Source organism: Ruegeria sp. BF8 (assembly GCF_056538625.1).
The window spans coordinates 1401004-1458194 of record NZ_JBQFTL010000001.1 but is presented as its reverse complement, the minus strand read 5'-3'; the positions used below and the strand labels follow the sequence as shown (position 1 = coordinate 1458194).

Sequence of the window (57191 nt, the reverse complement as noted above, 5' to 3'; positions counted from 1 at the left end):
CCAACGTCGTGGAATAAACTGGGCTCAATCTCGGTCGGGTCTTCATTCCAAAGCGTTCGCTGTCGATGACAGATATCTGTTTGTCGGTTCGTTCAATTGGGACCCTCGTTCAGTCAACATAAACACAGAAATGGGCATTCTCATCGACTCTCCGGCGTTGACCGCACAAACCATGGGTGCTTTGGACGATGCGCTTCCAGCATATACATATCATGTGACGCTGGAGAGTGCTGGCCAACTCAAATGGAGAACCCGGGGCGAGAACGGAGAAATCCTTGAATATGACTCAGAGCCAACGGGTTCGGCTTGGGATCATATCGTCGCTGGATTTTTCAGTATTTTGCCAATCGGCTCTCAGCTTTAGTAGCGTGGGATAAGGTCCGTTCTTCTACTGTGCTATTGACGTTCTATCAATTGCATCGCGCATGTGGCAGTCTTCTTCGCATTTGAAGAAAAGTGGATAAGCAGGAGTGGCACATGGAAATTCGAACCACATCCGGGCGCGGCCGTCTATACGACAGCGTCCTGGACACGGTCGGCAACACGCCGTGCATTCGCATCAACAAAATCGCGCCGGCCAACGTGACGGTCTACGTCAAGTTTGAAGCCTTCAACCCCGCGGGCTCGGTCAAGGACCGCCTTGCGCTGAACATCATCGAAGCTGGCGAGAGGGAAGGTCGTCTGAAACCCGGGCAAACGGTCGTCGAGGCTACCTCGGGAAATACCGGGATAGGTCTTGCGATGGTATGTGCCGCAAAGGGTTATCCGCTTGTGGTCACTATGGCTGACAGCTTCTCGGTGGAACGCCGCCGGTTGATGCGGTTTCTTGGGGCCAAGGTTGTGCTGACGCCTCGTGCGCTCAAGGGTTTTGGGATGTACTCCAAGGCCAAGGAGTTGGCCGAGGCAAATGGCTGGTTTCTCGCCAGCCAATTCGAGACAAGCGCCAACGCCGACATCCACGAGGCCACGACTGCGAGGGAAATACTAAGCGATTTCGAGGGAGAGCGGCTGGATTACTGGATCACCGGTTATGGAACAGGCGGCACCGTTTCGGGCGTGTCGCGCGTGCTCAAGCGCGATCGCCCTGACACCAAGATCATCCTGACCGAGCCTGCAAACGCTGCGATTGTCGGGTCTGGCTACGTGAACACCCGCAACGAGGCCCATCAACCTACTGAGAGCCATCCGGCCTTTGAACCGCATCCCATTCAAGGTTGGACGCCCGACTTCATCCCGTATGTGCTTCAGGAAGCTCTGGACAATGCATATTATGATGAACTGCTCCCCGTCGCCGGAGCGAATGGTATCGCCTGGTCGAGGCGTCTGGCCGCAGAGGAGGGGATTTTCACCGGAATCTCAGGGGGGTCCACATTTGCCATCGCAATGGAAGTGGCCAAAAGCGCCCCGGACGGATCGGTGATGCTGGTGATGCTGCCCGACACAGGCGAACGGTATCTTTCGACACCGCTCTTTGAAGGGATTGCCGAAGATATGACGGATGAGGAACGAGCGATTTCCATGTCGACACCAACGGCGCAAATGCCGTCTGATTGAGCCGGGTCTCGTTGCTCGTCGATGCAGGTATTTGACCGTTCGATCTGCGGCGTTGATGCCGTCTGAAAGTCTGCGGACAGCGTGTTTGCCGCAATGCGTGGCCAGACAGTCAAACGATCCGGTTGGGTTGTGATTCAGAAGTTGAGCGGACTTCAACCGATGGCCGCCGAGTTTCCTGTGTCAAGGCCGCGTCTGTGCGGTCGAATGCTGACCTGAAGCGTCAAGCCTATCGTTGACCAACGATGTTGCACCGTCAACTGAACGGCGTTTGGGCGCCCTTCCGCAACGCAAAGTCAGCCTTTGGTTTGTTTAAGCGAGAGGTGCACAAGGTTCGTTGGAGCCAGAGGTAGCAGTTGAAATTCAACCACTGCAGGCCTTCTTATGGCCACTAGTCTGCTCCAGCAATTGGCGCAGAATAATTGGTTTGGAGCACCGGAAAATCGAGGTGCCGGATCAGGACGTCGAAACCGGTTTCTTTGCCCAGAATTCGAGCAGTGAATTTGCCGTCTCTACTTGATGATGCGCGTAGATGACCACATCGAGCATTTCTTGACCAATCTGGTTGCGCAGGGAGATCAGCTCGCCGCTTTCGATTTCTTTGTGAACCATGCTGAACGGCAGCCACCCGACACCAAGACCATTCAGGATCATTTCTTTGGCCCCGCTAGAGAAAGCTGTCTGGCAAATGGGATTCTTGCTGTAGTCGGCGGTCCCGAACGGGCGTTGGCTTTTTTTCAATGCTTCGCCGAAGTAGCTGTTTTCGGGGTAGACAATAGCCGGCGTGTTCATAGGCACGTCGCCTTTTCCGCGTACCGCGTATCGCAGGCCTCCGCCGATGACCGGTACCAGGTAATCCTGACCCCAAATCCCGCGACGCACGCCTGATCCGAATTGCAAGGGAGTGACACTCTGCGCCTCGTAGCACAGCAGCATATTCGTGTCGCCGCGCAGAAACAGGGTGACACAATCATTCAGATTGGCGGTCCTCAGGCGGAACCGAAGACCTTCAAAGCGGGCTCGCGCGCGAATAGCCATGTCGGGAAACGTCGAAACGACTGACGCATGGGTCGCTGCGATGGTGACTATCGAAACGGCCGGATCATGTTGCGCGATTTTTGTGCGCAACTCATTCAGTCGTGCGATCATGGCGCGGATTTCCGCTTCGTTTGTCGCCAAGGCCGCGCTGATCTCGACACGGTTCGATTTGCGATCGAGGACCTCTATCCCCAACCACTCTTCAAAGCTTCGTATTCGTCTTGAAAACGCAGGTTGCGTGATGTTCCGGCGGGCCGCCGCACGGGTCATGTTCCGCTCTTCCAGAAGGGTCAGGACATCTTCGAACCATAGCATATTCATCAGCTTCTCCCGGGCCGCCCAAAGAAAAGGTATGGGTAGCCTGCGCAAATTGCACTGTTTTTCTGCCTTTTTTCCGCTTTTGCTTTTGAAAGTATTTGGGCGTTCGTGAAGACGGGGAGTTTTCGGTGGCTGAGACAAGTCAAATAACAGGCAGAAAAACGGTGCTCACGGCAGATTTGGTTCTGAGCCTGTGCAAAGAGCTTTCCCTCACGCTGGCAAAATTCCCAAGGGTGTCGCTAGGGCATTTCCCAACCCCTCTCGAACCGATGGACCGCCTGAGCGAGGTGTTGGGGGGGCCGCGCGTATGGGTCAAGCGGGATGATTGCACGGGCCTCTCCTCGGGCGGGAACAAGACCCGCAAGCTGGAATTCCTGATGGCCGATGCCGTCGAGAAGGGCGCCGATACGATCATCACCCAAGGGGCGACGCAATCCAATCACGCGCGCCAGACCGCGGCAGCCGCTGCAAAGCTGGGTATGGCGTGTCAAATCTTGCTCGAGGATCGAACCGGCTCGAACGATCCGAACTATATCCTGAATGGCAACGTCCTGTTGGATCGCCTACATGGCGCCAGCGTCTCAAAGCGCCCCGGTGGTGCCGACATGAACGCCGAGATGGATGCTTGCGCTGCACAGTTAAGGGCCAACGGAAAAAAACCGTACATCATTCCCGGAGGCGGATCGAACCCGATCGGTGCTTTGGGATATGTCAATTGCGCGCGCGAGCTGAGCGAACAGGCCGCCAATGCGGGGCTGAAAATTGATGCCCTCGTACATGCGACCGGAAGTTCAGGTACTCAGGCCGGCTTGGTCGCCGGGCTTGCCGCGCTGCAAAGCGACATTCATCTGCTTGGGATTGGCGTGCGTGCGCCTAAAGAGAAACAAGAAAGCATGGTCCACGATCTGGCCGTTCGCACGACCGAGTTCTTGGGCACCGGCACAAAGATTTCACGGGATTCCGTCCGGGCAAACTGCGACTATGTCGGAGCGGGATATGGCCTTCCGACCGAGGGCATGGTCGATGCGCTCAAGCTACTGGCCCGTACAGAAGGCCTTCTGTTCGACCCTGTATACTCGGGAAAAGGGCTGGATGGTCTGATCGATCAGGTCCGCAAAGGCTACTTTGCGGGGATGGACAATATCGTCTTTCTGCACACCGGCGGAAGCGCGGCGTTGTTCGGCTACCCCGAAGTTTTTGACCTTCCGGGTTATGCAGCCTGACATTCAAAAGAACTAACCAACAGGGAGAAATAACATGGCACTCAAGGAAAGACTGATAGGTGCGGCACTGCTTTCGGCCGTCAGCGCGCCACTGGCGGCGGAAGAGGTCAAGATCGGTGTGCCCACATGGACGGGAGCGCAAGCCATCGCTCATGTACTGGGTGAGATCGTGACAACCCGCATTGGTGGCACCGTGGAGTATGTTCCGGGCAACAATGCCACCATTTTTCAGGCGATGGACCAAGGCAAGGGCGATATCGACGTGCACCCTGATGTCTGGCTGCCGAACCAGGAAGCTTTCACCAAACAATATGTCGATGGGGCAGGTACTGTGACGTTGTCGTCAAACCCCTATGAGGGCAACCAAGGCTTCTGTGTATCCAAAGACTTTGCCGCAGAGATGAATATCACTGACATTGCGGACCTGGGACGCCCAGACGTGGCGGCTGCAATGGACAGTGACGGCAATGGCAAAGGTGAAATGTGGATCGGTGCTCCGGGTTGGGCCTCAGCCAATGTGAACGAGGTCAAGGTTCGGGACTATGGTCTTCTCGACTTCATCGAGCCGATCCGCGCTGAAGAAGCTGTCAAGACCGCTCGCATCAAGGACAGCATCGCCAAGAAAGAAGGATACGCCTTCTACTGCTACGAGCCCCACGCCGTCTGGTACATGTTCGACGTGGTCATGCTGACCGAGCCGCCTTACGATCCGGAAAAATACATCATGGTGCAGCCTTCGGACGATCCGGATTGGTACAACAAGTCGATGGTTGCCAGTAAGGACGCCTTGAAGGAAGTGCAGATCGCCTGGTCGAACTCACTTGCGGATCGCTCGCCTGCGATTGCCGAGTTCTTCGCCAACTTTGCCCTCACGGCAGATGATGTAAGCTCGCTGGCCTTCGAAATCAGCGCCAATGGTCGCGATGCCAAGGAGGTGGCCGCCGAATGGGTGGCCGCCAACTCTGATCGCGTCGACGCCATGCTGGGTCTCTGATCCAAAACTTGGAAAGGGGCGGGTCCGTAAGGTCTTGCCCCTTCACGAATAACGCAGGGGTGGGCGGATGAGCGACGAGACTGTTGTCGATATCTCAAATGTCTGGAAGATCTTCGGAGCAAGACCTTTGGCGGCTCTCGAGGCTATCCGCGCGCGCGGCCTGACCAAGGCCGAAGTCCTGGCTGAATTCAATGTGGTTGTCGGCGTCGCCGATGTCAGCCTTAGCGTCAAGCGCGGTGAGATTTTCTGCATCATGGGCCTGTCCGGCAGCGGAAAATCCACACTTGTGCGCCACTTCAATCGACTGCTCGAGCCCACATCGGGCAAGATCGAGATTGAAGGTACAGACGTCATGGCGCTCGGTACCAAAGACCTGCAAGACTTTCGCAACCGCAAAATCGGAATGGTGTTCCAGAACTTTGCGCTGATGCCCCATCGTTCGGTTTTGGACAACGTGGCGATGCCGCTGGAAATCCGTCAAGTCGCCAAGAACGAGCGAATGCGGCAGGCGGCGGCCATTCTCGACATCGTGGAATTGGGTGCATGGGGGTCAAAATTCGCCCATGAACTTTCTGGCGGAATGCAGCAGCGTGTGGGTCTTGCCCGCGCTCTTGCCGCCAACCCGGATGTCCTGTTGATGGATGAGCCCTTTTCAGCACTTGATCCGCTGATCCGGCGGCAGTTGCAGGATGAATTCATACGGCTGTCGAAGATCCTGAAGAAAACGACGATCTTCATCACTCATGACCTTGATGAGGCCGTCCGCATCGGAGACCGGATTGCCATCATGCGTGACGGAAAGATGGTGCAGATCGGATCTGCCGAGGAGATTGTAATGCATCCCGCCGATGATTACGTCGCCGATTTCGTCGCGGGGATCTCGCGGTTGAAGGTCGTGCATGCCCATGCGGCGATGCAGCCCTTGGACACCTATCTCGCCAGGCACGGCCCGCTGCCGGCTGACACTGCGCGAGTGGACCATAATGAGACGCTGTCTGCCCTGATTACGCGGGCTATCGAAGACGACCGACCCGTATTGGTGACGGAAGGCGGTGTGGACAGAGGCGTCATCACGCGTGCAGATCTGTTGCGCACCGTGATCGAAGGGACAGAGATGTCATGAGCGAAGATCTTGGTGTGAACCCCCTTGAAGATACTGACAGCGCCGCCGCCAAAGCATACGCCGAGGAACGACGCGAAAACATTCGCACCTTCGTGCGCACTAGCCCTGACTATTACATCCGGAATTTTGACAAGATCGGAGCCTCGGCACGCTTTACCGCAACATTCAACGTAATGGCCGGGCTCTTCGGTCCTATTTGGTTCGGTGCGCGCGGGCTCTGGTCGTGGGCCTTGGCCTTTCTTGTCGTCGAGGCGATTGGGTTCGTGCAGATCGCGCGGGGTTTGTTCGGAGACTTGGGGGCGGATGCCCTTGCGCGTGTGGCTTCCATCGAAGGGACCCTCGATCTCCGTTATAGACAGCTTGCCGCGGCGGAGGAGAGCGGATCAGATCGTGCGGCCGCGATCCAGCGCCAGATTGACGCCCTGGAGGCCAATATCGAAGGCTTCCGCGTTGAGGCCGAGACACTTGCCGCGCAAGGGCCGTCAATTGTACTGGCGGGATTTTCAATTCTGATCGTCGCCAAGTTGGTGCAGGCAATTGTCGCAAATTGGGCGCTTGAGTCCCGGTTTTCGGACTGGCTGTCGGATCGAACCATCCGCTCTGGCATGCCGGTGAGCCAGATCGTCTTCAGCGCAGCATTCATGGTGCTGCTCGTGGCGACGGCAATGGTCCACTACAGTTTCCCGGGGCGGTTCGAGTTTCTCAGCGCGTTTCCAACCGAAAACTCGATCCGACTGGCCAGTATTGATGCGGTCGAGGACTTCATCGCCTGGTGCGTCGCCAATAGCGTGACTTTCTTTGAGGCTCTCACCTCCGCCATTCGCTGGCTACTGGATGCAATGGAAGTGGCCTTGGTTCAGACCCCTTGGATCGTCGTCGCTGCCCTTATCGTATTGCTGACATGGCTTACGGCGGGCCTGCGCATGGCGATCTGGTCCGGAGCTTTCCTGGCCTATATGGGTGTTCTTGGTTTCTGGGAAAAAGCCATGACGACCCTGGCGCTCTTGGGAACCGCTGCGCTGCTATCCATCGTGATAGGCATTCCGCTGGGCATGTTTTCGGCCCGCCGCCCGCGGTTTTACGCCGTGATCCAGCCGATCATGGACTTTATGCAGACCATGCCTGCCTTCGTTTTCATGGTACCGGTGATCGCCTTTTTTGGTGTTGGCAAGCCGGCGGCTGTCATCGTCACGATGATCTTCGGCGGGACGCCCGTTGTGCGCCTTACCGTTTTGGGTCTGCGTGGCGTTCCGGAAAGCGTGCGTGAAGCCGCGATCAGTTTTGGCGCCAACAAGTTGTATCTGCTCACAAAAGTCGATCTGCCCCTTGCCGGCCCTTCGATCCGTGCGGGTATCAACCAGACGATCATGCTCTCGCTGGCTATGGTTGTCGTGGCCTCGCTGATTGGCGCCAAAGGACTGGGTGAGGACGTTCTTGAGGCGCTGCAATACGCCAATGTAGGCCAGGGGATACTGGCGGGCTTTGCCATACTCTTTTGCGCGATGATCCTTGATCGGATTGTTCAGGGCCAAAGAAAGTGACGCCGCTGGTACTCGTTCATGGTTTCATGGGGGGCAGTGCGCAATGGAATGCTTACGTCACCCCCCTTGAAAACCAGTTTTCCGTGGTGGCGGTTGATCTGCCCGGATTCGGAGCAAATGCCCATCTGCCTCCCATCGACAGTATTGGCGGGTATGCGGATTGGGTGATCCAGCACCTCCGCGACCTCAGGCTGGGGATGTTTCATCTTCTGGGCCATTCGATGGGCGGCATGATCGCTCAGGAAATTGCCCGCCGGGATTTTGAAAGGGTGGACCGATTGGTGTTGTACGCAACCGGCGCGATTGGCGTTTTACCCGGGCGGTTCGAGACCATTGAGGAAAGCAAAAAGCGTGCGGCAGAGGACGGCCCCGCCGCAACTGCCCATAGGATCTCTGCAACTTGGTTTCTGGATCGTGAAGCCGCACAAGGGTTTGAGCACTGCGCCGCTGTCGCCGCGCAAAGCAAACTGGCTGCAATAAACGCCGGCCTGGACGCGATGCACTCCTGGTCCGGAGAGCAGAACCTCAGCCAAATCCGGCAGGAAACACTTGTGCTTTGGGGCGATCGGGATCGGACATATCCGTGGAGCCAGACGCATATGCTTTGGCAAGAAATCCCCAAGACCTCGCTTGCGGTCGTGCCGGGTTGCGCCCATGCGGTTCACGCCGAGAAGCCTGAACTCTTCCAGCGTCTGGTCTCCGACTTTCTGGAGTGATGGGCGCTCAAGGCGGCAGGGTGCCCTGCAGGAGATAGCCGCGCTCAGACTGTTGAAGTTTCCCTGGCGTTTATTCAAGAGCCAAGCGGGTTTACTTCGTGCCGGTCGCAGCGCACGGGTTTCCCACACTGGGCCAGATAACCTTAGTGACCCGCTCGTGGCTCGATTTGACGGCGACACGGGGCCCACACTCAAGTCTCACGAAATGCTTTCGCAAAGTAGTCGCTGAACGGTTTGATAAGGTAGGCAATCGGTGTTCTGTCCTGCGTCCGTATGAAGGTTTCGACCGGCATTCCAGGGACCAGAGGTGTTTCCGCGGGCAGTTTTTTCTGCTCTCCGGCATTCAGTGCGATCTCGGCCGTGTAGTAGGTCTGGTTTGTCGAAGCTTCCTCGAACGCATCCGCAGAAACCAGGGTGACCCGTCCTGTCAATTCGGGCGTCTTGCGCTGATCCATGGCCGAAAAGCGCAAAACGACATCTTGTCCGACGAACATCTGGTCAACGTGAATGGGGTCGACGCGGGCACTTATGATCAGCGGACGATCCTGCGGAACGAGGTACAATACCGGTTCAGCCGGTTTCACAACCGCGCCAAGGCTGAAGATGTTCAATCCATGTACGACCCCAGAGACCGGCGCCGTGATTTCAAGGTTGGCGATACGCTCTGCGATATTCGTCGTTTCCTCGCGTAATTCCAGTTCCCGATACCGCAGGTCCCTGAGGCGGGTAATGGCATCTTCGCGGCGTTTGCTTTGCAACTTGAGGATTTGAATCTCGATTTCGGTCTTTCGCCCCTCGGATTCCGCGATACGGGCAGTCAGATCACCCATCGTGCCGCTCAAGCGTGCTTCTTCCCGTTGCAATGACAGAACGCGGGATGCGGGGGCCAATCCGCGTTCAAACAAGGATTCCTGATCCGTCAGTTCCTTTCGTATCAGGTCCAGTTGGGTGGCAAGCGCCAGTTTTTGAGCATCAATCCCGACAATCTGACTGTCGATCTGACCAACTCTTTTGAGTTGCTGATCAATCTCCTGCGCGATGGATTCCTTGCGCGCCACAAACAATCGTTCCTGCCCATAGACCAAGTCCGCGATGTCGATGTCCAAAGATGCGGCTTGCTGAAGTATGGGGTCAAAGCGAATTTCTTCGGTTCCGTCTCTTTCCGCCTCAAGACGACCACGGCGGGCCATGAGCTCGTAAAGCTCTTTTTCGGCGATCGCCAATTTGGTGGCAAGGTCATTGGACGCCAGCTTGATCAGAACATCACCGGCCTCGACCAAGGACCCTTCGTCGACAAGTATCTCGGCCACCACGCCGCCATCGGGGTGTTCCACAACCTGTTGATTTTGATCAACTTCAATTCGACCGCTGGCAACGATTGCCCCGGCAATATTGGTCGTGAAGGACCAATATCCAAAGCCCCCGAGCAACAGTATCAAGCCCGCAAGACCCACGAGCACTGGTCCGCGCGCTGACCAGAAAACAGACGAGTTTACGTCGGACCGTTCCGGTTTCATTTCAGGCCTCCCTGTCTGGCGGTTTTTGCGATTTGTTCGTGGTTGATAACGAGTTTCCGGAGAACGTCTTTCTTGGCGCCGAAGTCCCGGACGGTGCCGTTATCAAGCATTATCAGCTTGTCGCATTCCTGAATTGCGGCCGGCCGGTGGGCCACGATCAACACGGATTTTCCGTTTGCCTTGAACTCTTCAATTGCGCGATTGACCGCGGCACTGCCTTCGACGTCGAGGTTTGAATTGGGTTCGTCCAGCACGAGCAGAACGGGGTCGCCGTACATGGCGCGGGCAAGGCCGATACGCTGCATCTGACCACCGGACAGCTGCCCTCCGTTCGCCGACACGTTGGTGTCATAGCCATCAGCGAGCCGCAGTATCATCTCATGCGCATCTGCTTTCTTTGCGGCTGCCACGACGGCGGCATCGTCCGGCTCGGGCGCCATTCGGGCGATGTTTTCGGCAATCGTGCCGTCAAACAGCTGAAACCGCTGCGGAAGATAGCCGATGAGGCTGCCAAGTTCGGTCGAGCCGTATTGATCCAGCGCGGCGCCATCCAGCCGGATCGTGCCGCTGTGCGGACGCCATACGCCAGTCAAGGATCTGGCGAGTGTGGACTTCCCCGCGCCGGACGACCCAATCAAGCCAACCGCTTCGCCGGGGTTCACGTTGAACGAAACGGATTTCAGAGCGGCTTGCCGTGAGTTCGGCGGAAATACGGTCAGGTTTTGAACAACCAACTTGGCCTTGGGTTTCGGCAGTCGCGTATTCACACGTTCGGGCGGTACGGTGCCGAGCAGTTCGGCCACACTATCCCAGCCCCTTTTTGCGGTCTGAACCAACTGCCATTGCGCCACAAGCTGCTCCATCGGTGCCAGCGCCCGGCCCAGCAGGATTGAGCTTGCAATCATTGCGCCTGCAGTCAGTTCCCCCTGAAGCACAAGAAATGCACCAACACCAAGGATGGCTGACTGCAGAAACAACCGGAAAGTCTTTGTTACGTTGGCAAAGCTGCCGCTTACATCAGCCGAGCGGATCTGCTCCTTCAGCGCCCGGTCGCGCAACGTCTTCCACCGCGTGTAGGTCGCATCGCGCATACCCATCGCCTCAACGATTTCGGCTTCGTTCCGCAGCTGGTTGGACATTGCTTCGGACGAGGCGACAGCACGGCTGGCATTCGACATGGGGCGTGCCGAAAAGACTCGGTTCAAGCCGGTCAGTGCCAAGATGACCAAGCCACCCAGCGCAGCGACAGCACCAAGCCAAGGGTGGAATATCCAGATGCCCAAGAGGAAAACGGGAGTCCAAAACACGTCGAAAAAGGCCATTGGAACCGGAGAAGACAGAAGCCGCTGAACAGCCTCAAGATCGCGCAGGCCGGTTTCCGTTTGATCGTCCGGAGCGACCGAGGCTTTGCGCTGCACCGCCTCGAATACCCGACGGTCAAGCCGTGCCTGGAATCGGGCCGCGACGCGTCCGAAAACCCTCCCCCGAGCATATTCAAGCAGGCCCAGAATGCCGTACAAGAACGCAACAAGCACCGAGAGAGCGACCAGCGTTTCCACCGATCGGCTGCCCAAAACCCGGTCGTATACCTGCAGCATATACAATGGCCCGGTCAGCATCAGAAGGTTGGTGAAGCAACTGAGAACACCGACAAAAACGTACAGCCGCCAGCTTTCCCGACGCACTTGGCGAAGTTCCTGACGCCCCGTTTCAAATACGAATTTGGGTTTTCCCATTGGCCGTCACCTTTGCTCTCAACTGATGACCGATACGCTGATCTGATCCGGTTGGATTTGTTTTTTGGTTTCGGCCTCAGTGGGTGCGGAAACGATCTACGCGCTACCGCCGGGGACACATCGTGACTCAAAAATATTTGATCCGAACGGCCTGTGCGCTCCGTACCAGCGGTAAGCCAATCGTTGGCTTGCAAATCTCAGGTGGAGGAAAATATGACGACAATTGCAGGAATTGCCGCAGGAAATCCAAGCTTTAGCATTCTTGTCGCAGCAATAGGTTTTATCGATGACCAGAAGGGGACTGACTACCTTGGTGTCCTCAGTGGAACTGCCGGTGACCCTTCTGCGACCTACACGGTTTTTGCCCCGACAAACGCGGCATTCGGGCAGCTTGCAGCTGATCTGGGTTTTGCGGGCGACGTCACTGACACCGCAGCCGTAACCGCATTTCTGACCTCTCTGAACGAAGATCCGGTGGAAACCGCAACGCTGCTTGAGACGATCGTCACCTATCATGTTGCAGCAGGCGCCCAAGGGTCGTCCGAGATTGCGTCGGCGGGTTCGGTGACCTCACTTCAGGGCGGAGTGATCGACGCGTCTGAACTGCCGACACTTGGCGATCTGGAGCCGGACCTCATCAATCCGTCGCTGGTGCAGACAGACATCATGGCGGACAATGGCGTGGTCCACGTGATTGATCGCGTTCTGCTGCCGATCGATCTGCCAGGCAATGACGCCCCGACGATTACGGAAACCGTTCTGGCGGTAAGCGGCGCATCCGGCTTTGACGAAAACGGAGGTGATTTCGACATTCTCCGAGAAGCTCTGATCGCGGCTGATCTGGCGGGCGCCCTTAATGACCCGAATGCCGACCTTACCGCCTTCGCGCCGACCGATGACGCGTTTATCGCGCTCTCGAACTCACTGGGATACGAAGGCAGCGATGAGGGCGGAGCGTTTGCATATCTTGTTGACGCACTGCGTTTGCTCAACGGCGGAAACGATCCCATCGAGCTGTTGACGACGGTGCTGACATACCATGTCTCGGGTGAAAGCCTGCAGGCCAGCCAGGTTCTGGCGTCTGAGGAAATCGAAACGCTCCAGGGCGGCACGATTGGTGTGGATGCCGAGACCCTTACCCTGGTCGATGCCGATCCGGACGTTCAGGATCCAAGCCTCATCGCGACCGACATTCAGGCGTCGAACGGTGTGATCCATGTATTGAACGGCGTTCTGCTGCCCGCCGATCTGCTGCAATCTGACGGTTCAGGGGCAGTCGATTTCGTCATCGGCGACGACGGTCGCGAAGTTATCCGCACAGGTCGGGACAATGACCTGATCGATGCCAAAGGCGGCAACGATATCGTTTTCGCAGGAAGTGGTGACGATCTGGTTCTCGCCGGTGACGGTCGGGACAAAGTTTTCGGCGGTAAGGGTGACGACACCCTGAACGGCGAGGGTGGAAACGACATCATCTTCGGCGGCCGCGGAAACGACGAGATCGCGGGCGGCGCCGGAAACGACAAACTCATCGGCGGCTCGGGCTCTGACAGCTTCGTCTTCGAACAAGGCGGCGGTCATGACACTGTGTTCGGCTTTCGTGCAGGTCGCGACAAGATCGACCTCAGCGCCTATGGCTTCACAGATTACGAGGAAGTCGAGGATGCGATCAGCGGCCGTTTCTTCAAGACCAAGATCGATTTGGGAGACACGGAAATCTCGTTGTTCGGCGTCCGCGCAAGCAGCCTAGACGAAGGTGATTTCATTCTCTGATAGGCAAGCCCGCCTGGACCGACCAAAACTGTTTGGGCGGGCTTTTCTTGTTGAAACGGCTTCACAATATTTTTCGGGAACAGTGTTTTGGCGTGTGTGTGGCGACAGCCCGGGCAAACGACGTTACTCGCCTTAAGTTATTATTTTTAAATACTTTAACTATTTGGGTCCGCGTGCATCCTGCAAGGCACAGGCACCCAATAAAGGTCGAAAACTTGTGATTACGGCGGTGCCGGGCGAGGTCGGGCCACGCATCGCGCGAAGCTCACCGCTGGCATCCTCAAGGCGGACCTCTCGGGCCACCATCGGCTGTATGTCAACGTTACCCCGCTCGATCAGTCCAAGCAGACGCGGGTACTTCCAGGACGGCATGCCCCGGGTGCCAAAAACCGAGAGCTGTTTGGAATATATCGCGCGCATGTTCATGCGCATCCAACCTTCACCCGACGGCATCCCAATCTGTACATGACGGCCCAAGATCGCGAGGCACTCCAGCGAAGCGTTCGTCGTTGTTTCGATGCCCAGAGCTTCGATGGAAACCTGCGCTCCTCCACCGGTGATATCCAGGATCGCGGTCGCCGCATCCTCTTTGGATGCATTGACCGTCGCGTCCGCGCCGTGGAGTTTTGCGTGCTCGAGTTTCTCATCGACCACATCCACCACGACAACCCGGCATCCCAGCATTTTCGCAAGCAAGAGAACGGACAGACCAATTCCACCGGTTCCATGGACGGCAACCCATTCGCCCGCAGCAACATCTGCTCGGTCCGTCAAAGCATGCCATGCGGTGGTGACGCGGCAGCCCAGGCCGGCGGCGAGGGCAGGGGAGAGTGTGTCTGGCAAGTGAACCAAGTTATGGTCAAAGGGCACCGCAACATATTCCGCATAGGCGCCCGGTGCGCCAAATCCGGGAACGATCTGGTTGGCGCAGGTATTCGACACTCCGGTTTGACAGGCATGGCAACTGCCGCACCCTAGGATGAATGGGGCGATGAGGCGATCACCCACTTTGTGTTTCGCATTGGACCCGGCCTCGACCACGGTGCCACAGTATTCGTGCCCCAGGATGGAGCCGTTTTGAACTTTCGGGTGGGCACCGGACCAGCCGTGGTAGTCCGAGCGGCACACGCCGCAGGCGGCGACCTCCAAGACCACTCCGTTGTCGGGGCAGGTTGGGTCCGGGACCGTTTCAATCGAAAGGTCCTCGTTGAACTCTCTGACGACTGCAGCTCGCACTTCGCGCTCCCAAAATGGTTTCTTCGACCCAGAAATCCCGTCCCGTCAGAACTAGACGGGTCGGTCGCCTTTCACGGTTACACGCCGCCCCTTTCGTTCCGCGGGCCAATAGTCCCAGATGGCACGATGCATACAGCAACGATTGTCCCAAAACGCCATATCGTTGAGCGACCACCGGAACCGGATTTGATAGTTGATCTGTTCGGCATGCTCGAAAAGCATGTTGAGGATCGCCTCACTTTCCTTGTCCGACAAGCCGATAATCTTAGTTGTGAACGTTCGGTTGACGAACAGCGATTTTCGCCCTGTCTCAGGGTGAGTTCTGACGATCGGATGAATTGCTTCGGGGCAATCAATATCGGCGTCCTTTTGGCCCCGGTCGCTGTACCGGCCCTTGTATATGTGCTCGGAGCTGTGGAGGGCGGACAGGCCGCCGAGCATGCTTTTGATCGGTTCGGACAGATCATCGTAAGCCGCATACATATCGCTGAACATGGTGTCCCCGCCGCAAGGAGGGGCAATGTGGATCTGAAGCATTGTTCCCAATGGGGGCGTCTCATCACATGACACGTCCGAGTGCCAGAACTCTCCGTTGGCCACCTTTGAATTTTTGGTGGCATGGATCTCGAATATCTCCGGATATCCTTCCATCGTTGGGGCTGCGGGGTGTGCGTGGAGCGGCCCGAAGCGTTTCCCAAACTCGATGTGCTGCGCAGGCGGTATCTCTTTCTGCTCTTTGAAGAACAGAACCTGATAGGTGTGAAAGGCATCGCGGATTTCGGCGAACTGGTCGTCGGGCACAGGCTGGCTCAAATCGACCCCATAGATCTCGGCGCCGAGGTTCGGAGCGAAAGGCTTGGCAACGATGGACGTGTAGGTGTTGGACTTTGGGGCAACCATGGGGACCTCGGGGCGCTGTTTCATTGAGCCTGTTTCTCGCAGGGTACAGATCAAAAAATGTAAACAAAAACGATAATGATTTGATCCATCGGTGAAAATCTCTCACCTTTCCTGAACCCGGACGAAGGTGGCGAGGTCTTTGAGATGAGCATTCGAGCGTTGCGAACTTTGATCGCAATACATCGGCATGGAAGCTTTCGCGCCGCATCCGAGGCCGAGCATCTGACGCCGTCGGCGGTAAGCCATCAGATGCGGAACCTTGAAGTCATGTGGGGGCTCGACTTGTTTGACCGGTCGGCCAAGACACCCAAACTGACCAGTGCGGGGCTCATGCTTGTTGAAGAAGCGGCGGCGGTCGTCGCCGCGTATGATGGCCTGGCTGACAAGGTGAGATTGGACAAGGAACTTGCCGGCGAGATCATCTTGGGTGCAGTTCCAACGACTTTGACGGGTTTGGTGCCTGCTGCGTTATCAAGGCTGAAGTCAGAACATCCTGACGTGCGTGTCAGAATTGTTCCGGGCTTGACCAATCAGCTGCTGTTGCAGCTGGACCGCAAGCTGGTTCACGCAGCAATCATCTCACGCCCGGATATTCTGCCGAAGTCGCTGGTGTTCTCGGAAATCGTGACCGAGAAACTGGTCCTGCTCGTCTCGGAAAACACTCCGGACCTTTCTCCCGAAGAGCTTCTCGGCGCACTGCCGTTTATTCGGTTCACTCGCGACGCGGTTGTGGGGAGGCAGATCGAGACCTGGTTGCAAAGGATGGGTATAGAAGTCAAAGACGCCATGGAGCTTGAAAGCCTTGAGGCAATATCAAGCATGGTCGCCGCTGAACTCGGGGTCTCGATCATACCTGACAGTCGTCTGGCGTCTTATGACCATTTACAGCTCAAAAAAATTCCTCTGGAGCAGTTCGGACCCCGACGCATCGTCGGTCTTGCGAGTGTCGCAATGTCACCCCGTGCCAGAATGGTAGACGCAGTCCGGAGCGCACTGCTGGATGCGGTGGGAGCTTAGCCGGTTCTCTGGCGGAGCCGTAGCCCCTGATTGCTTTGGTGGCCGCACGTCGGTGAAGCCAGAAGCCGGTAGAGTGACGGCGATGATTTTCGCTGCACCCAGAACCAGTTTCGTCATCGACGGCCGGGCTGCTGTTCGCTCGAAAACTGTGCATTTATCTATAGGCCGCCAACTGGAAAAGCCCGTACAACTTGCAAAGTTTGAATTGATCGTCACACTTCTCGTATGAGCGAGTATTTTGATGAGATGTTCAACGGCGACGGATCTCTCAGAGGTCCTTACGAAGAGATCGGACGTTGGTTCAATGCGGAAGATGTCTCACGGCTGAGGGCCAAACAGCGCGAAGCCGAAGAAGTTTTCAGGCTGACGGGGATTACTTTCAACGTCTACGGCAAGACCGAGGCCGAAGAACGTTTGATCCCATTTGACATCGTTCCGCGCGTGATTTCAGGACGCGAATGGCAACGTCTGGAGCGTGGCATCGAACAGCGGGTTCGGGCGATCAATGCGTTTCTTCACGACATCTATCACCGTCAGGAAATCGTGCGTGCCGGTCGCGTTCCGGCAGAGATGATTGCCAGCAACGAAGCCTTCCTGCCGCAGATGCTGGGTGTCTCACCGCCGGGGCAGGTCTACACCCATGTGGTTGGCGTCGATCTGGTGCGTACCGGGCCAGACGAGTTCTTTGTATTGGAAGACAACGCCCGTACGCCGTCCGGGGTCAGCTACATGCTCGAGAACCGGGAAACCATGCTGAAGATGTTCCCCGAGCTTTTCAGCGCCACGAATGTGCGCAATGTATCCGATTATCCCCGCAATCTGAGACGCTCGCTTGCGTCCAGTGCGCCGGCCTGCGCGGATGGCGAGCCGACCGTCGCGGTATTGACTCCGGGGATCTACAATTCAGCCTATTTTGAACATGCGTTTCTGGCCGATCAGATGGCCGTGGAACTGGTCGAGGGCCACGACCTGCGGGTTGTCGATGGGCGCGTCTGCATGCGCACCACGCGTGGTTACAAACCAATCGACGTTCTTTACCGCCGGGTTGACGACGATTTCCTGGACCCGCTGAATTTCAACCCGGACAGCGCGCTGGGCGTACCCGGCATTCTGGACGTCTATCGGGCCGGGGGCATCACGATCGCCAACGCACCGGGCACGGGCATTGCCGATGACAAGGCGATCTATTCCTACATGCCTGAAATCGTTGAGTTCTACACGGGCGAGAAACCCCTGCTCAAAAACGTTCCTACGTGGCGCTGCAGCGACCCCGAGTCGCTTTCCTACGTAGTGGACAACCTGTCCGATCTTGTCGTCAAAGAGGTGCACGGGTCGGGCGGCTATGGGATGCTGATCGGTCCGACCGCCAGCAAGAAAGAGATTGCGGCCTTCCGTGACAAGCTCAAGTCGCGGCCGTCGAACTATATCGCGCAGCCCACATTGTCTCTCTCGACAGTACCGATCTTCGCCCGTTCGGGACTTGCCCCCCGGCATGTCGATCTGCGGCCGTTTGTTCTGGTGTCCCCGGATGGGATCGAGATTACCCCCGGCGGCCTGACGCGCGTTGCGCTGAAAAAAGGGTCCCTGGTCGTGAATTCAAGCCAAGGCGGCGGGACCAAAGACACCTGGGTTCTGGAGGACTGACCATGCTGGGAAAAACTGCTGGCGGGTTGTTCTGGATGTCCCGGTATCTTGAGAGGGCGGAAAACACGGCCAGACTGCTTGAAACAGGTCAGAGGATGGCGCTGACCCGGACCAAGAATTCCGATGCGGAATGGGGCTCGGTTCTGAAAACAGCCGGCGTTTTCGGTGGATACAGCGCCAAATATGATGAGATTTCAAAAGACAATGCCGTGGATTGGATGTTGCGAGATGCCGACAATCCATCCTCGATCAAGTCGGTCATCAAGCTGGCGCGAGACAACGCGCGCCTTGTTCGAACCGCATTGACCCATGATGTCTGGAGCGCGGTGAACGCCACGTGGATGCAGATTGATCAAGCCATGAAGCGCCGCGTGAACGAGAGAGACCTGCCGGGGACGCTGGAGCTTATTCGTCAACAGGCGGCTCTGGTTCGTGGTGCGACGCTAGGGACCATGCTGCGCAACGATATTTTTGATTTCACCCGGATCGGCACCTTTGTCGAGCGGGCCGACAATACCGGGCGCATCCTGGACGTGAAGTACTATGTTCTTCTGCCGACGGCCTTTTCGGTCGGCTCGTCACTGGACAACATCCAATGGGAAAGCATTCTGCGGTCCGTGGGGGCGGGGGGTGGCTATCGCATGACCCACGGCCAGAATACCCGGCCGTCGGAAATTGCGCAGTTTCTGATCCTCGATCAGCGGATGCCTCGCAGCCTGCATTTCTGCTGCAGGAAAATCCAAGAGAACCTTTCTTATCTCAGCAAAGACTATGGCTTTGCGGGGCCGTCGGTTACGGCGGCCAATGCGCTGTCCGAGAAGTACCTCGACCGGCAGATTTCCGATATCTTTGACCTTGGGCTGCACGAGTACATTCAGGATTTTTTGAAGGATCTCGGAGACTTGAGCCGCCAGATTGAAGTTGACTACCGGTTCTATGAGTGACCAATGAAACTGCATATTCGCCACGAGACACGATACGATTTCGACGCGCCGGTTCCCTTTGGCCTGCAGCAGCTGAGAAAAACACCCAAATCCTTCCGCAATCAGAATATCTTCTCTTGGAGCACCGAAGTGACCGGGGGGCGCAAGGAGCTGAGCTTTGAGGACTACCATCGCAACACGGTGGAACTGATCAGTTTCGAAGCGAATACCCAAAGCATCTCATTGATCTCCGAAGGTGTTGTCGAGGTTGAAGACACGCATGGTGTGTTGGGACGTCACGAGGGCTCGACGCCGTTGTGGCTTTTTCAGCGGAGCACGCCTTTGACAACGCCGGGCAAGGGTGTTGCAGACGTGATCGCCGCTTTGCCGGATGGTGAGCCGCTTGAGCGGATGCATGCCCTGTCCGAAAGAGTTCGGGCTCAGGTCTCCTACGAAGTGGGAGGCTCGCACCCGGACTGGAGCGCAGAAGACGCTCTCAAGGCCGGGCGCGGCGTGTGTCAGGACCACGCGCATGTGTTCATCACTTGCGCGCGAAAGATCGGCGTGCCGGCCCGCTACGTCTCGGGTTACCTGATGATGAACGAAACCGAATTGCAGGATGCCACTCACGCGTGGGCCGAGGTTCATTTGGACGGGCTTGGCTGGGTTGGATTCGACGTGTCCAACGGGATTTCACCCGATGACAGATACGTGCGTGTCGCAACCGGTCTGGACTATGCCCAGGCGGCCCCGGTAATAGGAAACAGAATTGGGGCAGCGGGCGAGCAGTTGACGGTTCAATTGCAGGTCGCACAGCAGTAACGGAGAACCTGATGACCTATGCTGTGGGCATGCGGCTGAACCGCGGACTGGTTTTCATGTCGGACACGCGCACGAATGCAGGTGTCGACAACGTGTCCACCTTCAACAAGATGTTCAATTGGACCGTCGAAGGCGACCGTTCAATCACCTTGTTGACGGCTGGCAACTTGGCGACCACCCAAGCCACCATAAGCCTGCTGGAAGAACGTACAAAAGCACCGGAAGACCGGTCGCCGTCGATCCTTGAGGCGCCGACGATGTTTCAGGTCGCCCAATTGGTTGCGGCGACGCTGAACGACGTCATCGAGGGGCATTCCCGAGCGGGCCAACAGGCAGACAGCGCCTTTCACGCGACCCTGATCCTGGGGGGGCAGATCAAAGGCGGCCCGTCGCGCCTGTTTCTGATCTATCCCGAGGGCAATTTCATCGAGGCCGGTGAGGATACCCCGTTCTTTCAGATCGGTGAGACGAAGTACGGCCGCCCCATACTGGTACGTGCGTTTGATCCGGACATGAGCTTTTCCGAAACGGTAAAGCTGTTGCTGGTCAGTTTCGATTCAACGATCAAGGCCAATTTGTCCGTCGGTGCACCGCTTGATCTGCTGCTTTATGAGGAAGACAGCCTTACGGCCGGCACGCGTTCAAGGTTCGAGCCTGACGATCAGTACTTTCGGACCATATCCGAAGGGTGGGGCGATGCGCTGAAGGTCGCCCTGTCAAAGCTTCCGGCATACGAAGCCTGAGGAGCGAAGTCTTGTGCTCCCGCAGGGCGCAGGTTTCAGGCTGCCAGACCCTCAGCAGCCATTTGACTCAGGGTCACTCAGATAGGCGATCATCTGGTCCAGGTCGCGGCGAATCCCGTGCAGGTCTTTGATCTTTTGATCCACATCGGCCAACTTGCTTTTTAGGTTCGCGATCACCTCGGGCCGCGGGATAGTGTTTTCCGGGTCTTCCGGAAGGAAGCGCTTGATTTCCGACAGAGAAAAGCCAAGCGACTTGCTCATTGCGATGGTTTTGATACGAGAAATCATTGCGTCGGGATAGTCGCGATAACCGTTCTCCAGACGCTCGGGCGGTGGGATTAGGCCGTGTTTTTCGTAGAACCGAATGCTTGACGCTGACACGCCCGTGGCTTCTGCCAATTTTCCGATCTTCATGCCCTTGACCTTCAACCATTGTCGAAGGTTTATATCACCTGGGATCGAGAAGAAAAGGATCCCAAAATGACTGTTTCACCGCTGTTCGAACCGCTCACATTGCCAAATGGCGCGGTTCTCAGAAACCGTCTGGCAAAAGCTGCAATGGAAGAAAGTCTGGCGGCTTTCGGGCAGGTGCCAGACGAGAAAATTCACCGGCTTTTCCGCCGCTGGGCCGCGGGCGGCGCGGGCCTGTTGATCACTGGAAATGTAATGGTCTCGGCTGATGCGCTGTCCGGCCCCGCCAGCGTGGTTCTGGAAGACGGAACTGATCTTGCGCCTTTCCGGGAATGGGCCGAGGCAGGGCAGATGCGCGGCGGAGCAATCTGGATGCAGATCAATCATCCCGGTCGTCAGGTCCTGGCGAGCCTGGGAGAAGAAACGGTGTCGGCGTCCGACGTTCCGGTCGAGATCCCCGGTATGTCCAAAAATTTCAACCCGCCGCGGGCCCTGACCGAGGCCGAAATTCAAGACCTGATTGCCCGTTTTGCTCGAACAGCCGCGTTGGCCGAAGAAGCAGGATTTGACGGCGTTCAGATACATGCCGCCCACGGCTATCTTATCAGCCAGTTTCTATCGCCCTTGACCAATCGCCGTACCGACCATTGGGGCGGCTCTTTGGAGAATAGGGCGCGCTTCCTTTTTGAGGTCGTTCGCGCGATCCGGGCCAGCGTATCTAGGAGTTTTACCGTTTCGGTGAAGCTGAACTCGGCTGATTTTCAGAAAGGTGGATTTGGGCAGGATGATGCCAAATGGGTGGTCAACCAACTTGGCGATATGGCTATTGATCTGGTCGAATTGTCCGGCGGTTCCTATGAGAGTCCGGCCATGCAGGGCAGGCAGGAGGATGGCTCCAGCACGGCCCGGCGCGAAGCCTATTTTGTAGACTTCGCGCGGGAGATCGCTGCTGACGCGAAAATGCCGATCATGGTGACCGGCGGCATTCGCTCTCGGGCTGTTGCCGAGGATGCATTGGCCAACAACCGGGGCGGGATTGGCGTCTCGGTTCTGGGGGTGGCCCGCGCGATGGCCTTCGAACCTGATCTTGTCGAAAACTGGCGGAATGGCAAATCAGAGTCGGTCAATATCCCGGAAGTGTCCTGGAAAAACAAAAGGCTGGCCGGGTTCGCCTCGATGGTTCTGGCGTATTTCCAACTTGAACGACTGGCAAATGGCAAGCCACCGAAAGTACCGCACTCGGCGTTTCTCGCGCTGATGCGAAATCAGATGCGGGCGAAGCGATGGACGAAACGTTACCGTTCCTGGCGCGATGCCCGAGCATAATGTGGTCAGGGACGCATAAAGCAGGGATCCAACGGCGTTTGTGCGGGTAATCACTGTGTGGCGGCGCCTTTGACGCTTGGCTTCCGGCGCCGACCGCAGGTGTTTCTTCCGTTGCCGCCAGAGTTGGAAATGGGCGCAACCTTACACAGGTTGCGCCCGAATTTTTGCCTGCTCGCCGCTTCTAACCAAGCAACCCTGGCAGGGTCAGCGAGATCGCGGGCACAAAGGTGATCAGCATCAGAGCGACCAGAATTGCCAGGTAAAAGGGCCATATCGTCCGAACCGCCTTTTCCATCGGCAGTTTGCCAACGGCGCAGCCGACAAACAGGCAGGAGCCAACCGGAGGGGTGCACAGTCCCAGGCCCAGATTCACCAGCAAGATCATTCCGAACTGCAGGGGATCAATGCCAAGGCTGTTGGCAACCGGCAGGAAGATCGGCGTGCAGATCAGGATCAGGGCCGCCATGTCCATGATCATGCCCAGAAGCAACAAGACCGCATTGATCATCAGCAGGATAAGGATCGGGTTTTCCGTCAGGCCTGTCAGAAGATCCACCGTTTTGTCCGGCACTCTGTAGAAGGTCAGCATATAGGCAAAGGCACCCGCGCAGGCGATCAGGATCATGACCATGGCCGTCGTGCGTACGGCCGACGCAACCGCGATGCAGAACTTGTCCCAAGTGATACTCCGGTAGACCACGAGCGTGACGACAAAGGCATAGATTGCGCCGAACGCCCCCGATTCAGTGACCGTGAAGATGCCTGACAGGACACCTCCGACGATGATCACGGCAGTCAGCAGCCCGGGGATCGCGCTGAGAAAGCTGATGACCAGAGCCTTCCAGCCCGGAAAGGTTTCGGCCTGATACCCTCGGCGCACCGCAACAAGATACGCGGCGACGGCAAGGCAGAGGCACATCAACACGCCCGGAACTACGCCCGCAAGGAAAAGCTTCGAGATCGAAATGCCGCCCCCCGCTGCAATGGCGAAGATGATCATGTTGTGGCTGGGAGGGATGATGATCCCTGCGATCGACGACGTGACCGTCACATTGACCGCATAATCCGCGTCGTAGCCTTTCTCTTTCATCACGGGAACAAGAATGGAGCCGAGGGCAGATATATCGGCGATGGCCGATCCCGAAATTCCACCAAACAACATCGACGAAAACACATTCACGATGCCCAAGCCCCCACGAACGGCGCCGACCGCGGCTGACGCGAACCGCACCAGACGCATGGCGATCCCGCCGTGGAACATCAGTTCACCGGCGAAGATGAAAAACGGGATTGCCATCAACGAGAAAACGTTGATGCCCGAGATGATCCGCTGGAACCCGATCATCAGCGGCAAACCTTCGAACCAGAAGGCCGAGATGGCGGCAATGCCCAAGGCGAAGGCCACAGGTGTTCCGATCAGTACACACAGGGCGAAGACGCCAAGCAAAAGAAGAATTCCCATGATCCGCCTCTATTCGATGCTGTCTTTTCGCTCGTCAAAACCGACGCAGAGGCGGATCAGGTGACCAACGGAAAACACAAGGATAAGGCCCCCGCCAATGGTCAGGGGCAATGACCGCAAGCCTTCGGGAACCTGGATCAAGGGGATGAGCGACCCCCATTTGAACATCGTAAGCCGCGCCCCGAACACCAGCATCAGAGCACCGAATCCGGCCATGATCATATCCGTGCAAACGACCAGAGCCGTCCTGACTCGCCGCGGAACGGCCGAGCGCACGAGGGACACGGACAAATGCGTGTTGTCGTGCACACCAACCGCCGCGCCGATGAACGCGATCGTCATGACCAGCAACAGGGCGACCTGCTCGACCCACGTTGGCGTTGCGTTCAGGACGTAGCGGCCGAAGACGAGCCAGCCGAATATGATGGTGACCACGACCAGCGCGACACCGGTCACGATCCGGCATGCATCGGCGATGCGGTCGAGGATCCTGACCATAGTGCGCACTGAGGACGGGGGCGTAGATGTATTGCTCATAAGCCTGAAACTCTTGATCAGATGTCCGGCCCCGCATTGGCAGGGCCGGACGGTATCAGATCCGATACGGTCCGATCACTCGGTCGCCTGGATGGTTTCAACCAACGGGCGGAGGTCAGGGTTGGTTGCGAAATAGGCCTCGTAGACCGGGGCCATAGCGGCCTGGAACGGCGCTTTGTCGGCCACTTCGTTCACTACCACACCCGCAGCCTCGACCGCCGCGCGGCTGGCCGCTTCACGCTCAGCCCACAATTGCCGCTGCAACTCGGCGGACTCTTGCGCCGCCTCTCTGACTGCGGCCTGCAGTTCGGGCGACAAGGCGTTGAATTTGTCGGTGTTGACGCACACGCATTCAGGGATGATCAGGTGCTGGGACAGCGAGTAATAGCCGGCAACCTCGAAATGGCCGGTCGACTCGTAGGACGGCCAGTTGTTCTCGGCGCCATCGACGACCCCGGTCTTCAGGGCCTGATAAACCTCGGCGAAGGCCATGGGCGAGGGGTTGCCGCCAAGTTCGGCAATCATGCCGGTGAACAGATCGTTGTTCATGACCCGCACTTTCATGCCCTGGACATCGGCCGGGGTATTGATCGGCTTGGTCCCGTTGTAGAAGGATCGGGCGCCGGCGTCATACCAGGCAAGCGGGGTCAATCCCTTGGCTGCCATACCGGCCGCGATCGCGGCACCGCCCTCGCTGTCCAGAACGCGGAACATGTGTGGGACGTCCTTGAAGATGAAGGGCAATGAAACGACATTTGCCTCGGCGACAATCGGGCCAATCGGACCCAGGTTGAAATTTCCGACCTCCAAGGCGCCAGCGCGGACCTGTTCGACCGCATCGGGCTGGCTGCCCAATGTGCCGCCGTGGAACATTTGCAGGTTGATTTCACCGCCAGTCTTTTCGGTGACCAGTTCGGCGAATTTGTCCATCGCGACAGTATTCGGGTAGCCGTCTGCGTGGATGTTCCACCCGCGCCAATCCTCGGCCAAAGATGCGCTGCCGGTCATGACGACCATGGCTGCGGCGCCGATCAGTGTTTTTGTAAGTTTGGTGTTCATGCTTTCCTCCCTAGAAGCAGACAGATGTTTTTGGTGATCGGTCGGAGCCGGCTATGAAAAGAGCAGGCCTCCGTTGATGTCGATGTTCGCGCCCGTAATGAAAGCGGCGGCGTCCGAGGCCAGAAACGCGACGAGGTTTGCCACATCCTCGGACGTGCCTTCGCGTTTCAGCGGTGTGGCGCTGGCCACGTTGGTGCGGACTTCGGTCTTGGTGAAGACATTGTGGAAGTCTGTGTCGATCATGCCCGGGCAAACCGAATTGATCCGGATCTCGGGCCCCAGTTCCTTGGCCAGCCCACGTGTCATCGTCATGACCGCCCCCTTCGAGGCCGCATAGGCAACCGCGCCGGGACCACCCCCGTCACGACCCGCCTGACTGGCGAACCCGACGATCGCGCCGCCTTTTTTCATGTGCGGCAACACCGACTGAACGGCGCGGGCAAAAGAAGTGGTGTTCAGGTCCATAACGTAACGCCAATGGTCCATGTCCATCTCAGACAGGGTCTTTCGGGCCACCAACCCTCCGGTCACATGGACAAGAATGTCGATCCGGGGCCCGAAGGCGGCAATCGTTTCTGAGACCAGCCTGTCCACATCCGCGCCTGACGTCATGTCGCCCTGTACGGCAATCGCCTGACCGCCGGCAGCCGTAATCTCCTGGACCGCAGACTCTGCACCCGTGGATGAGCTGTGATAGTTGATTGCGACCGATGCTCCGGCCTCGGCCAGTTTCAGAACGCAGGCACGGCCGATGTCCCGTCCGCCGCCGGTCACGATCGCAACCTTCCCTGCAAGGTCCCGGTTCAGGCCAATCTGTTCAGCGTTCAATTCGGTCATTCTCTTGTCCCTTTGGATCCCCTGTCAGCCTGCCGGCACGCCCGTTCCGATATTTGAGTTCGAACGGGCATGAAGCAGTGTTGCGTATTTTAGTCGACTAGGATACTAGTATTGTCAACAACTTTGTTTGAGGGTCACAAAGGGCATCGCACGGCGCGTGCCAAAATAATTGGCTGGAGTTACATTGAGGAGTATCGAGGGAGGGGCCTCGAGCCACGGAAAACCACCCGAGTTGGTCATGCGCAGAAAAAAGGCAAGAAATGCAAAGTATTACGGACAAGATCGAGCGGCGCACAACCACTGACATCGTTTATGAGAGCCTGTACGAGGCGATCGTTTCGCTTGAAATTCTGCCGGGGACGAAACTGTCCGAAGCAGACATCGCAAAGAAGTTTGAGGTGTCCAGGCAGCCGGTCCGCGATGCTTTCAACAGGCTCGAGGCGCAGGATTTGCTGCTGATCCGTCCTCAGAAAGCCACTCGGGTCCGCAGCTTTTCAATGGAACGGATCGGTCATGCACGCTTTGTTCGCCTGGCCGTCGAGTTGGAGGTGGTGCGCGCTGCATGCCAGGTCTGGAGGCCCGAGTACTCGAAGTTGCTGGAAGACAACCTCAAGCGGCAGAAAGACGTGGTTTCAAGGAAAGAGGCCGAAGAGTTTCATCAACTCGACTACGACTTTCACCGGTTGATTTGCGAGCTGAGCGGCAACCCGCTGGCCTTCGACACGATTCAGGAATGCAAAAGAAAGATCGACCGCCTGTGCGTTCTGAGCCTTGGGCGCGAGAGCGAGGCCGAAACTCTGGTTCGGGATCATGTGGCGCTGGCCAAGGCGCTTGCAGACCGCGACGAGGCGGTGGCGAGCGAAACCATTCGCCGTCATCTGGGCCGTATCGACAAGACCATCGAGGAGGTTCACGCGAAACATGCCGAGTATTTCGAGTGAAATGAACGCCGCCGCCTGACCGAGGACACTGCATCATGACAAAAAGCTATCCGATTGTGTCGCCCGCGCCGGGCGTCTCGCGCCAGGTTTTGGCAGATCACGAAGACCTCATGATGGTGTCCTTCCGCTTTGAGAAAGGTGCCGAAGGCGCGCTGCACGACCACCCGCATGTGCAGTCGACATTTGTGCGGTCCGGGCGGTTCAATTTCGTCATCGGAGATCAGGAGCGAGAGCTGGGGCCCGGTGACAGCCTGATCATTCCGTCCGGCGTTAGCCATGGTTGTGTTTGCCTGGCGGCTGGAGAGTTGATCGACTGTTTCACGCCCAGGCGGGACGACTTTCTGTAAGGCGCATTCCGCGAACGCGCTTGCCATGGCCCGCGATTACCTTGACCCCATGAGGCCGGGTAACCTGTTTTTCGGCGAAACGGGTCGGGCAGGGGGGGGCATATCATTGCGCCGGAAGTCGGATCAACCGACAGCGGCCCCGCAGCTTGGGCTAGGAATTGCGGTCCTCACGTGCTGATCCAATGCCAAGGATCAGGTCGGCGCATCGTTCGCCCAGCATCATGGCGGGTGCGTTTGTGTTGCCGGCGTTGATGTCCGGCACGGCGGACATGTCGCACACCCGCAAGCCCTCGATTCCGCGCACGCGCATTCTGGGGTCCAACACGGCCATTCCATCACCGTCCCGGCCCATTCTGGCCGTGCCCGCCGGGTGATAGTTGGTTTTCACGAACCGTTTGCAATGTGCTCGCAGCGTCTGGTCGTCGTCCGCCGTCGGAATCACGATTTCGCGGATCCTTTGTGCAAGCGGGCCCGAGGTGAATGCTCGACGAAAGAAACGCTGCCCCAGGATCATCTCCTGCATGTCGTCTTCATGCTTCAGAAGATTCGGCGAAACTACTGGCATGGCGTCGGGGTCTGCCGAGCGAAGCCGAACCTCTCCGCGTGATTTCGGTTTGACCACGACAGTCGTGACGGTCAGGCCAAAGTCATCCTGCACCTCGTCCAGCGCATCGCGATCCAGATAGACGATGGGAACGCAAAAGGCCTGAATGGTCGGTTCTCCAGCAGGGTTCGACGGATTGACGAACGCGCCGGCTTCTACCCCGGCCGAAGTCACCGGGCCGCTGCCGAATAGCTTGAACTGAATGCCGTTGCGCAGCATCCGCCAGCCCTCACCTTGTTTGAAATATCCGTAAGGGCCGTTGGCAAAGGCGGTGATCGGAACTTCGGGGTGGTCGATCAGGTTTTGGCCGACCCCGGGCAATGGGCAGACCACGGGAATATCGTGTTCAGCAAGATGTGCATCCGGTCCGATACCCGACAGCATTAGAATTTTCGGCGTGACGAGGGCGCCAGCCGCAAGCACAACCTCACCATCACATCGGACGGTGTGGGACCCGCGTTTGTCTCGATACTGCACGCCGACGGCCCGGTCGCTTTCGATGATGATTTTGCTGACTTTTGCGCCCAGCTGGATGGTCAAATTCGGGTTCGCCTCAAGTGGAGCGAGGAAAGCGTAAGCTGACGAGCTGCGCTTTCCGGCGCGATTGGTGAACTGATAGAACCCGACGCCGCGCTGCGATGCGCCGTTGAAGTCCGTGTTGAATGGTTCGCCAAGGGCCTGCACCGACTGAACGAACCAACGGGACATGTCGTCGATATGCCCCGGATCCGAGACCTGCACCGGACCGTCGCTGCCATGCAGGTCGTTGTGAAGCCTGTTGTTGCCTTCCATCCTGCGGAAATAAGGCAGCACATCATCCCATCCCCAGCCGACCCCGTCGTTGGTCTGTCTCAGCAGGTCGTTCCATGCGTCATAGTCGGAAGGCCGACCGCGCATATAGACCTGCGCATTCACCGACGACCCGCCGCCCAGCACGTTGGCCTGCGGAATGTCATGCACGCGGCCGTCCAGGTGGTCCTGCGGTTCGGTCTGGTGGTAGGTCATGAACTTGGACCCGTTGATCATCTTGAAGATACCCGGCGGCATGTCCAGCAGTGGATGGCGATGCGAATGCCCCGCCTCCAGCACCAGAACCCTGCACTTGCCTTTGTTGACCAGCCGCGCTGCTGCCGCGGCGCCGGCCGAGCCGCCGCCGATGACGATGTGATCGAAGGTTTCCGTCATGATTTCGCCTTCAGGTCCGGCGTTTGGGCTCGCTGATCGAGTCGCGCTCGACCAGTTCGCATTCCAGCTTCACGAGTGGATGCCGCTGACCGTCCGTCGGTCCATGGAACAGCTGTTCAACGACCCAGCGTCCCATCGCCCGGGTGGGAAGGATCATCGACGTCAGGGGCGGCGACAGGTGCCGCGCGGTTTCGTCATCGTCAAATCCGATGACTGAAATGTCCTCGGGGATGGACAGGCCAAGTTCCTTGAGAGCCTCATAGCAGCCGATGGCCATGCGGTCATTCTGGCAGAAAATGGCGGTTGGCGGAGAGGGCAGGTCCATCAATTCCCGCGTGGCGGCGTAGCCTGCGCTGGGCAGCCAGTTGCCCTCGATGACCAAATCCTCGTCAAATGGGATGTCGGCGGAAGCCAGGGCGTTTCTGTACCCGGTCGTACGCCCGGCGGCGCATTCCATGAACGGCTCGCCGGTGATGGTGGCAATTCGTTTGTGCCCGGCCTTGATCAGGGCGTTGGTCGCCGTATGTCCGGCAGCGACTTCGCCGGGGATCACCGCAGGAAAAGAGAGGTCGTCGCAAAAGCAGTTCAACAGCAGAACCGGAGTGGCCGTCTGCCTGAGGATCTCCGGCACGACCACCCGCCGCGTAAAAACGGTCGCGTAGATGATGCCTGCAACCTGTTGGTCGAGGAAATACCTCAGCGTTCTGGGCTCGACCTCGGGGTCGTTTTGTGTTTCGGCCAGCAACACAAGGTTTCCGGTGTCCCGAACGGCCTGTTTCACCCCGTTGAACGCGTTCACCATCTCGGGGCTCGACGCCAGATCATCCACGACGAAAGCTATGGTTCCGTCCAGCGCCGCGGGCCGGCGCGCGCTGTCCTGGGGTTTCCTGAGTTGAGAGGGCATGGCGTATCCAAGCGTGTTGGCGGCATCCAGGACCCGTTGCTTGGTATCCTCGGAGATCTTGACGGAATCATTCTTGTTGAGAACCAGCGATACTGTCGTCTGCGAACACCCGGCGACGCGCGCAATGTCGTGCATCGTCACGCGCTGCCGGCCCGCGACTCGTCCTACACCCCTGTGCTGCCCGGCTTTGTTCGCTTGATCGTTCATCGCTCAACCTTTTTGTTCGCATCCTTTTTATCGACTATGCGGAGGGTGCGCAACTAATATTAGTAAGTGATAATTAATATTAGTGTTGACGAAATAATATTATTAGTGTTTTGATCGGCGGTGCGGTCGCCATTGTGGTCTGGCCGAGCAAGTGCGGGAGGCGAAATTGCGGTCTGTAGTGGGGGAGTTGGGTCAAGTCGTTCGCCATTCGATGTTCATCGATGGCCGCTTTGCCGACTTTGACGCGGACGCGGTCGATGTCGAAAACCCTGCAAATGAAGAGATCGTAGCACAGGTTCCAGATGGTGGTGCCATGCATGCCGATGCGGCGGTCGAGGCGGCCCGCAGGGCTTTTGGCGCGTGGTCTGCGCGCCCGGCGATCGAGCGGGCGCAAATGGTCCGAAAGCTCGCCGAGGCCATCCGGGTCGACGCCGCGCGTCTGGCTGCTTTGATCACAGCCGAGCAGGGCAAGCCGATCTCGCAGGCCCGAGGTGAAGTGGATGCCGCCGCTACCTTTCTTTGCCATGCAGCTGAAGAGGCCCGGCGGATTTCGGGTGACATAGTGGCCTCGGACAACAGGTCCGAAGAAATCCAGATTCGGCGCCATCCCTACGGCGTTGTCGTCGCGCTGACGGCCTGGAACTATCCCTTGGCATTGGCGGCCAGGAAAATCGGGCCAGCGCTGGTCGCGGGCAACACCGTTGTTTTGTTGGGACATGAGATCACGCCGCTTTCCGGTCTTGCGGTTGCCGAGCTTGCGGACAAGGTAGGGTTTCCGCCCGGTGTTCTGAATGTTCTGACGGGGAGAGGGCCGGTGGTTGGGCAGCGGTTGGTCGAACACCCCGATACGTCGCTGATCACGATGACCGGCAGCACGCGCGCCGGGAAAGAGATTTTTCGCACAGCGGCCGACCGGATCAAGGTTGTCCGGCTCGAGCTTGGGGGCAAGGCTCCGTTCATCGTGATGGAGGATGCGGATGTTGACGCCGCCGTTTCGGCCGCCATTGCCGCCCGGTTTGCCAATTGCGGCCAGATCTGCACCTGCAACGAGCGTATGTATCTGCATCGCGACATTGCCGACCAGTTCTTGGAAAAATTCGTGTCGGCAGCCCGCGCATTGTCGATCGGGGATCCGATGGAGGACTGCGACCTAGGGCCCAAAGTCAGCAAGGTCGAAGTGACCAAGGTCGCCGAAATCATCCAACGCAGCATCGCAGAGGGTGCCACGGTGCATCTCGAAGGTGGGCCTTTGACGGACGGCGCGCACGGCAAAGGGCACTGGATGTCCCCGACCGTTCTTGAGGTCTCCGACAACGGCAATGCCGCGATGCAGGAGGAGGTCTTTGGCCCCGTGGCGACAGCCATGCGAGTCGATGATTTTGATCAGGCGATAGCCTTTGCGAATGACACGTCATTCGGGCTGTCCGCCTATCTCTTTACGGCATCGCACCGCCGACTGATGGAGGCCCCGAGCCGTTTGAAGTTCGGCGAACTGTACCTGAACCGTTCGAATGGCGAGGCCGTGCAGGGGTTTCACACTGGTTGGGGGCTGTCCGGGGTTGGGGGCGAAGACGGCGCCTATGGCTTCGATGGCTATCTGAGGAAACAGACGACTTACATGAATTGGGCATGACCTGAAAACTCGCGGTCAAAACGGAGGCGACCGCACCAATGGAGGAGGAATAACCATGAAACGCAGAACTCTTTTGATCTCGACGGTTGTCGCAGGTGCGCTGTTGGGCACCACGGCGATGGCACAGGATCTGCCGCCGCTTGAGCAGAAAGATCGCTACAAGGTCGGCTTTGCGCAGATGGAGTCGAACAATCCCTGGCGCATTGCCGAGACGAAATCGTTCCATGACACGGCCGAGGCCTGCGGCTGGGATCTTATCGCGACGGATGCGGCCGGATCTGCGGCCAAGCAGGTTGCGGATGTGGACAGCATGATCGCCCAAGGCATCGACGTCCTGTTCCTGCCCCCGCGGGAAGAAAAGCCGCTGATCCCGGCCGTTATGAAGGCCCGTGCCGCCGGCATTCCGACCTTTCTGGTGGACCGGTCGGTTGATCCAGCCGTCGCCAAGCCGGGCGAACATTTCGTGGCCTTCCTGGGGTCGGACTTCATTGATCAGGGCAACCGGGCCGCGCAATGGCTGATGGAGAATTTCGAGGGCGACAAAGGCATCATCGTCCAGTTGGAAGGCACGACAGGGTCCTCGCCTGCAAATGACCGCAAAAAGGGCTTCGACGACGCGATCGCAGCGGATGACCGTTTTGAGATCGTGGCCTCTCAGACCGGGGACTTTGCGCGCGACCTGGGTCGTCAGGTGATGGAAACCCTTCTGCAGGCGCATCCCGACGTGAACGTGGTCTACGCCCACAATGACGAGATGGCGATCGGCGCGATCCAGGCTCTGGAACTGGCGGGCCGCAAGCCCGGCGAGGACGTGACCATCGTTTCGATCGACGGGACACGCGATGCGCTACAAGCCATCATCGACGGCAAGATGGGCGTCACCGTCGAAAGCTCGCCCTTCTTCGGCCCACTGGCCTGTGAAGTCATGAAGAAATACGCGGCTGGCGAGGCGATCCCGGAATGGGTGAAAGTCGAAGATCGCATCTTTACCAAGGACAACGCGGCCGATCACATCGACGAAGCCTATTGATTCTCCCTGGTGGGTGGTGCTGGCCTGTGGTCGGCGCCGCCTGCAAGCAATCGGAGGAAGACATCTCATGAATGCGCTCGTCTCGATGTCGGGAATTGAAAAGTCCTTTGCCGGCGTACCGGCACTCAGCCAGGCCAGCCTGGAGATCGCACCGGGCGAAGTTCATGCGCTGATCGGTCAGAACGGTGCCGGCAAATCGACGATGATCAAGGTCTTGACCGGAGTTTACGACCGGGATGCCGGCGACGTGCATCTGGCGGGTGTGCCGAGCCGCATCTCCACTCCGCGCGAAGCGCAGGAATCCGGAATTGCCACGATCTATCAAGAGCTCAACCTGGTGCCGCTGCGGTCAGTGACCGAGAACATCATCATGGGGTACGAGCCCAAACGTCTTGGCTTTCTGGTCGACTGGCGCGAAGGCAACAGGCGCGCACGCGAGGTTCTTGCGCGCTTTGGCATAGATATCGACGTGACCGAGCCGCTGGGAAATTTCTCGACGGCGATCCAGCAGTTGGTTGCGATTGCGCGGGCTGTGTCATTGGACGCAAAGCTGGTCATCATGGACGAACCCACCTCGTCACTGGATGCCAGCGAGGTCGAGGTTCTGTTCGGTGTGGTGCGCGAGTTAAAGAAACAGGGCGTTTCCGTCCTGTATGTCTCGCATTTTCTCGATGAGCTGTTCCAGATCTGCGACCGGGTCACAACGATGCGAGACGGCCGCACAGTCAGCACGCGCAACGTGCAGGACACGACCAAACTGGAAATGATCGCGGACATGCTGGGCCGCAACAAGGACGAGATCGCAGCAGACGGACTTACGGACTTCGCCGGCGCCAAGGCCAAGAAAGGCGATATCGTTTTGCGGGCCGACTCTGTCTCGACAGGCCCGCGACTGACGCATTTTGACCTCACGCTCCACCGCGGGGAGATCGTTGGGCTGGGCGGGCTTCTGGGCTCTGGCCGGACAGAGGCTGCGCGCGCATTGTTCGGAGTGGACAGTGCACGCAGCGGCGCAATCGAGCTGCACGGTGCGGTCGGGCAACCGTCCGGACCGGGTGACGCGATCGCAAACGGGGTCGGCTTTCTGACCGAAGATCGCAAGGCCGAAGGGATCATTCCTGACATGTCCGTGCGCGAGAACATGACGCTGGCCCTGCTGCCGAAACTGGCCAGCCGTGGTCAGATCGACTTTGCCCGCGAGCGCGAGATCGTTCAGGCCTTCATCGACGACCTGGGTATCAAGGCGGCGCATATGGACCAACCCATTCGCGAGTTGTCCGGCGGCAACCAGCAGAAGGTGCTTCTTGCCCGTTGGCTGGCGACACAGCCCGACATCCTGATACTCGACGAGCCGACCCGAGGCGTGGATGTCGGCGCCAAGCGAGAGATCCAATCTTTCATTCGGTCTTATGTCGAAAAGGGGTTCGGCGTTGTCCTCATCAGTTCGGAATTCGAAGAACTGGTGGAAGGCGCTGACCGCATCGTGGTCATGCACGAGGGGCGCTCGGTCAAGGAACTGACCAACCCCGGGATTACCGAGAATATACTGGTGCGCGCGCTTGCGCATCATGAAGAAGGAACTGGTTCATGGACCGCGCGATGAAGTTGCCGCAACGGGTCGCATCGATGCCCTTCCGCTTTCATGGCGGCATCGCCGCGTTGGTCGCCCTGCTGGTGTTCAATGCGTTTTTCACCCCAAATTTCCTGCAGCTGCAGACCCTGTTCGTGAATATCAGTCAGGTTGCCACGATCGCCATCGTGGCCATGGGTATGACGCTTGTCATCGCCACGGGTGGGATCGATCTGTCGGTTGGCGCGGTCATGGCTTTGGCCGGGGCGCTGGCTCCGCTGATCTTTCTGTCGGATCTGGGCGCCGCCAATCCGATGCTTGGCGTCACTTTGGCCATTGTCCTGCCGCTGTTCGTCGCGGGTTTATGCGGGGTATTCAACGGCGTGATGGTTGCTGTGTTGAACGTGCAGCCCATCGTTGCGACGCTCATTCTCTTCATCTCTGGTCGGGGTATTGCCCAAGTCTTGACGAACGGGAACCTGCAGACATTTTCCAACCCTTCATTCAGTTATCTTGGAACCGGCAAGGTGCTTGGCTTGCCGTTCCAGGGGTGGCTGGCGCTGGCGATTGCCTGTGTGCTGTTTTGGGTGATCACCAGAACCACTTGGGGCCGCTACCTGCTGGCGATCGGCGGCAATGAACGTGCGGCCTATCTGGCGGGTGGTCCCGTCCGGCGGGTCAAGATCGGGGCCTATGTCATCTGCGCGGTGCTTGCAGGCCTGGCCGGTCTGATCGTGGTTGCGATCAACTCGGCCTCGGACGCCGCGCGCAACGGCAATCTGATGGAGCTTGATGCCATCGCGGCCGCTGTCGTTGGCGGGGCTCTTTTGCAAGGCGGGCGGGCGCCGATCTTTGGCGCAATTCTGGGTGCCGTGATCATCCAGCTGGTCAAATATACATTGTTGGCCAACGGGGTAGAGGACGAAGTTGCACTGATCGCCAAAGCCGTCATCATAATCCTGGCCGTTTGGGTCCAGCAGTTCCGGAGGGCTTGATCGATGTTGGATGAAACGGCTTTTGACCTGCGAAAGTACCTTCGGCGCAATTCGGCCTCGGTGACGGTGTGGATCGCACTGCTGGCTTTGATTCTGTTCGGGCTGATGCGCTATGACAACTTTGGCAGCGCCTACAACTTCTCGTCTTTCCTGAACTACAACGCGATGTTCATCGCGATTGCGCTGGGCATGTGCTTCGTGATCATGACCGGCGGGATTGATCTGTCGGTTGGATCCGTGGCGGCCTTTACGTCGGTCGTTGCGGCTTATCTCAGCCCATACGGGATTCAGGTTGCCCTGCCGGGGGCCGTGCTTGCCGGGATTGGTTTCGGAGCGATCAACGCCTTTTGCATCATCGTCCTTCGCATCCCGCCTTTCATCGCCACGCTGGCCACCATGCTGGCCGCAAAAGGCGGCGCATTGGTGATTTCGGGCGCCCAGACAATTTCGGTCGATTGGGGGTCGAACTTCACCAAGCTTGGCATGGGGCAGGCGTTCGGCCTGTTTCCATGGGCAATCGTCATCGTGGCCGGACTGACGCTGGCACTTTGGCTGGTGCTGGAAAGAACAACCATCGGGCGGACCGTCTTGGCGATCGGTGGCAGCGAGGATGCCTCGAACCTCATGGGTCTGAAGGTGAACCGCGCCAAGGCTTTCGTCTACCTGCTTTCGGGTGGCTGTGCCGGGCTGGCTGGCGTCTTTCTGGCCTCGGGTTTTGGAGCAGGACAACCCCTTGAGGGCATCGGATGGGAATTGTCGGCCATCGCGTCCGTCGTTGTGGGCGGCACCTTGTTGACAGGTGGGATGGGGTCGATCCCTGCAACCGTGGCCGGAGCGCTTTTGCTGGGTCTGGTGTTCAACGTTCTGAACTTTGAAAACGGTCAGGGCACCATCAGTTTCAGCGCCTATTGGCAGATGGTTATACGTGGAGGCTTTCTTTTTGCGGTCATCCTTTTACAGTCTCGGGTTATTGCCAGGCAGCAGAAGGTCTTGGGTTCGTGAATCGCATAGAAAGTGTTTCAGCGCGGCTGTTCAACGTCCCGCTCGCCGAAGTCCTGGTCGATGCCAAACACGGGGATCACACGTTCTTTCAATTGATCACCGTCACCATTCAAACGACGGATGGGGTCGAGGGGGTTGGGTATACCTATACGGGCGGCAAGGGCGGTCATGCCATCTTGGCGATGATCCAGCATGATCTGGCACCGTTCCTTGTAGGACAAGACGCGGAACAGATCGAAAGCCTGTACGATGCCATGCAGTGGCACGTGCACTACGTCGCACGGGGTGGGATAGCCTCGTTCGCCATCTCCGCCGTGGATATTGCCCTTTGGGACATTCGTGGCAGAGCGCAGAATGCACCGCTGTGGCAAATGGCAGGCGGAGCATCCAAACGGTGCAAGGCCTACGCCGGCGGGATCGACCTGAATTTCTCGTTGGAGAAACTGCTGCGCCAGACCGAAGGCTACCTTGCGCGTGGGTTCAACGCGGTCAAGATCAAGGTTGGGCAACCGGATCTTGCCGACGATCTTGCACGTGCCCGGGCAGTGCGCGAGAGACTGGGGCCGGATCGGTTCTTCATGGTCGACGCGAATTACTCCATGAGCGTCGAGCAGGCCATCGAGGCCGCCCAGGGGTTCGCCGACTGCGATATCCTGTGGTTCGAGGAGCCGACAATTCCAGACGATTACAAAGGCTATGGCCGAATTGCCGAAGCCACGGGCGTTCCCCTTGCCATGGGTGAAAACCTGCACACGATTCACGAATTCGAGTATGCCTTCGATGACGCCAAGCTGAGTTTCATCCAGCCCGATGCCTCAAACTGTGGCGGCATTACCGGCTGGTTGCGCGTGGCCGCGCTAAGCGCCCAGCACGGCATTCCGGTTTGTAGCCATGGTATGCAGGAGCTGCACGTCAGCCTTGTTTCGGCGCAACCCAATTCGGGTTGGCTGGAAGTACACTCATTCCCGATAGACCAGTACACGACCCGTCCGCTTGTCGTGGAAGACTGCCTGGCCGTGGCCCCGGATACGCCGGGGACCGGAGTGGAATTCGACTGGGACAAACTGAATGCGGAACACAGGGAGATGCATACATGACGACCCAGACGATCTCTGCGGCGTACTACAGGGGCAACAAGAGCTTTGCCGTGGAACAGGCCCAGGCGACGGCTCCGGGCGCTGGCGAGGCCGCCATTCGCGTTGCGTATTGCGGGATATGCGGGACGGATATGCATGTCTACCACGGCAACATGGATGCCCGTGTCGGCCTGAACCGGGTAATCGGGCACGAGATGTCCGGTGTCGTCGAAGCGGTGGGCGCGGGCGTCGATACTGTAAAACCCGGCCAGAAGGTCGTGGTCCGACCGCTTGATCACTGCGGCGAATGCCCGGCCTGCAAACGGGGGCATCAGCATATCTGCCAGAACCTCAAGTTTCTCGGCCTCGATACCGATGGTGCCATGCAAGAGATCTGGACCGTTCCGGCCCACACCTTGCACGTTCTACCGGATGACTTGCGCATGGATCACGCGGCGCTGATCGAGCCGGTCGCCGTTGCTTGCCACGATGTGCGGCTGTCTGGACTGCAGCCTGGCGAGGACGTCGTCGTCATCGGCGGTGGCCCGATCGGCATCCTGGTTGCTATGGTTGCGCGGGACGCGGGCGGAAACGTCGTGATTTCCGAAGTGAATCCGAACCGTCTGGCGATCGCAGAAAAACTTGGCTTTGATACGATCAACCCAACCGAGACCGATCTGGTGTCCACAATCAACGCGCGCACGGGCGACAAAGGGGCGGATGTGGTTTTTGAGGTATCGGGAACGCAGCCCGGTGTTGATGCGATGACCGCCGTTGCCGCGACGCGGGCCCGGATCGTGATGGTCGCGATCCATGCTCAAAAGCCCCATATCGACCTGTTCCAATTCTTCTGGCGAGAGCTGCAACTGATCGGTGCTCGGGTCTATGAGCCGGAGGATTACGATAAGGCGATCGCAGTTGTCGCCTCGGGCGGAGTGGACGCGGATGTCGTGATCACTGACGTCAGCCCTCTGGCAGACATTCAGGCCGCGTTCGAAGCACTGGATCGCAGCCCAACCGCAATGAAAAGCCTGATCGAAGTAGGACCGCGTTCATGAGTGTTTTGCAAAGTTTCGACCTGACGGGAAAAACGGCCCTTGTGACCGGGTGCAAACGCGGCATCGGGCGCGGTATGGCCGAGGCATTGGCATCGGCCGGAGCTGATATCATCGGAGTGTCGGCCTCGCTTGAACTGTCCGGGTCAGAGGTCGAAAAAGCCGTCACGGCGATGGTGCGCAGTTTCCGGGCTTACCAATGCGACTTCTCGGACCGCTCCGCGTTGCATGGGTTCATTGATCAGTTGAGAGCCGACGGACAAACTCCTGATATCCTTGTCAACAATGCCGGTACGATCAAACGCAAACCTGCTGCCGAACATCCGGATGACTGGTGGGACGAAGTGATTGAGGTCAACCTGTCCTCGCAGTTTGTTCTGTCCCGCGAGATCGGCAAGGACATGCTGGCGCGCGGCTCGGGGAAGATCATCTTCACCGCATCGCTGCTGACGTTTCAGGGCGGCATCACCGTTCCCGGATATGCGGCCTCGAAAGGTGGTATCGGACAGCTGACGAAGGCCCTGGCCAATGAGTGGGCCGGGCAGGGTGTGAACGTGAATGCAATCGCCCCCGGCTACATCGCGACCGACAACACCCAAGCCCTGCAGGACGATCCGGTTCGGTCGAAGTCGATCCTGGAACGAACACCCCAGGGCCGTTGGGGTACGCCAGGTGATTTTGCTGGACCTGTAGTCTTTCTGGCTTCTGCAGCGTCGGACTACGTCAACGGTGAAATCCTTGTTGTCGACGGGGGCTGGATGGGGCGGTAGCACCGTCAACGCTCCATGTGACCCAAGGCCTCAAGTCCCGATGTAGTGCACCTTCAATCGTCGTGTCTTGGGTGCCTCGCGATGTTCGAACAGGTACAGGCTTTGAACGCGACCCAGCGGAAGCTGTCCCTGTTCGACCGGGATCGACACCTGCGTTTGCGTCAACAGCGCCCGCAGGTGCGATGGCGCGTTGTCGTCTTCGCTCGGGCGGTGGTGATACTTGCCTGGTGACTTGGGGACCAGTTCTTCGAAGAACCTCTCGATATCCTTAACCACCTCGGGATCGGCATTGGCCTGCACCAACAGCGCGGCACCGGTGTGGACGCACCAAAGGGTAAGCAGGCCCGAGACAAACTCATGTTCGGAAACCGCACGCTGAACCACCCCGCTGATGTCGGTCAGGGATTTGCCGGGCGTTTCAATGGACAATTCAAAAAAATCTTGCTTCATCCATCAGATCCTTTCCTTGATTTTGCGGGAGTGTGCCCAGCTTTCCGCGCCCCATTCGGCATTCAACTTGGAGGCTTAAGTATCTGATTTGTAACACTCTAGAGCTTTCAATCATGCAAACAGGCTTTTGAACTTGTCTATGCACAGACGAAACCCATCTTCGAAATTTCCGTTGCCGGGATGATAAACGCTTTCGAAGGAAATCACGCCTTCATAGCCGTCGGATCGGAGCGCGTCCGCGATGGGTTGGAACAGAGGCGCAAGCTGACCTTCCCCCATGCGGCGCACTTCCAGCGTTGCCCGCGGTGTATCGACCTTTACGTCCTTGATGTGAATGTGCCCCAGATAGCCGCCGCGCAGTTCTTCGTAACCGTCCGGGTATGCCAGTTCATGGCACCAGCAGTTGTTTCCGGGGTCCCAAAGAACTTTCAACGCATCCTTTGCATCCAACTCGTCGATCAGTTTGCGGGCGGTATAGTTCGAATTGACCAGCGTGCCGTTTCCGGTTTCCACGACAAGCGTCACGCCCTCAGCCCTGGCCAGTTCAACCGCCGGCGCGATCAGCGGTGGCATCGAGTCCCATACCCCATGCGCGACGTTCCACTTCTCGGCGCCGTTTTTTCCCCAGAGTATCTGCTCTTTTCGTTGGGTCATGATCCGAACCAGCGGAGACCCCACGACATGCGCCATGTCGATCACGCGTTTCAGCGCGTCCATGTGTCGGGTGTGCAGGTCGTCACCGGGTCTGTTGGCAGCTGTCATCCCCGCGAAGATATGGCGCGACAGACAGGACACAGGCTTGCCCCGGTCGCGCAAGAGCGCGTCGATTTCGGCAATTTCCTGCGGGGAATGGTCCCCGACCTCGGTGTCGCCTACGAACTGAAGTTCTGCATAGTCCAGACCGAATTCGTCCATCACGTCCACGGCATGCCGCAGATCGCGGGAAATGCCGTCGCAAATCACACCTAGTTTCATGTCCGGTCCCCTCAGCGATGCAATTCTGCGCCAACGATCTCTTCGATGACGCGGGTACACACCCAATTGTCGCCGTTCGGGTATTTGGTTTTTCCGGCGTGAAAGATTTGCATTGCGGACGAGGCGGTATGCATTGGAACGCCCAACGCACCGGCCAGTGCCATCGAGATCGTCAGGTCCTTGTGCATCGTTGCGATATGGCTGCCAGTGGCTTCGAACTTGCGATCAATGATGTTTTCAAGGGCGGTATTCACAACACCACATCCCGCGCTAGACGATGAGAACACGTCAAGCAATGCTTGACCGCTGACACCGGCTTTGGCCGCCAGGGCCGCAGCCTCGAATGTGGCGGAAAAGATCGATCCGATAAGGGATTGCAGGCAGGCTTTCACGGTTTGCCCGTCACCGGCGTTTTCTCCAACCCGGTGTATGGTTGCCGACACTGCTTGCATGACTTCGGCATTTTGGTCCAGCACATCCGCAGCACCGGCAGCCATCATCGTCAATGTGCCGTTCTGCGCGCCGGGAAACCCACCCGAGACCGGGGTGTCGATCAGGTGGATGCCCGAACCCTCCATGTCTCGCCCGATTGCGCGTGCTTCGGCCGGAGTAATGGTTGCCGACAGGATGACCGTTCCGCCTTCGGCCATGTTCGCAACCAGTCCGTCTTCACCCAGAATGACATTGCGGGCCTGATCTCCGTTCATCACCATGACAAACACGCTGGCGGCATGACGGCCGACCTGTCCCACGCTGTCCTTAGGCAGGCCGCCCATGTCGGTAAATGCCGTCATACGCGTCTCACTCAAGTCGAAACCAGATGTTTCAAAGCCATTCTTGATTAGGTTCTTGGCAAGGCCGCTGCCCATGTCGCCTAGACCGATTACGCCTGCAGTTTTCATTTGGACTCCTCCCTTTCTTCCGTCTTTGCCGTCTGGCAGACGTTTCGAAAATTGATGCCTCAAGGCATCGGTTTTCGCGGGAGTTTCACGCGTCTTGAACAGACGTCGGGCGAGTCCGGAAGACACCCCGCTGCCCGTTTACGTACCGTAAGTAAACGAAGAATGCGGCGTTCAGGCAAGCAAAGAAGTGGTGCGGCGGAAAGAAACCGCCTGATCCGACGCGTTACAAGAACGCCGCCATGATGCCGCGCAGTTCGGCCAACCCGCGCATTCGTCCGATCAGTGGATAGCCGGGAGTGCTGTGTCCGCCCAGATCGCTCAGCAGCTCTTGTCCGTGGTCGGGTCGCATCGGAATTTGCCAGTCGTCCCGCCCTTGAGATTTGCGGCGGCGTTGTTCGTCCATCAGCTCGCGAATGGTTCCGACCATGTCGGTGTCGCCCTCCAGATGCGCAGCCTCATAGAAATCCGGCTTCTGTCTGTCCGACCCCGCGATGCGTCGGGTATTCCGAAGATGGGCAAAGTGAATCCGGTCGCCATGCCGGCGCACGAACTCCGGCCCATCGAATTCAGGGGAAACACCCAGCGATCCGGTACACAATGTTGCGCCGTTCGCGGGCATATCAACCGCATCCAGTACGGCGCCGTAGTCATCGGTACTGGACATGATCCGCGGCAGACCAAGCAAGGAGAACGGCGGATCATCCGGATGACAGCACAAGCGTAGTTCCAGTTCTTGGGCGACTGGTGCGACTTCTGACAGGAAGTCGATCAGGTTTGCGCGAAGCCGGTCACGGTCTGTATGAGCATAGGTCTGCAACAAAGCGCGCACGTCCTGCACGCTCCACTGATCGTTGGCGCCGGGCAGCCCCGCGGTGACATTGTGCTGCAACTGGGCCTTGGATTCCTCCGGCATGCGCAAGAAGCGATCCTTGGCCGCTTGCTGGACGGCGTGGGAATAGTCTTCGGACGCGCCCGGACGTTCAAGAATATGTATGTCGAAAACTGCAAAATCGGTCAGGTCGAACAGCATGGCCGTTCCGCCATGCGGCTGCAGGGCGCGAAGGGCGGTGCGCGTCCAATCCAGGATCGGCATGAAGTTGTAGCAAACAACTTTGATGCCACGGGCGGACAGGGCCCTGAGGCTGGACTTGTACGCCTGCAGATGCTCGGCCATGTCCGCCGACTGGGTCTTGATCGCCTCTGAGACGGGCAGGCTTTCGACAACGTCCCAACTGTACCCGGCAGCAGCCAGAACTGCCTGCCGATCGGCGATGCTCGGTTCGTCCCAGGGCAGTCCCGGCGGGATGTGATGCAGCGCGGTGACGATACCCTGAACCCCGACCTGATGGAGATCGGCCAGAGCGATCGGATCCTCGGGTCCGAACCAACGCCAACATTGTTTCATGGCAGCCATCCTTCATACAGCGGGTGATCGGGCCTGACGGGAAGGGCAACGCGCTGCCCGGTGCGCGCCGCGTGATAAATCGCCGTCACAAGGCCGATGGACGCAGCGCCATCCTTCAGCGTAACGGCCGAATTTGCCTCGGACCGCAGCGCCTTGCCGACTTCGGTAAAAAATCCTTCGAACCCCGTTGGCTCGGCGGCGGAGGCCGCAAGAGCCTCGTCGACAGCGGCTTGATCTACGGGGTCCCGCGCGACGAAAGTCCAGGGCGTTTGACCCGGAGCATAAGGTTCGGTGCCAGAAGTGGCAGTCAAATTTTCAAAGACGAACCGCAGGCGGGTTTCGTCCGTGGCTGCGCCTAGTGTGATATTGCTTGTGCACAAAGCGCCGGAACTCATGCCGAAGCAGATCGCGGCGCAGTCTTCGGTCTCGATCGGGTTGACCCGCGTTGTGGTCATTGCAGAAACCCAGGCGATATCACCCGCGATATGAGTCAGCAGATCATGGTTGTGGATGGCATGGCCCAGAACCGCGCCGCCGCGTTCACCGGCCCATGTCCCCCGCCACGGTACCGCGTAATAGTCCGCCCCTCGGGACCAATGGGTTTCAAGCGCGGCAGTTTGGACCGCTCCGGTCAGGCCCGCGCGTTGCAGGTGGCGCAATTGGGCCAGTGACGGGCCCCACCGGTATTGAAAGACCGGAAACACATGCTTGCCCGCGCTGCTTGCGGCTGCCGTGATCCGATTCACATCCTGCATCGAGGTCGCAAGAGGCTTTTCGCAGACAACGTGTTTTCCTGCGGCCAGTGCGGCAAGGGTGGTCGGTACATGCAGATGGGGCGGAAGGCAGAGGTCGATGACATCAATCGTCGGATCATCCAGAGCGTCCTGAATGTTGGTCAATGCTCGAAAACCCGAGTTCTGCCGTATCTGTTCGATCCGGTCGATATTCTGGTCGACCACGGCGGCTACGCAAAAGGTGCGGTCAAGCCGTTCCAGAGCGTCCAGATGTTGCGCACCGATACCTGCGCCGAGGATCGCAACGTTGATCATCTGCGTTCCGCCATTTCCTGCGCGCGCAGAGCCAGTTCCATGACCGTAAAACAGTGGGTCTGCGTCATTGCGGTTTCGGTCCGGTTGAGGATGTCATCGGCGAGGCGCGAAAAGTAGGGAAGGCCGGCGTCGGATGCGTCGATCTTTTGGCAGGTGTCACCATTGACGAGGATCAGATGATCTGTCCCCGGGGCTCCACCCACATCGACGTATTTCCGCAACTCGATGTATCCTTCGGTGCCTAGGATCGTCAGACGACCATCCCCCCAGTTTGGCAAGGCATCCGGCGTAAACCAGTCAACCCGGATGTACCCGGTTCCATTCTCGCTGCGCAGATTGATCTCGCCGAAATCCTGCAATCCGGGATCGCTCGGGTTTGCGTAGTTTGCCACATAAGCGTTTGTGATTTCGGCGGTTTTCGAACCCGTGTAGTGCAGGAACTGATCAATCTGATGCGAGGCGATGTCGGTCAGAATGCCGCCGTAGCAGTCGCGCCGAAAAAACCATTCCGGCCGGGTCGCCCGGTTCAATCGGTGCGGGCCAAGTCCGACCGTCTGGACCACGCGCCCGATGGCACCGGCCTCGACCAGTTCGATGGCCCGGGTGCTGACGGGCGTTTCGAACCGCTCCGAGAAGTTCACCGACCAGATCCGACCGGTGTCTGCGACCGCTCTTTTGATCTGGTCGAGTTGTTCGAACGTCGTGCAGCCCGGCTTGTCGCTCATGACATCCATACCGTTCTGCATCGCGCGGATCGCCAACGCGGCCCTATCTGCCGGTATCGCTGAAATCAGCGCCAGATCCGCCCCGCAGGTCAGGGCGTCTTCCAGTTGGGCCAGCCGTGGAATTTCGGGAAACCTTTTGACGTAGCCCGCCAGCGTCTCCGGATCGCCCTGTGTCCAATAGCCAACGCAGTCCACGCCGATTTTGCGCATGTTTTCCGTCATGCCATAGATATGGCGGTGGTCGAGTCCAAGGGCGACGCAGGTCAGGCTCATGAGATGACTCGTGTTTTATGGCCGGTTCGATTGGCGATCTGCATCGCGTCGATGACGGCGTGGGTCAAAAGGGCACTGCGTCCGGTGGCCATAGGTTGTGTTCCACTGGAAACGGCCTTGGCGAAGTCCTCGATGACCGCCTGATGCCAGGCATGTGTGAACGCCATGGGATCGGCCCCTCCGCCTGTGGCGGCGGTTTCGCCGACCGTGGATTCCCGGCCGTCGAAAGTGGTCACGGTCAGGACACCTGACTCCAGATGCGCTTTGGCTAGGGTGCCTTGGATCGTGATGGACTCAGCAGACCCGGGATATTCGGCGGTAGTTGCCATCAACGTTCCCACCGCTCCGTTGTCCATTTCAAAGACTGCACCCGCCCAATCCTCAGCCTCGAGATCGTGTAGAGGAGTTTTTCTCATCACGGCCTGAATGTTCGAGATCGGCCCCAGCAGCCACATCGCAAGGTCAAGCGTGTGGATCGCCTGCGAGATCATGGCGCCGCCTCCGTCACGTGCGTAAGTGCCGCGCCCTGGCTCGTCATAGTAACTCTGATCACGCCACCAGGGGACACGGATCTCGACCGTGGCGATCGCGCCCAACTCACCCCGTTCAATGGCGGATTTCAGCGCCTGCGAGGCGGCGCGGGCGCGGTGCTGAAAGACGATGCCCAGCGGCACACCAGACACCTCGCACTGCTCGACAATGGCTTTCGCAGCGCCCAGTGTTCTTTCAATGGGCTTTTCCATCAGGATCGGTTTCGACGCGGTCGAAAGAATCCGTACCAACTCAGTGCGCTGATCGGGCGGGGTTGCGATGATCGCAAAGTCGACCTTTGGGTCGTTTGCGATTTCCTCGACCGAGACGAATGCGCGGGTCTCGTTTCGCCGGGCGAACTCAGCTGCCTTGTCAGGATTGCGCCCAAGGACTCCGGCAAGACCGAAGCCTTGATCCGATGCCCGAATGGCGGCGACATGCGTGCCGGAAACCATCCCCAAACCAATCAGCGCAATATTCATTCAATCCCCCGGATCACCTGGTCAGTCTGCGGGTTTGAATGGGAAAGATGCAACCATTAAAAACTGTGTTAACAATTGCGGGCAGCAGTATCGGAGGCAGAATTGACTGGCAATTTGAATGGGATGGCAGAAGACCTGTACCTGGGCATCAAGGACCTGCCGATCGTATCTCCGCATGGTCACTGCGATCCGGGGTGGTTTGCAACCGATGCGCCGTTTCCCAACCCGGCAGAGCTGTTGGTGGTTCCCGACCATTACGTGTTCCGTATGCTCTATTCGCAGGGCGTTCCCTTGTCGGAACTCGGCGTTGGGGAAGAGGGGCGAAAGAAGGATCCTCGCGCCGTTTTCCGTACTTTTGCCGAGCACTGGCATCTGTTTCTGGGAACGCCTTCCCGGATCTGGATGAACTACGTGCTGCATGAAACGCTGGGCGTGTCCGAGGAGTTGTCTTCGCGCACCGCAGATCTGATCTACGACAAGATCGCGGAAAAGTTGGCGCAACCCGATTTTCGCCCGAGGGCATTGTTCGACAGGTTCGGGATCGAGGTTCTGGCTACTACGGATTCGGCTCTCGACACTCTCACACAGCATCAGGAGATCCGTGCAAGCGGATGGGGCGGGCGGGTTGTTCCGACGTTCCGCCCGGACGGGGTCTTGGATGGGGCGGACCCGGAGTTCGTGCAGAACCTGAACAAGTTGGCCGAGCTGACAGGCTGCGATCTGGACAGCTATGTTGGCTATCTCAACGCACTGCGGATGCGGCGAGCTTATTTCATCCAACTGGGCTGTACCGCCACCGACCACGGTATCGAACGTGTACAGACCGAGTGGCTTGAGGACCCGGATGCGCTGTACCAGCGGCTGAGACGGCGGGAAGGGACCGAACAGGACGCCCGCCGTTTCTACGGGCATATGCTGATCGAAATGGCGCAGATGTCTGTCGATGATGGTCTGACCATGCAGATACATGCAGGCAGCAAGCGCAACACGAACCACGCGTTATTGCGGGATTTCGGACGGGACAAGGGGGCCGACATTCCAATCGCGATGGATTGGGTCACGGGCCTTGAGGCGTTGTTGAACCGGGTCGGAAACTCGGCGGAACTGCGCATCATTCTGTTCACACTGGACGAAGGCACCTATGCCCGTGAACTGGCACCAATGGCGGGACATTGGCCGTGCCTTCGGATCGGGCCGCCCTGGTGGTTCCATGACAGTCCGGCCGGGATTGCGCGGTATTTTGATCAGGTCGTTGAAACGGCCGGATATTACAACCTGGCCGGATTCAATGACGACACACGGGCTTTCCTGTCCATTCCTGCACGACACGACCTCTGGCGGCGGGGGGTGGCGATTCATTTGGCCGAGCAGGTTGCGCGCGGTTACTTCGGTCGGGACAGTGCCGAGCATCTTGCTCGGTTGCTGGCGGTCGATCTGGCGAAACAGGTTTATGGATTGCAAAGCTAGATGGGAACAATTCTTCACTTCGGCCTCGGCAACTTTGCCCGGGCGCATTTGCTGGACTACACCGATCAAGCGGGCGGATGGGACGTTGTCGGCGTCAGCCTGCGTTCATCCTCGGTTCGGGATGGATTGGCCCGGCAGGGTTTCGAGTACGATCTGTGCGTGCAGGGGCAGGGCGTCCGGCGCATTAAAGCTCTTCGCGACGTTCTGGTCGCGCCCGAGGGTCGTGCAGCGATTTTCGATGCGATGACGGATGCCGAGATCATCTCGGCGACCGTGACCGAGAAAGGTTATCATCTTGATGCCGCGGGCAAGCTGAACCTCCAGGACCCGGCGATTGCCGCCGATCTGGCAGGGCAGGGGCCCGCGACTCTGATCGGGTTTTTGGCTTTTGGCCTTGCGGAGCGGCGCAAACCTGTGACGGTGCTAAGCTGCGACAATCGTATGGAAAATGGCAAAACGCTCGAGACGGCCGTTTCCGATTTCGCGAAAGCAGCCGGTCTGGACGTCAATTGGGACGCCGTTCGCTTTCCCAACGCGATGGTCGACCGGATCACCCCGGCCACAACGGACGCCGTTCGCGCAATCAGCGGTGACCCAATGGCCGTTCCGACCGAGGCGTTCTCTGAGTGGGTGATCGAAGACAGTTTTGCCGGACCGCATCCGGATTGGCCGGGCGTGCAACTGGTCGATGACGTGGCCCCGCACGAGATGCGAAAGCTGCGCATGTTGAACGGGGCCCATTCCCTGTTGGCTTATGCCGGGTTGGAGCGGGGCCTGACCTACGTCCACGAAGCGGTTCGAGACCCGGTTCTGCGCCCGCTGGTTTCCGAGTTGATGAAGGATGCGGGCGCAACGCTGCCCGCTGCGGTGCAAGCACAGGTTCCGGACTATGCCGAGGCTCTGTTGCGCCGCTTTGAAAACCCCGAGTTGGCGCATCGTCTGGACCAAATCGCGATGGATGGAAGCCAGAAGCTGCCCTATCGATTTGTTTCCACACTTCGTGAGACCGGCTCTCAGGCGGTGATCGCGGGGATGCGGGCCTGGGTCTCCTATTGCATGTCCGAGACCGCCAAAGGTCGGGCGCTGAACGATCCTTGCGCGTCGGAAATCGCTTTGGCTGCCAAGCAGCCAGATCCGCTAATGCCGCTTTTGCGTCTTGTCGGAGCCGAGGATCTCGCGCCGCTTATCCGGGAATGATCGCGCCGCGGAACTGAACAACGGTGGATGCCAGATTGTGTCCAGCCATCAGGGCCTCGGCCTGTGATTTCCCAGTCAGCAACGCCGCGAGGTACCCACCGTTGAAACTGTCGCCTGCCGCGGTCGTATCCAGCACGTTTTTGGCAGGCTCATAGGTTTGGTCAATGCTCTGACCAATGGACAGGGGGCCATTCTCTCCGCGCTTTAACGCACCGATTCCGTGATGACCCGCAAAGCGTGCGGCCACCTGTTCGGCGCTTTCCCCGAACAGTGCCATCTCGTCGTCGATGGATGGCAGGGCAATGTCCGCACGTCGCCAAAGCCGTTGGTTGATCTGCCGGGCGTGTTCAACGCAATCCCAAAGACGCGGACGAAAGTTGCTGTCATAGACCAACCGGACTGAAGCGCCTTCGAGCCAGTCCAGAAGCGCAAGCCTTACCGAATGCGGAAGAATGGCCACGGTAATCCCCGACAAGTACAGCACGTCATAGCCGTTCAACGAGCTGAAATCGTGATCGGAAAAAAGCTGGCGGGCGGCCGCTTCGCTGCGCCAATAGGTAAAGCTGCGTTCACCATCCGCAGAGGTCGTGATCGCGTACAGGCCCGGAGAGGCGTTCGGAATGATGCGGATGCCGGATGTCCCGATGCCATGGCTGGCGATGAAGTCCGCGATGCGCCCCGAGAACGGGTCGTCGCCCAAACATGTCACATACTCCACCTGCAGATCAGGCGCTGCGCGGTGCATGTAGATGGCCGTGTTCAGCGTATCCCCCGCGACGCCCACCTTTGCGCCGGTTTCCAGCATGGACAATTCAATCATTGCTTCGCCGATGCAGGCAATTCGCGTCATTTCTTTTCTCTTTTCCAGATGATGAGACCGGCAACCATGATCAGCGCAGCCCCTGCCAACGTGAATGCGTCCGGTACCGTGTCAAAGAACAGATAACCCCAGATCGCAACATATATCAGGAACGAATAGGTAAATGGCATCAGCTGGTTCGCCGTTCCGAACCGATGCGCGTTCGTCAGCAGTTGATGCCCGCACCACCCAAAGACGCCAAGACTGATCAGGACGATCAGGCTCCAGGTGTTTTCCGGTTGGATCCAAAACCAGATGGCGAACGGCAGCAGGACCACCGTCCCAGTAAGCCCGAGGTAGAATTGCATGGTGTCCACGGCAACAACCCCCGACAGCCTGCGCGTCATGATCGAGTACAAGGCCAACGCGGTGGCATTGTAGACGATCAGCAGCATGGTCGGATGAAAGGCCGAACCAAACGGCCGCACGACAACCAACACCCCCAGAAAACCGAGGATGATGGCCGCCCAACGCCATGGGCCCACGCTTTCTTTCAACACAAAGACGGACAGAAAGCACACAATGACCGGGCTGGAAAACATGATTGCCGACACGACGGTCAGGGGCAAAAACCGCAGGGCATAAAAATTGAAAACGGTTGCTGAGATCAGCAGTAAGGCCCGGCTAATGACCTGCCATGGATGGTCGGTCTTGAACCGGCTGGCCTCAATCCCGCCCTTGGCGATCACGCCCACAGAGATCACGAAGTGCCCTGCATAACGCATGAAAGCCAACTGAAATGCCGGCACGCCGGCCAACGCCAACCATTTGGCCCCAAGGTCCACCAGCGAAAAGAACAGCCACGCCGTCAGCATCAGCACGATGCCAAGGCGCGGCAGGTCCGCGTTGGGGTTGGCGGTGACGGCCATAGATCAGGTGTTGAAACGTTTGACGTAGTAGTCAACCATCTGGCTGACCATGTCATCCGCCTGACCGTGGTCGCGCGCGTCGTTCAGCGCGGAAAGTGCGCCCTGTGACATCACGCTGGTAACGCCGGCCTCGCGCGCCATTCGATCATAATACCCAAGGTCTTTTGCGGCGTTCTTGATGGCAAAGGCCAGCTGGTTTGGATCATTCTCGACACCGTAGGCTTTGACGAAATCCATCATTCCGGAATGCAGCGGCCCTGCGGCCATCACCTCGTACAGCTGCTTGCGGTCAACGCCGGTGATGTCGGCCATGGCAAAGGCCTCGGCCATCGCGTTCGCAACGGTCATTCCGAAGAAGTTGTTGATCAGCTTGATCGTATGTCCCGATCCGACAGGACCCAGGTAGAAGACGTTTTCGCCCAGATCCTTCAGTGTCGGCTCGGCCTTGTCGAAGGCAGCCTTGTCGCCGGACGTCATGATGTTCAGCTTGCCTTCCAGCGCATGCGACGGTGTCCGGCCAAGTGGCGCGTCAAGGTAGCTTCCGCCGGCTGCGGCAACCTCCTCGGCCAGGGCGCGTGTACTGCCCGGAAGCGAAGTGCCAAAGTCGATGGCGATCGCCCCGGGCTTCAGTCCCGCGATCACTCCATCAGCACCGCGCATACGGCCCTCGACCTGCTCAGACGTTCCCATGCACAGCATCACGATGTCGCTGGCCTGAGCCAACTCCCGCGCGTTTTGCGCCTCGCGGGCGCCCCGGTCAATCGCGGCATCCAGATGTGTGCGGTCGCGGTTTCCCAACACCGTGACCGAGTATCCCTGGTCCAACAGCCGGCTCACCATGGCTCCGCCCATGAGTCCAAGGCCGATAAACCCAATTGATGGTTTGCTCATTGGTTTCCCTTTCCGTGAATAAGTCTGGTTATCATTCTTGTGTCTGTCGCGGGCGGATTTGCAGTCTGATTGCTCATATTGCCCGGGGAATAGTCATTGGTCTTTTGAATGGTCCGAAATTTTGCTCTGCCGCGTCTCAGTCAGGCCGGCGCCCGCGCTCGAGCGGTTCGCGCCTTCAGCTCCTGTTCGATGCGTGATGTGACTTCGAGCGTCCGGGCTGCATCCCGGACGTCGATCAAAGGTGGGGCGCCATCGATCACGTCAAGGAAGTGATCCAGTTGCGCCTCCAGCGGTGTGCGTGTCTGGTCCGGCCTTGGAAGTTGGTCTTTTTGGGCCGCAGTGCCCCAATCCTGTCCGCGCCACAGGGTCATGGATGGAAAACTGAAGGCGCCCCTGGTTCCCGTGATCCACATCATGTCCTGGCGGGTCGTGCCGATGTTCGGATTTTCGCCGGTTCCGGCTTCAAACCCCCAAGGGCTGGGCGCGGTGTCGGCAAAGCTGATGGTACCCGTCGCGCCGTTTTCGAATGCGATCGCGACAGCGCCGCTTTCGATCCGATCCGATCCGCGGATCGACGCGCCGGGCAGGGCGACGACATCCGAGATTTCTCCGATCACAAAGCGCAGGACATCGATATCGTGCACGAGATTGATCATCACCGGGCTGCCATCGGAAGTCCGCCAGTTCTGTTCAAAATAGCTGTCGGGTTTACGCATGGCCCACAGCAACGAGACGTTGATGACTTGTCCGATCGTACCTTGCGCGATCACCTCCTTCAGGTGCTGCAAGGTTGTGTGGTACCGCCTATGGTGGCCGACCAGGCTGCGGACATTGGCCTCGCTAACGGCCGTCTTAAGGCGCAGGGCATCATCGACCGACGCGGCAACCGGCTTTTCGATCAGCATATTCCAACCGCGGGATGCGGCCAGAATGCCATGTTCGGCATGCAGGCGGGTCGGCGTCGCGATGATGACACCATCCACTGTGTCCTGCACCTCGTCCATACTGGCAAAACGCGGCGCGTCGATCTGGATTGAGCCATCCGGATCGGCCAACCCGACCAACGTGCAGCCGGGATGCTCAATGACGGCGCGGACGTGGCGGATACCGATCAATCCGCCGCCGGCTACGAGGATCTGTTTCACATCACCGCTCCGATTTGCCAGGGAACGAATTCGTAATCACCCAAGCCCTGTGCCTCGGACTTGGTTCGCGCGCCGGAGGCGACTTGGAGCAGCCGTCGGTATATCTCCTGTCCTTTTTCTTCGACGCTGACGCCTTTGGTCAGAATGTCGCCCGCGTCCACGTCCATGTCTTCGGGCATACGCGCCGCCAATTCGGAATTGGTGGCGATTTTCAGTGTTGGTGCCGGTTTGGACCCAAAGGCCGACCCGCGCCCCGTGGTAAAACACACAAGGTTGCACCCGGCCGCGATCTGGCCGGTCACCGAGGCCGGGTCGTATCCGGGGCTGTCCATGAAGGTGAAGCCTTTGGCGGTGATGGGTTCGGCGTATTTGAATACACCGGTCAAAGGGGTGGTTCCGCCCTTCGCCGCAGCCCCCAGCGATTTCTCGAGGATGGTCGTCAGACCCCCTTGCTTGTTGCCGGGGCTTGGGTTGTTGTCCATCGAACCGTGATTGCGGGCGGTGTAGTCCTGCCACCAATCGATCAGTCCGATCAGTTTTTCCCCAGTTGCGCGGTCAAGGGCACGGCGGGTCAAAAGATGTTCGGCTCCGTAGATTTCGGGCGTCTCCGCGAGGACACCCGTGCCATCTTGAGCGACCAACAGGTCGCAGGCATGTCCGAGCGCCGGGTTCGCCGTCACACCGGACCAAGCGTCCGATCCACCACATTGCAGCGCAACCATCAGTTCAGACGCCGGGGCTTCTCTGCGCTTTGCCTCATTGGCAATGGGCAGCATCTGGTTGATCTTGCTGATGCCCATTTCCACGGTCCGACGCAACCCGGCAACGTTTTGGATGTTCATCGTCTGGAAGGTTGGACTCTGCTTCAACCCATATGCGTCCAGCAGCCAGTCGATCTGGTTCATTTCGCAGCCCAGACCGACCATCAGAACGGCAGCGTGGTTGGGATGTTTTGCAAACCCCCACATGACCCGTTGAAGAGCTTCGAAACCGTCGCCGGAATCTGCCATTCCGCAGCCCGTTCCGTGGACAAAGGCCACCACTCCGTCGACATTCGGATACGCGGCAAGCTTGTCCGGCGTGAAGTGGTTAGCGATCATGCGGGCCGCCGTAGCAGAACAGTTTACGGTGGTCAGAACCGCAATGTAATTGCGCGTGCCGACCCGACCGCTGTCCCGATGGTAGCCCATGAACGTATCGACCGAGGTGGCGGGTCTCATAGGCCTGTGATCCGTCGCAAACTCATAGTCCACGCTGGTGTTTCGGAACTCGACATTATGGGTGTGTACATGATCGCCGGGGTGGATCGGTTGGGTGGCGTAACCAATGATCTGGGCGTATTTTCTGACCGGATCGCCGGGTGCAAGGGTCGCCGTGGCGACCTTGTGGCCCGATGGGATGCGCGCATTGGTCGTGACGCCTTCAACCACGCTGCCGGCCTCCAGCAGCCGAGTTGCAACCACCACACTATCCGTTCGATCTAAACGTACAAAAGTCATAATCAGCTTTCCTGGCGGCTGCAGCTAGGCGCAGAACGGCGAGTCCGATGTCCACCGGTGAATATCTATATGCGGCTGTCCGGACAGCCTTGATCGCGCCGCCTCCCAATTGGATTTGCAGACACGCCAATCCCGCAGCTCGGTTTCGGGGCGCGATCTGGACCTTGCGATGAAGCTGGGGAAATGGTCTCGACCGGTGGGCTGGCCTGCCGCACTGAAGCGGATGTCGAACGACCAGCGGAACCGGTCCGTTTCGTTGACCAACGACGCATGTGGCGTCAGAGGATGAAACAGGATGACCCCGCCTGCCTTGACGGGCAAGGGCACGGCTCGCTCTTCGTCAATGAATCCGTCGGCAATGCCCGTCTGCGTCCGCGCGCAATGCGGCAGGATGGATTGGCCCTTTGCCTTAGGCAGCACTTGCAGGCAGCCGTTTTCGACCGTTGCATCGTTGACGGCAATCCAGACCGTGACCATGTCGGTCTGGTCCGCATCCTCCAACGCAACTGCCCGGTCCTGATGCCAGTCCGTTGCGGTTATATGCGCCCGCACCTCGTCCTTGGACAGCTTGAGGGCAGGGGGCTTCAGCCGAACGTGCTGGATCGGATTGCTGACCAACTCTGGCCCGATCAACTGCTCGACGATGTCAAGCATGGGCTGGGCCGTCAGCAAGTCGAACACTGCGGGTCCTATATGAAACGGTGTGTCAGCCATGATCCGGTCGCCGGGCAATGAGATGTCCAGCGGCTGGAAATAGTCGCAACCGGCCTGATAAGCGGACAGAAGTTTGTCCCAGAATGACATCCCGGATGGTTCGTCCTTGACCAGCCCTTTTTCGTACCAACCGTCAAAGAGCCGGTTCAGGACATCCGAGTATTCGGCTTGCACCCGATCAAGGACGTCACCGGGAATTACATCCTCGACCACGAGGTATCCGTCCGTCTGGAACTTGCCAATCTGATCTTGTGTCAGCATGGGTGCAACCTCACAAAAGCAGCGCGATGATGCCCGGCCAGATCAGAAGAACGGAAAGCGCCAGCAGCTGGATCCCGATGAATGGCAGGAAGCCGCGGAAGATATCCGTCAGGCTGATATGCGGCGGGGCCACCGATTTCAGGTAGAACGCCGCCGGGCCGAACGGGGGCGACAGGAAGCTGACCTGCATGTTCATACAGAACACGACGCCGAACCAGATCGCGACATGGCTGGGCTGCAACTGGCCGATGAGTCCGATTTCCTCGATGGGAAGGCGCAGAACGATCGGCAGAAAGACCGGGATGATCAACAGCACGATGCCGACCCAATCCATAAACGCGCCCATGAACAGCAGGATCAGCATCATAACCAGAATGACCAGCATGGTCGGCAGGTCCTGCCCGACGATCAGATCGGCCACGTATTGGGGCCCGCCGGCAATGGTGTAGGCACCCGCCAGCGCGGCGGCGCCGATGGTGACCCAGATGATGGTGCCTGTGGATTTGAGCGTTCGCATCAAGCTGTCCCAAACCAGCTCGAACGATCCTTCGCCCCGCAGGATGGCGATGATCAGAACGGCGAAGGCGCCCATGCCTGCTGCCTCGGTGATGCCTGTGATCCCGCCATAGATCGAGCCGAGAACGACGCCGATGACGACCAGCGGCGCGACGAGGCCTTTGCCCATTTCCCACCCGATTTTGGCGCGCTCTCTGCCAAAGACGAAGAAGATCAGCAGAAGGGCGACGATCGTAATACCGGCAAACCAGGGCAGGTAGTCAGCTGTCCCCAATCGCGCGGGCTCGCCTTGGCTGGCAGCGTTCGAGCCGGAAAGCTCGAAAAACGCGGCCCGGATAAACAGAACGGTGGAAAATCCGGCGACGACGATGCTCATGAAGGCGGCAAACAGTTTGCGCTTTTCAGCCGGTTCGGGGTCGCTCGGGTCCGGTTCCGGAAGCGGCGCGTGGTGAGGATTCAGCCGCGTGCGAATGATGATGTACAGGATGATCATCGAGGCCAGCATGAAGCCGGGAATGAAAGACGCCGTGAACAGCGACTTGATCGAGGTTTCGGTGATCAGCCCATAGATGATCAGAACGATCGAGGGCGGGATCATGGTCCCCAGCGACCCCGAGGCGCAGATGACGCCGATGGCGAGGTTCTGATCGTAGCCGAGGCGCAGCATCTGGGGCAGGGCGATCAGACCCAGCAGGACAACCTCACCACCGATGATGCCGGACATGGCTGCCATGATCACCGCCATGATCGAGGTCACGATCGCAATGCCGCCGCGCGTTCTGGACAGCCAGACATTCAGCGACGAATACATGTCGCGCGCGATCCCGGATCGCTCCAGCAGCGATGCCATGAAGATGAACAATGGCACGGATATGAGCACGTAGTCCGTTAAGAGCCCATATATCTTCTGCGCCAGAATATAGAGTGGCCCAGTCCCGGGGCGTCCGGTCAGAATGCCATCGCCGAATGAAAACGGGTTCAAAAGAAGTGCCGGCTCGAACTTCAGAACAAGAACCAGAACCGCAAGCGAGGCCGAGGCCAGACCCAGGGGCATCCCGATCGCCAGAAGCACGATCAGGGCGACCATCAGGATGAGTGAGATCGTTCCAATATCCATCAGTCTTGTCCCACCGCTCGTTTGATCATTTCAATTTCGTCTTCGTCCGGTTCATCCGTGTGGATTTCCGGTTCTTTGTTCCAATCCGCGATCAGGTT

At 58.5% G+C, this 57191-nt stretch carries 53 protein-coding genes (2 of these 53 only partly in view); 26 read left to right on the top strand and 27 right to left on the bottom strand.

Annotated features, from left to right (window positions below; genetic code table 11):
* Both ACR0LD_RS07235 and ACR0LD_RS07230 read left to right on the top strand, forming a co-directional pair.
* Positions 1–364: the end of a phospholipase D family protein gene (locus ACR0LD_RS07235; protein WP_480636205.1), read on the top strand. It extends 1169 nt beyond the left edge of the window; only the last 364 of its 1533 coding nucleotides appear in the window; its start codon lies beyond the left edge, outside the window; its stop codon occupies positions 362–364.
* A gap of 113 nt (positions 365–477) precedes the next feature.
* On the top strand, positions 478–1554 hold the full coding sequence (locus ACR0LD_RS07230; RefSeq protein WP_480636203.1) for a PLP-dependent cysteine synthase family protein: 1077 nt from the start codon (positions 478–480) through the stop codon (positions 1552–1554).
* A 453-nt stretch (positions 1555–2007) separates the two neighbouring features.
* Here ACR0LD_RS07230 and ACR0LD_RS07225 read toward each other — a convergent pair whose 3' ends face one another.
* On the bottom strand, positions 2008–2910 hold the full coding sequence (locus tag ACR0LD_RS07225) for a LysR family transcriptional regulator (protein WP_170524375.1): 903 nt from the start codon (positions 2908–2910) through the stop codon (positions 2008–2010).
* 188 nt (positions 2911–3098) lie between these two features.
* Here ACR0LD_RS07225 and cuyA point away from each other — a divergent pair, with 188 nt between their 5' ends.
* The 5 genes from cuyA to ACR0LD_RS07200 all read left to right on the top strand — a co-directional run bounded on the left by cuyA (position 3099) and on the right by ACR0LD_RS07200 (position 8504).
* Positions 3099–4130 (top strand): D-cysteate sulfo-lyase, encoded by a 1032-nt coding sequence (gene cuyA, locus ACR0LD_RS07220; RefSeq protein ID WP_480636289.1) that lies wholly within the window; start codon positions 3099–3101, stop codon positions 4128–4130.
* A 34-nt stretch (positions 4131–4164) separates the two neighbouring features.
* Positions 4165–5124, top strand: a complete 960-nt coding sequence (locus tag ACR0LD_RS07215) for an ABC transporter substrate-binding protein (RefSeq protein WP_170357436.1) — start codon at positions 4165–4167, stop codon at positions 5122–5124.
* A 67-nt stretch (positions 5125–5191) separates the two neighbouring features.
* Positions 5192–6247 carry a quaternary amine ABC transporter ATP-binding protein gene (locus tag ACR0LD_RS07210; protein ID WP_170357437.1) on the top strand — a complete coding sequence of 352 codons (1056 nt, stop codon included), beginning with the start codon at positions 5192–5194 and terminating at the stop codon, positions 6245–6247.
* A complete protein-coding gene (locus ACR0LD_RS07205; RefSeq protein WP_480636201.1) occupies positions 6244–7788 on the top strand; it encodes an ABC transporter permease subunit in 1545 nt (514 codons plus the stop codon). The genes ACR0LD_RS07210 and ACR0LD_RS07205 overlap by 4 nt, the downstream gene beginning before the upstream one ends.
* A complete protein-coding gene (locus tag ACR0LD_RS07200; RefSeq protein ID WP_480636199.1) occupies positions 7785–8504 on the top strand; it encodes an alpha/beta fold hydrolase in 720 nt (239 codons plus the stop codon). The genes ACR0LD_RS07205 and ACR0LD_RS07200 overlap by 4 nt, the downstream gene beginning before the upstream one ends.
* 191 nt (positions 8505–8695) lie before the next feature.
* Here ACR0LD_RS07200 and ACR0LD_RS07195 read toward each other — a convergent pair whose 3' ends face one another.
* Positions 8696–10021 (bottom strand): HlyD family type I secretion periplasmic adaptor subunit, encoded by a 1326-nt coding sequence (locus ACR0LD_RS07195; protein ID WP_170442219.1) that lies wholly within the window; start codon positions 10019–10021, stop codon positions 8696–8698.
* On the bottom strand, positions 10018–11757 hold the full coding sequence (locus ACR0LD_RS07190; RefSeq protein WP_480636197.1) for a type I secretion system permease/ATPase: 1740 nt from the start codon (positions 11755–11757) through the stop codon (positions 10018–10020). The genes ACR0LD_RS07195 and ACR0LD_RS07190 overlap by 4 nt, the downstream gene beginning before the upstream one ends.
* A 213-nt stretch (positions 11758–11970) precedes the next feature.
* Here ACR0LD_RS07190 and ACR0LD_RS07185 point away from each other — a divergent pair, with 213 nt between their 5' ends.
* Positions 11971–13530, top strand: a complete 1560-nt coding sequence (locus ACR0LD_RS07185) for a fasciclin domain-containing protein (protein ID WP_480636195.1) — start codon at positions 11971–11973, stop codon at positions 13528–13530.
* A gap of 159 nt (positions 13531–13689) precedes the next feature.
* Here the strand turns inward: ACR0LD_RS07185 and ACR0LD_RS07180 are convergent, their stop codons facing one another.
* Positions 13690–14766, bottom strand: coding sequence for a zinc-binding dehydrogenase (locus ACR0LD_RS07180; RefSeq protein ID WP_480636193.1), 1077 nt, complete (start codon positions 14764–14766; stop codon positions 13690–13692).
* Between the two features lie 51 nt (positions 14767–14817).
* Entirely contained in the window at positions 14818–15690 is an 873-nt protein-coding gene (locus tag ACR0LD_RS07175; protein WP_480636191.1) for a TauD/TfdA dioxygenase family protein, read from the bottom strand.
* Positions 15691–15810: 120 nt separating this feature from the next.
* Between ACR0LD_RS07175 and ACR0LD_RS07170 the strand changes: the two genes are divergently transcribed.
* The 5 genes from ACR0LD_RS07170 to ACR0LD_RS07150 all read left to right on the top strand — a co-directional run bounded on the left by ACR0LD_RS07170 (position 15811) and on the right by ACR0LD_RS07150 (position 20815).
* Positions 15811–16683: a LysR family transcriptional regulator gene (locus ACR0LD_RS07170; protein ID WP_480636190.1), complete on the top strand. Its 873-nt coding sequence runs from the start codon at positions 15811–15813 to the stop codon at positions 16681–16683.
* Between the two features lie 225 nt (positions 16684–16908).
* Positions 16909–18327 carry a circularly permuted type 2 ATP-grasp protein gene (locus ACR0LD_RS07165; protein WP_480636188.1) on the top strand — a complete coding sequence of 473 codons (1419 nt, stop codon included), beginning with the start codon at positions 16909–16911 and terminating at the stop codon, positions 18325–18327.
* 2 nt (positions 18328–18329) lie between these two features.
* The gene (locus ACR0LD_RS07160; protein WP_480636186.1) at positions 18330–19271 is read left to right on the top strand and encodes an alpha-E domain-containing protein; all 942 of its coding nucleotides are present in this window, start codon (positions 18330–18332) and stop codon (positions 19269–19271) included.
* A 3-nt stretch (positions 19272–19274) separates the two neighbouring features.
* Positions 19275–20072: a transglutaminase family protein gene (locus tag ACR0LD_RS07155; protein WP_170371541.1), complete on the top strand. Its 798-nt coding sequence runs from the start codon at positions 19275–19277 to the stop codon at positions 20070–20072.
* A gap of 11 nt (positions 20073–20083) precedes the next feature.
* Entirely contained in the window at positions 20084–20815 is a 732-nt protein-coding gene (locus tag ACR0LD_RS07150; protein WP_170339269.1) for a proteasome-type protease, read from the top strand.
* A gap of 51 nt (positions 20816–20866) precedes the next feature.
* Here ACR0LD_RS07150 and ACR0LD_RS07145 read toward each other — a convergent pair whose 3' ends face one another.
* Positions 20867–21229: a MerR family transcriptional regulator gene (locus ACR0LD_RS07145; protein ID WP_170368241.1), complete on the bottom strand. Its 363-nt coding sequence runs from the start codon at positions 21227–21229 to the stop codon at positions 20867–20869.
* Positions 21230–21295: 66 nt separating this feature from the next.
* Between ACR0LD_RS07145 and ACR0LD_RS07140 the strand changes: the two genes are divergently transcribed.
* On the top strand, positions 21296–22552 hold the full coding sequence (locus tag ACR0LD_RS07140; protein WP_170389603.1) for an NADH:flavin oxidoreductase/NADH oxidase family protein: 1257 nt from the start codon (positions 21296–21298) through the stop codon (positions 22550–22552).
* Positions 22553–22733: 181 nt separating this feature from the next.
* On the opposite strand, the gene ACR0LD_RS07135 is transcribed toward ACR0LD_RS07140, so the two are convergent.
* From ACR0LD_RS07135 to ACR0LD_RS07120, 4 genes are all read right to left on the bottom strand, one after another.
* Positions 22734–24014, bottom strand: coding sequence for a TRAP transporter large permease (locus ACR0LD_RS07135; protein ID WP_170339264.1), 1281 nt, complete (start codon positions 24012–24014; stop codon positions 22734–22736).
* Positions 24015–24023: 9 nt separating this feature from the next.
* Entirely contained in the window at positions 24024–24551 is a 528-nt protein-coding gene (locus tag ACR0LD_RS07130; protein ID WP_480636183.1) for a TRAP transporter small permease, read from the bottom strand.
* 75 nt (positions 24552–24626) lie between these two features.
* Positions 24627–25610 carry a TRAP transporter substrate-binding protein gene (locus ACR0LD_RS07125; protein WP_093961689.1) on the bottom strand — a complete coding sequence of 328 codons (984 nt, stop codon included), beginning with the start codon at positions 25608–25610 and terminating at the stop codon, positions 24627–24629.
* Positions 25611–25661: 51 nt separating this feature from the next.
* A complete protein-coding gene (locus ACR0LD_RS07120; RefSeq protein WP_170366853.1) occupies positions 25662–26447 on the bottom strand; it encodes an SDR family NAD(P)-dependent oxidoreductase in 786 nt (261 codons plus the stop codon).
* Positions 26448–26707: 260 nt separating this feature from the next.
* On the opposite strand from ACR0LD_RS07120, the gene ACR0LD_RS07115 reads away from it, so the two are divergent.
* A complete protein-coding gene (locus ACR0LD_RS07115) occupies positions 26708–27388 on the top strand; it encodes a GntR family transcriptional regulator (RefSeq protein ID WP_260065550.1) in 681 nt (226 codons plus the stop codon).
* Between the two features lie 35 nt (positions 27389–27423).
* Positions 27424–27735: a cupin domain-containing protein gene (locus tag ACR0LD_RS07110; protein WP_170339254.1), complete on the top strand. Its 312-nt coding sequence runs from the start codon at positions 27424–27426 to the stop codon at positions 27733–27735.
* Positions 27736–27886: 151 nt separating this feature from the next.
* On the opposite strand, the gene ACR0LD_RS07105 is transcribed toward ACR0LD_RS07110, so the two are convergent.
* The gene (locus ACR0LD_RS07105; protein WP_480636178.1) at positions 27887–29524 is read right to left on the bottom strand and encodes a GMC family oxidoreductase; all 1638 of its coding nucleotides are present in this window, start codon (positions 29522–29524) and stop codon (positions 27887–27889) included.
* A 10-nt stretch (positions 29525–29534) separates the two neighbouring features.
* Complete coding sequence (locus tag ACR0LD_RS07100; RefSeq protein WP_254436530.1) at positions 29535–30635, bottom strand: LacI family DNA-binding transcriptional regulator; 1101 nt, start codon at positions 30633–30635, stop codon at positions 29535–29537.
* Between the two features lie 166 nt (positions 30636–30801).
* Between ACR0LD_RS07100 and ACR0LD_RS07095 the strand changes: the two genes are divergently transcribed.
* The 8 genes from ACR0LD_RS07095 to ACR0LD_RS07060 all read left to right on the top strand — a co-directional run bounded on the left by ACR0LD_RS07095 (position 30802) and on the right by ACR0LD_RS07060 (position 39766).
* A complete protein-coding gene (locus ACR0LD_RS07095) occupies positions 30802–32268 on the top strand; it encodes an aldehyde dehydrogenase family protein (protein WP_480636176.1) in 1467 nt (488 codons plus the stop codon).
* 55 nt (positions 32269–32323) lie between these two features.
* The gene (locus tag ACR0LD_RS07090) at positions 32324–33298 is read left to right on the top strand and encodes an ABC transporter substrate-binding protein (protein WP_170363761.1); all 975 of its coding nucleotides are present in this window, start codon (positions 32324–32326) and stop codon (positions 33296–33298) included.
* 67 nt (positions 33299–33365) lie between these two features.
* Entirely contained in the window at positions 33366–34901 is a 1536-nt protein-coding gene (locus ACR0LD_RS07085) for a sugar ABC transporter ATP-binding protein (protein ID WP_480636174.1), read from the top strand.
* A complete protein-coding gene (locus ACR0LD_RS07080; RefSeq protein WP_170442258.1) occupies positions 34886–35863 on the top strand; it encodes an ABC transporter permease in 978 nt (325 codons plus the stop codon). Before ACR0LD_RS07085 ends, ACR0LD_RS07080 begins: the two co-directional genes overlap by 16 nt.
* A gap of 3 nt (positions 35864–35866) precedes the next feature.
* Positions 35867–36865 (top strand): ABC transporter permease, encoded by a 999-nt coding sequence (locus tag ACR0LD_RS07075; protein WP_170357453.1) that lies wholly within the window; start codon positions 35867–35869, stop codon positions 36863–36865.
* Positions 36862–37962 (top strand): mandelate racemase/muconate lactonizing enzyme family protein, encoded by a 1101-nt coding sequence (locus ACR0LD_RS07070; protein ID WP_480636172.1) that lies wholly within the window; start codon positions 36862–36864, stop codon positions 37960–37962. Before ACR0LD_RS07075 ends, ACR0LD_RS07070 begins: the two co-directional genes overlap by 4 nt.
* Complete coding sequence (locus ACR0LD_RS07065; RefSeq protein WP_480433974.1) at positions 37959–38999, top strand: zinc-dependent alcohol dehydrogenase; 1041 nt, start codon at positions 37959–37961, stop codon at positions 38997–38999. Before ACR0LD_RS07070 ends, ACR0LD_RS07065 begins: the two co-directional genes overlap by 4 nt.
* Complete coding sequence (locus tag ACR0LD_RS07060; protein ID WP_480636170.1) at positions 38996–39766, top strand: SDR family oxidoreductase; 771 nt, start codon at positions 38996–38998, stop codon at positions 39764–39766. The genes ACR0LD_RS07065 and ACR0LD_RS07060 overlap by 4 nt, the downstream gene beginning before the upstream one ends.
* A 30-nt stretch (positions 39767–39796) precedes the next feature.
* On the opposite strand, the gene ACR0LD_RS07055 is transcribed toward ACR0LD_RS07060, so the two are convergent.
* The 7 genes from ACR0LD_RS07055 to ACR0LD_RS07025 form a co-directional block, all read right to left on the bottom strand.
* Complete coding sequence (locus ACR0LD_RS07055; RefSeq protein WP_170357456.1) at positions 39797–40216, bottom strand: secondary thiamine-phosphate synthase enzyme YjbQ; 420 nt, start codon at positions 40214–40216, stop codon at positions 39797–39799.
* A gap of 111 nt (positions 40217–40327) precedes the next feature.
* Positions 40328–41191 (bottom strand): sugar phosphate isomerase/epimerase family protein, encoded by an 864-nt coding sequence (locus ACR0LD_RS07050; protein ID WP_170437091.1) that lies wholly within the window; start codon positions 41189–41191, stop codon positions 40328–40330.
* 11 nt (positions 41192–41202) lie between these two features.
* Positions 41203–42093, bottom strand: a complete 891-nt coding sequence (locus ACR0LD_RS07045) for an NAD(P)-dependent oxidoreductase (protein WP_480636167.1) — start codon at positions 42091–42093, stop codon at positions 41203–41205.
* Between the two features lie 223 nt (positions 42094–42316).
* Positions 42317–43498 carry a mannonate dehydratase gene (uxuA, locus tag ACR0LD_RS07040; RefSeq protein WP_480636165.1) on the bottom strand — a complete coding sequence of 394 codons (1182 nt, stop codon included), beginning with the start codon at positions 43496–43498 and terminating at the stop codon, positions 42317–42319.
* Positions 43495–44547 (bottom strand): Gfo/Idh/MocA family protein, encoded by a 1053-nt coding sequence (locus ACR0LD_RS07035; protein ID WP_480636163.1) that lies wholly within the window; start codon positions 44545–44547, stop codon positions 43495–43497. Before ACR0LD_RS07035 ends, uxuA begins: the two co-directional genes overlap by 4 nt.
* On the bottom strand, positions 44544–45545 hold the full coding sequence (locus tag ACR0LD_RS07030) for a Gfo/Idh/MocA family protein (protein WP_480632876.1): 1002 nt from the start codon (positions 45543–45545) through the stop codon (positions 44544–44546). Before ACR0LD_RS07030 ends, ACR0LD_RS07035 begins: the two co-directional genes overlap by 4 nt.
* Positions 45542–46558 (bottom strand): Gfo/Idh/MocA family protein, encoded by a 1017-nt coding sequence (locus ACR0LD_RS07025; protein WP_480636161.1) that lies wholly within the window; start codon positions 46556–46558, stop codon positions 45542–45544. The genes ACR0LD_RS07030 and ACR0LD_RS07025 overlap by 4 nt, the downstream gene beginning before the upstream one ends.
* Before the next feature lie 123 nt (positions 46559–46681).
* On the opposite strand from ACR0LD_RS07025, the gene uxaC reads away from it, so the two are divergent.
* A complete protein-coding gene (uxaC, locus tag ACR0LD_RS07020; protein ID WP_480636287.1) occupies positions 46682–48025 on the top strand; it encodes a glucuronate isomerase in 1344 nt (447 codons plus the stop codon).
* Positions 48026–49222: a mannitol dehydrogenase family protein gene (locus ACR0LD_RS07015; protein ID WP_480636159.1), complete on the top strand. Its 1197-nt coding sequence runs from the start codon at positions 48026–48028 to the stop codon at positions 49220–49222.
* On the opposite strand, the gene ACR0LD_RS07010 is transcribed toward ACR0LD_RS07015, so the two are convergent.
* The 8 genes from ACR0LD_RS07010 to ACR0LD_RS06975 all read right to left on the bottom strand — a co-directional run.
* Positions 49209–50072, bottom strand: coding sequence for a sugar kinase (locus ACR0LD_RS07010; RefSeq protein WP_480636157.1), 864 nt, complete (start codon positions 50070–50072; stop codon positions 49209–49211). The two genes, ACR0LD_RS07015 and ACR0LD_RS07010, sit on opposite strands and share 14 nt — an antisense overlap.
* A complete protein-coding gene (locus ACR0LD_RS07005; protein ID WP_170433310.1) occupies positions 50069–50950 on the bottom strand; it encodes a DMT family transporter in 882 nt (293 codons plus the stop codon). The genes ACR0LD_RS07010 and ACR0LD_RS07005 overlap by 4 nt, the downstream gene beginning before the upstream one ends.
* A 3-nt stretch (positions 50951–50953) precedes the next feature.
* Entirely contained in the window at positions 50954–51841 is an 888-nt protein-coding gene (locus ACR0LD_RS07000; RefSeq protein WP_170366869.1) for an NAD(P)-dependent oxidoreductase, read from the bottom strand.
* 140 nt (positions 51842–51981) lie between these two features.
* Complete coding sequence (locus ACR0LD_RS06995) at positions 51982–52986, bottom strand: Gfo/Idh/MocA family oxidoreductase (RefSeq protein WP_170366870.1); 1005 nt, start codon at positions 52984–52986, stop codon at positions 51982–51984.
* Positions 52983–54485 (bottom strand): UxaA family hydrolase, encoded by a 1503-nt coding sequence (locus ACR0LD_RS06990; protein ID WP_480636154.1) that lies wholly within the window; start codon positions 54483–54485, stop codon positions 52983–52985. Before ACR0LD_RS06990 ends, ACR0LD_RS06995 begins: the two co-directional genes overlap by 4 nt.
* 24 nt (positions 54486–54509) lie before the next feature.
* Positions 54510–55460 carry a phytanoyl-CoA dioxygenase family protein gene (locus ACR0LD_RS06985; RefSeq protein WP_170598189.1) on the bottom strand — a complete coding sequence of 317 codons (951 nt, stop codon included), beginning with the start codon at positions 55458–55460 and terminating at the stop codon, positions 54510–54512.
* Between the two features lie 10 nt (positions 55461–55470).
* The gene (locus ACR0LD_RS06980; protein ID WP_480636153.1) at positions 55471–57093 is read right to left on the bottom strand and encodes a TRAP transporter large permease; all 1623 of its coding nucleotides are present in this window, start codon (positions 57091–57093) and stop codon (positions 55471–55473) included.
* On the bottom strand, positions 57093–57191 hold the final stretch of the coding sequence (locus ACR0LD_RS06975) for a TRAP transporter small permease subunit (protein ID WP_480636152.1). It continues 744 nt past the right edge of the window; only the last 99 of its 843 coding nucleotides appear in the window; its start codon lies off the right edge, out of view; it ends in the stop codon at positions 57093–57095. Before ACR0LD_RS06975 ends, ACR0LD_RS06980 begins: the two co-directional genes overlap by 1 nt.

Bases quoted from the DNA above. Each gene is read 5' to 3' on its own strand.
- ACR0LD_RS07230 (WP_480636203.1), top strand. From the start codon at position 478: ATGGAAATTCGAACCACATCCGGGCGCGGCCGTCTATACGACAGCGTC.
- ACR0LD_RS07225 (WP_170524375.1), bottom strand. From the start codon at position 2,910: ATGAATATGCTATGGTTCGAAGATGTCCTGACCCTTCTGGAAGAGCGG.
- ACR0LD_RS07215 (WP_170357436.1), top strand. From the start codon at position 4,165: ATGGCACTCAAGGAAAGACTGATAGGTGCGGCACTGCTTTCGGCCGTC.
- ACR0LD_RS07210 (WP_170357437.1), top strand. From the start codon at position 5,192: ATGAGCGACGAGACTGTTGTCGATATCTCAAATGTCTGGAAGATCTTC.
- ACR0LD_RS07205 (WP_480636201.1), top strand. From the start codon at position 6,244: ATGAGCGAAGATCTTGGTGTGAACCCCCTTGAAGATACTGACAGCGCC.
- ACR0LD_RS07195 (WP_170442219.1), bottom strand. From the start codon at position 10,021: ATGAAACCGGAACGGTCCGACGTAAACTCGTCTGTTTTCTGGTCAGCG.
- ACR0LD_RS07190 (WP_480636197.1), bottom strand. From the start codon at position 11,757: ATGGGAAAACCCAAATTCGTATTTGAAACGGGGCGTCAGGAACTTCGC.
- ACR0LD_RS07185 (WP_480636195.1), top strand. From the start codon at position 11,971: ATGACGACAATTGCAGGAATTGCCGCAGGAAATCCAAGCTTTAGCATT.
- ACR0LD_RS07175 (WP_480636191.1), bottom strand. From the start codon at position 15,690: ATGAAACAGCGCCCCGAGGTCCCCATGGTTGCCCCAAAGTCCAACACC.
- ACR0LD_RS07170 (WP_480636190.1), top strand. From the start codon at position 15,811: ATGAGCATTCGAGCGTTGCGAACTTTGATCGCAATACATCGGCATGGA.
- ACR0LD_RS07165 (WP_480636188.1), top strand. From the start codon at position 16,909: ATGAGCGAGTATTTTGATGAGATGTTCAACGGCGACGGATCTCTCAGA.
- ACR0LD_RS07160 (WP_480636186.1), top strand. From the start codon at position 18,330: ATGCTGGGAAAAACTGCTGGCGGGTTGTTCTGGATGTCCCGGTATCTT.
- ACR0LD_RS07155 (WP_170371541.1), top strand. From the start codon at position 19,275: ATGAAACTGCATATTCGCCACGAGACACGATACGATTTCGACGCGCCG.
- ACR0LD_RS07150 (WP_170339269.1), top strand. From the start codon at position 20,084: ATGACCTATGCTGTGGGCATGCGGCTGAACCGCGGACTGGTTTTCATG.
- ACR0LD_RS07145 (WP_170368241.1), bottom strand. From the start codon at position 21,229: ATGAAGATCGGAAAATTGGCAGAAGCCACGGGCGTGTCAGCGTCAAGC.
- ACR0LD_RS07140 (WP_170389603.1), top strand. From the start codon at position 21,296: ATGACTGTTTCACCGCTGTTCGAACCGCTCACATTGCCAAATGGCGCG.
- ACR0LD_RS07135 (WP_170339264.1), bottom strand. From the start codon at position 24,014: ATGGGAATTCTTCTTTTGCTTGGCGTCTTCGCCCTGTGTGTACTGATC.
- ACR0LD_RS07130 (WP_480636183.1), bottom strand. From the start codon at position 24,551: ATGAGCAATACATCTACGCCCCCGTCCTCAGTGCGCACTATGGTCAGG.
- ACR0LD_RS07125 (WP_093961689.1), bottom strand. From the start codon at position 25,610: ATGAACACCAAACTTACAAAAACACTGATCGGCGCCGCAGCCATGGTC.
- ACR0LD_RS07120 (WP_170366853.1), bottom strand. From the start codon at position 26,447: ATGACCGAATTGAACGCTGAACAGATTGGCCTGAACCGGGACCTTGCA.
- ACR0LD_RS07115 (WP_260065550.1), top strand. From the start codon at position 26,708: ATGCAAAGTATTACGGACAAGATCGAGCGGCGCACAACCACTGACATC.
- ACR0LD_RS07110 (WP_170339254.1), top strand. From the start codon at position 27,424: ATGACAAAAAGCTATCCGATTGTGTCGCCCGCGCCGGGCGTCTCGCGC.
- ACR0LD_RS07105 (WP_480636178.1), bottom strand. From the start codon at position 29,524: ATGACGGAAACCTTCGATCACATCGTCATCGGCGGCGGCTCGGCCGGC.
- ACR0LD_RS07100 (WP_254436530.1), bottom strand. From the start codon at position 30,635: ATGAACGATCAAGCGAACAAAGCCGGGCAGCACAGGGGTGTAGGACGA.
- ACR0LD_RS07090 (WP_170363761.1), top strand. From the start codon at position 32,324: ATGAAACGCAGAACTCTTTTGATCTCGACGGTTGTCGCAGGTGCGCTG.
- ACR0LD_RS07085 (WP_480636174.1), top strand. From the start codon at position 33,366: ATGAATGCGCTCGTCTCGATGTCGGGAATTGAAAAGTCCTTTGCCGGC.
- ACR0LD_RS07080 (WP_170442258.1), top strand. From the start codon at position 34,886: ATGGACCGCGCGATGAAGTTGCCGCAACGGGTCGCATCGATGCCCTTC.
- ACR0LD_RS07075 (WP_170357453.1), top strand. From the start codon at position 35,867: ATGTTGGATGAAACGGCTTTTGACCTGCGAAAGTACCTTCGGCGCAAT.
- ACR0LD_RS07065 (WP_480433974.1), top strand. From the start codon at position 37,959: ATGACGACCCAGACGATCTCTGCGGCGTACTACAGGGGCAACAAGAGC.
- ACR0LD_RS07060 (WP_480636170.1), top strand. From the start codon at position 38,996: ATGAGTGTTTTGCAAAGTTTCGACCTGACGGGAAAAACGGCCCTTGTG.
- ACR0LD_RS07055 (WP_170357456.1), bottom strand. From the start codon at position 40,216: ATGAAGCAAGATTTTTTTGAATTGTCCATTGAAACGCCCGGCAAATCC.
- ACR0LD_RS07050 (WP_170437091.1), bottom strand. From the start codon at position 41,191: ATGAAACTAGGTGTGATTTGCGACGGCATTTCCCGCGATCTGCGGCAT.
- ACR0LD_RS07045 (WP_480636167.1), bottom strand. From the start codon at position 42,093: ATGAAAACTGCAGGCGTAATCGGTCTAGGCGACATGGGCAGCGGCCTT.
- uxuA (WP_480636165.1), bottom strand. From the start codon at position 43,498: ATGAAACAATGTTGGCGTTGGTTCGGACCCGAGGATCCGATCGCTCTG.
- ACR0LD_RS07035 (WP_480636163.1), bottom strand. From the start codon at position 44,547: ATGATCAACGTTGCGATCCTCGGCGCAGGTATCGGTGCGCAACATCTG.
- ACR0LD_RS07030 (WP_480632876.1), bottom strand. From the start codon at position 45,545: ATGAGCCTGACCTGCGTCGCCCTTGGACTCGACCACCGCCATATCTAT.
- ACR0LD_RS07025 (WP_480636161.1), bottom strand. From the start codon at position 46,558: ATGAATATTGCGCTGATTGGTTTGGGGATGGTTTCCGGCACGCATGTC.
- uxaC (WP_480636287.1), top strand. From the start codon at position 46,682: ATGGCAGAAGACCTGTACCTGGGCATCAAGGACCTGCCGATCGTATCT.
- ACR0LD_RS07015 (WP_480636159.1), top strand. From the start codon at position 48,026: ATGGGAACAATTCTTCACTTCGGCCTCGGCAACTTTGCCCGGGCGCAT.
- ACR0LD_RS07010 (WP_480636157.1), bottom strand. From the start codon at position 50,072: ATGACGCGAATTGCCTGCATCGGCGAAGCAATGATTGAATTGTCCATG.
- ACR0LD_RS07005 (WP_170433310.1), bottom strand. From the start codon at position 50,950: ATGGCCGTCACCGCCAACCCCAACGCGGACCTGCCGCGCCTTGGCATC.
- ACR0LD_RS07000 (WP_170366869.1), bottom strand. From the start codon at position 51,841: ATGAGCAAACCATCAATTGGGTTTATCGGCCTTGGACTCATGGGCGGA.
- ACR0LD_RS06990 (WP_480636154.1), bottom strand. From the start codon at position 54,485: ATGACTTTTGTACGTTTAGATCGAACGGATAGTGTGGTGGTTGCAACT.
- ACR0LD_RS06985 (WP_170598189.1), bottom strand. From the start codon at position 55,460: ATGCTGACACAAGATCAGATTGGCAAGTTCCAGACGGACGGATACCTC.
- ACR0LD_RS06980 (WP_480636153.1), bottom strand. From the start codon at position 57,093: ATGGATATTGGAACGATCTCACTCATCCTGATGGTCGCCCTGATCGTG.